49 protein-coding genes are annotated in these 51,438 nt (G+C 68.1%); 26 read left to right on the top strand and 23 right to left on the bottom strand.

The genetic code is table 11. From position 1 onward, the window contains the following. From ispF to AX709_RS02180, 3 genes are all read left to right on the top strand, one after another. A partial coding sequence (ispF, locus tag AX709_RS02190) for a 2-C-methyl-D-erythritol 2,4-cyclodiphosphate synthase (protein ID WP_082731581.1) occupies window positions 1-447 on the top strand: 447 nt, incomplete at its 5' end. A 4-nt stretch (window positions 448-451) separates the two neighbouring features. Further along, complete coding sequence (locus AX709_RS02185; RefSeq protein ID WP_066684647.1) at window positions 452-994, top strand: hypothetical protein; 543 nt, start codon at window positions 452-454, stop codon at window positions 992-994. Further along, entirely contained in the window at window positions 991-1,512 is a 522-nt protein-coding gene (locus tag AX709_RS02180) for a CinA family protein (protein ID WP_066546320.1), read from the top strand. Before AX709_RS02185 ends, AX709_RS02180 begins: the two co-directional genes overlap by 4 nt. Here AX709_RS02180 and AX709_RS02175 read toward each other — a convergent pair. After that, the gene (locus tag AX709_RS02175; protein WP_066479843.1) at window positions 1,458-1,934 is read right to left on the bottom strand and encodes a type II toxin-antitoxin system RatA family toxin; all 477 of its coding nucleotides are present in this window, start codon (window positions 1,932-1,934) and stop codon (window positions 1,458-1,460) included. The genes AX709_RS02180 and AX709_RS02175 overlap by 55 nt on opposite strands. 4 nt (window positions 1,935-1,938) lie before the next feature. Then, window positions 1,939-2,880 carry a lipoyl synthase gene (lipA, locus tag AX709_RS02170; RefSeq protein ID WP_066479845.1) on the bottom strand — a complete coding sequence of 314 codons (942 nt, stop codon included), beginning with the start codon at window positions 2,878-2,880 and terminating at the stop codon, window positions 1,939-1,941. Between the two features lie 172 nt (window positions 2,881-3,052). Between lipA and AX709_RS02165 the strand changes: the two genes are divergently transcribed. Then, window positions 3,053-3,685, top strand: coding sequence for a carbonic anhydrase (locus AX709_RS02165; RefSeq protein WP_066479851.1), 633 nt, complete (start codon window positions 3,053-3,055; stop codon window positions 3,683-3,685). A 126-nt stretch (window positions 3,686-3,811) separates the two neighbouring features. Here the strand turns inward: AX709_RS02165 and AX709_RS02160 are convergent, their stop codons facing one another. Both AX709_RS02160 and aspS read right to left on the bottom strand, forming a co-directional pair. Then, window positions 3,812-4,588, bottom strand: a complete 777-nt coding sequence (locus AX709_RS02160) for a polyphosphate kinase 2 family protein (RefSeq protein ID WP_066546317.1) — start codon at window positions 4,586-4,588, stop codon at window positions 3,812-3,814. Window positions 4,589-5,047: 459 nt separating this feature from the next. Continuing rightward, window positions 5,048-6,838, bottom strand: a complete 1,791-nt coding sequence (gene aspS, locus AX709_RS02155) for an aspartate--tRNA ligase (protein WP_066546333.1) — start codon at window positions 6,836-6,838, stop codon at window positions 5,048-5,050. Between the two features lie 117 nt (window positions 6,839-6,955). Between aspS and rnd the strand changes: the two genes are divergently transcribed. Together rnd and AX709_RS02145 are read left to right on the top strand one after the other, a co-directional pair. Further along, on the top strand, window positions 6,956-8,131 hold the full coding sequence (gene rnd, locus AX709_RS02150) for a ribonuclease D (protein WP_066479855.1): 1,176 nt from the start codon (window positions 6,956-6,958) through the stop codon (window positions 8,129-8,131). After that, window positions 8,128-8,424: an I78 family peptidase inhibitor gene (locus AX709_RS02145; protein ID WP_066479856.1), complete on the top strand. Its 297-nt coding sequence runs from the start codon at window positions 8,128-8,130 to the stop codon at window positions 8,422-8,424. Before rnd ends, AX709_RS02145 begins: the two co-directional genes overlap by 4 nt. Before the next feature lie 174 nt (window positions 8,425-8,598). Here AX709_RS02145 and AX709_RS02140 read toward each other — a convergent pair whose 3' ends face one another. Genes AX709_RS02140 through AX709_RS02125 form a run of 4 tightly spaced genes read right to left on the bottom strand, consistent with a single transcriptional unit; the run spans window position 8,599 to window position 14,193 of the window. Beyond that, window positions 8,599-10,110 carry a Ppx/GppA family phosphatase gene (locus AX709_RS02140; RefSeq protein WP_066546314.1) on the bottom strand — a complete coding sequence of 504 codons (1,512 nt, stop codon included), beginning with the start codon at window positions 10,108-10,110 and terminating at the stop codon, window positions 8,599-8,601. Then, a complete protein-coding gene (locus AX709_RS02135; protein WP_082731580.1) occupies window positions 10,107-12,356 on the bottom strand; it encodes an RNA degradosome polyphosphate kinase in 2,250 nt (749 codons plus the stop codon). Before AX709_RS02135 ends, AX709_RS02140 begins: the two co-directional genes overlap by 4 nt. Beyond that, window positions 12,293-12,931 (bottom strand): DnaA/Hda family protein, encoded by a 639-nt coding sequence (locus AX709_RS02130; RefSeq protein ID WP_066546311.1) that lies wholly within the window; start codon window positions 12,929-12,931, stop codon window positions 12,293-12,295. Before AX709_RS02130 ends, AX709_RS02135 begins: the two co-directional genes overlap by 64 nt. Further along, complete coding sequence (locus tag AX709_RS02125; protein ID WP_066546308.1) at window positions 12,928-14,193, bottom strand: hypothetical protein; 1,266 nt, start codon at window positions 14,191-14,193, stop codon at window positions 12,928-12,930. Before AX709_RS02125 ends, AX709_RS02130 begins: the two co-directional genes overlap by 4 nt. A 62-nt stretch (window positions 14,194-14,255) precedes the next feature. Here AX709_RS02125 and purM point away from each other — a divergent pair, with 62 nt between their 5' ends. Then, window positions 14,256-15,365 (top strand): phosphoribosylformylglycinamidine cyclo-ligase, encoded by a 1,110-nt coding sequence (purM, locus tag AX709_RS02120; RefSeq protein ID WP_066546303.1) that lies wholly within the window; start codon window positions 14,256-14,258, stop codon window positions 15,363-15,365. After that, window positions 15,358-16,314 carry a phosphoribosylglycinamide formyltransferase gene (gene purN, locus AX709_RS02115; protein ID WP_066546301.1) on the top strand — a complete coding sequence of 319 codons (957 nt, stop codon included), beginning with the start codon at window positions 15,358-15,360 and terminating at the stop codon, window positions 16,312-16,314. Before purM ends, purN begins: the two co-directional genes overlap by 8 nt. On the opposite strand, the gene AX709_RS02110 is transcribed toward purN, so the two are convergent. The 4 genes from AX709_RS02110 to AX709_RS02095 all read right to left on the bottom strand — a co-directional run bounded on the left by AX709_RS02110 (window position 16,311) and on the right by AX709_RS02095 (window position 19,785). Continuing rightward, window positions 16,311-16,988 (bottom strand): hypothetical protein, encoded by a 678-nt coding sequence (locus AX709_RS02110; RefSeq protein ID WP_066546299.1) that lies wholly within the window; start codon window positions 16,986-16,988, stop codon window positions 16,311-16,313. The two genes, purN and AX709_RS02110, sit on opposite strands and share 4 nt — an antisense overlap. Window positions 16,989-17,141: 153 nt before the next feature. Then, a complete protein-coding gene (gene ndk / locus AX709_RS02105) occupies window positions 17,142-17,564 on the bottom strand; it encodes a nucleoside-diphosphate kinase (protein WP_066479869.1) in 423 nt (140 codons plus the stop codon). Window positions 17,565-17,656: 92 nt separating this feature from the next. Further along, the gene (locus AX709_RS02100) at window positions 17,657-18,097 is read right to left on the bottom strand and encodes a DNA polymerase III subunit chi (RefSeq protein ID WP_066480202.1); all 441 of its coding nucleotides are present in this window, start codon (window positions 18,095-18,097) and stop codon (window positions 17,657-17,659) included. Window positions 18,098-18,309: 212 nt separating this feature from the next. Next, window positions 18,310-19,785, bottom strand: coding sequence for a leucyl aminopeptidase (locus AX709_RS02095; RefSeq protein WP_066546296.1), 1,476 nt, complete (start codon window positions 19,783-19,785; stop codon window positions 18,310-18,312). A 208-nt stretch (window positions 19,786-19,993) separates the two neighbouring features. On the opposite strand from AX709_RS02095, the gene AX709_RS02090 reads away from it, so the two are divergent. From AX709_RS02090 to AX709_RS02070, 5 genes are all read left to right on the top strand, one after another. Continuing rightward, window positions 19,994-22,234: an LPS-assembly protein LptD gene (locus AX709_RS02090; RefSeq protein WP_066546294.1), complete on the top strand. Its 2,241-nt coding sequence runs from the start codon at window positions 19,994-19,996 to the stop codon at window positions 22,232-22,234. Window positions 22,235-22,321: 87 nt separating this feature from the next. After that, a complete protein-coding gene (locus AX709_RS02085; RefSeq protein ID WP_066479872.1) occupies window positions 22,322-23,668 on the top strand; it encodes a peptidylprolyl isomerase in 1,347 nt (448 codons plus the stop codon). 22 nt (window positions 23,669-23,690) lie between these two features. Then, window positions 23,691-24,686 carry a 4-hydroxythreonine-4-phosphate dehydrogenase PdxA gene (gene pdxA / locus AX709_RS02080; RefSeq protein ID WP_156454111.1) on the top strand — a complete coding sequence of 332 codons (996 nt, stop codon included), beginning with the start codon at window positions 23,691-23,693 and terminating at the stop codon, window positions 24,684-24,686. Between the two features lie 2 nt (window positions 24,687-24,688). Then, window positions 24,689-25,519, top strand: a complete 831-nt coding sequence (rsmA, locus tag AX709_RS02075) for a 16S rRNA (adenine(1518)-N(6)/adenine(1519)-N(6))-dimethyltransferase RsmA (protein WP_066546291.1) — start codon at window positions 24,689-24,691, stop codon at window positions 25,517-25,519. Between the two features lie 122 nt (window positions 25,520-25,641). Beyond that, the gene (locus AX709_RS02070) at window positions 25,642-25,902 is read left to right on the top strand and encodes a hypothetical protein (RefSeq protein ID WP_066546289.1); all 261 of its coding nucleotides are present in this window, start codon (window positions 25,642-25,644) and stop codon (window positions 25,900-25,902) included. 79 nt (window positions 25,903-25,981) lie between these two features. Here the strand turns inward: AX709_RS02070 and AX709_RS02065 are convergent, their stop codons facing one another. The 5 genes from AX709_RS02065 to AX709_RS02050 all read right to left on the bottom strand — a co-directional run bounded on the left by AX709_RS02065 (window position 25,982) and on the right by AX709_RS02050 (window position 30,788). Further along, window positions 25,982-26,494 carry a hypothetical protein gene (locus AX709_RS02065; RefSeq protein ID WP_066479878.1) on the bottom strand — a complete coding sequence of 171 codons (513 nt, stop codon included), beginning with the start codon at window positions 26,492-26,494 and terminating at the stop codon, window positions 25,982-25,984. Window positions 26,495-26,529: 35 nt separating this feature from the next. Then, window positions 26,530-27,714: an RsmB/NOP family class I SAM-dependent RNA methyltransferase gene (locus AX709_RS02060; protein WP_066546288.1), complete on the bottom strand. Its 1,185-nt coding sequence runs from the start codon at window positions 27,712-27,714 to the stop codon at window positions 26,530-26,532. Beyond that, entirely contained in the window at window positions 27,711-27,863 is a 153-nt protein-coding gene (locus AX709_RS18460) for a hypothetical protein (RefSeq protein WP_156437734.1), read from the bottom strand. The genes AX709_RS02060 and AX709_RS18460 overlap by 4 nt, the downstream gene beginning before the upstream one ends. Window positions 27,864-27,872: 9 nt before the next feature. Continuing rightward, the gene (gene guaB, locus AX709_RS02055; RefSeq protein WP_066546285.1) at window positions 27,873-29,330 is read right to left on the bottom strand and encodes an IMP dehydrogenase; all 1,458 of its coding nucleotides are present in this window, start codon (window positions 29,328-29,330) and stop codon (window positions 27,873-27,875) included. 642 nt (window positions 29,331-29,972) lie between these two features. After that, entirely contained in the window at window positions 29,973-30,788 is an 816-nt protein-coding gene (locus AX709_RS02050; RefSeq protein WP_066546283.1) for an HpcH/HpaI aldolase/citrate lyase family protein, read from the bottom strand. 59 nt (window positions 30,789-30,847) lie between these two features. Between AX709_RS02050 and AX709_RS02045 the strand changes: the two genes are divergently transcribed. The 3 genes from AX709_RS02045 to AX709_RS02035 all read left to right on the top strand — a co-directional run bounded on the left by AX709_RS02045 (window position 30,848) and on the right by AX709_RS02035 (window position 34,343). Further along, window positions 30,848-31,837, top strand: coding sequence for an SPFH domain-containing protein (locus tag AX709_RS02045; protein ID WP_066546282.1), 990 nt, complete (start codon window positions 30,848-30,850; stop codon window positions 31,835-31,837). Beyond that, a complete protein-coding gene (locus AX709_RS02040; RefSeq protein ID WP_066546280.1) occupies window positions 31,834-32,280 on the top strand; it encodes an NfeD family protein in 447 nt (148 codons plus the stop codon). Before AX709_RS02045 ends, AX709_RS02040 begins: the two co-directional genes overlap by 4 nt. A gap of 254 nt (window positions 32,281-32,534) precedes the next feature. After that, window positions 32,535-34,343 carry a DUF885 domain-containing protein gene (locus AX709_RS02035; RefSeq protein ID WP_082731583.1) on the top strand — a complete coding sequence of 603 codons (1,809 nt, stop codon included), beginning with the start codon at window positions 32,535-32,537 and terminating at the stop codon, window positions 34,341-34,343. 165 nt (window positions 34,344-34,508) lie between these two features. On the opposite strand, the gene AX709_RS02030 is transcribed toward AX709_RS02035, so the two are convergent. The 4 genes from AX709_RS02030 to AX709_RS02015 all read right to left on the bottom strand — a co-directional run bounded on the left by AX709_RS02030 (window position 34,509) and on the right by AX709_RS02015 (window position 38,147). Beyond that, window positions 34,509-35,591 (bottom strand): mechanosensitive ion channel family protein, encoded by a 1,083-nt coding sequence (locus AX709_RS02030; RefSeq protein WP_082731578.1) that lies wholly within the window; start codon window positions 35,589-35,591, stop codon window positions 34,509-34,511. Between the two features lie 33 nt (window positions 35,592-35,624). Beyond that, a complete protein-coding gene (locus AX709_RS02025) occupies window positions 35,625-35,951 on the bottom strand; it encodes a hypothetical protein (protein WP_066546277.1) in 327 nt (108 codons plus the stop codon). A gap of 85 nt (window positions 35,952-36,036) precedes the next feature. After that, window positions 36,037-36,501, bottom strand: a complete 465-nt coding sequence (locus AX709_RS02020; protein ID WP_066546275.1) for a hypothetical protein — start codon at window positions 36,499-36,501, stop codon at window positions 36,037-36,039. Between the two features lie 47 nt (window positions 36,502-36,548). Next, window positions 36,549-38,147: a phosphoenolpyruvate carboxykinase gene (locus AX709_RS02015; protein ID WP_443026185.1), complete on the bottom strand. Its 1,599-nt coding sequence runs from the start codon at window positions 38,145-38,147 to the stop codon at window positions 36,549-36,551. Between the two features lie 241 nt (window positions 38,148-38,388). Between AX709_RS02015 and AX709_RS02010 the strand changes: the two genes are divergently transcribed. From AX709_RS02010 to AX709_RS01980, 7 genes are read left to right on the top strand one after another with little or no spacing between them, the layout of a single operon-like run. Continuing rightward, entirely contained in the window at window positions 38,389-39,093 is a 705-nt protein-coding gene (locus tag AX709_RS02010) for a response regulator transcription factor (RefSeq protein ID WP_066479896.1), read from the top strand. Next, on the top strand, window positions 39,062-40,636 hold the full coding sequence (locus AX709_RS02005) for a sensor histidine kinase (protein ID WP_066546271.1): 1,575 nt from the start codon (window positions 39,062-39,064) through the stop codon (window positions 40,634-40,636). Before AX709_RS02010 ends, AX709_RS02005 begins: the two co-directional genes overlap by 32 nt. Continuing rightward, window positions 40,633-41,073 (top strand): HPr kinase/phosphorylase, encoded by a 441-nt coding sequence (locus tag AX709_RS02000; protein WP_066546264.1) that lies wholly within the window; start codon window positions 40,633-40,635, stop codon window positions 41,071-41,073. The genes AX709_RS02005 and AX709_RS02000 overlap by 4 nt, the downstream gene beginning before the upstream one ends. Before the next feature lie 6 nt (window positions 41,074-41,079). After that, a complete protein-coding gene (rapZ, locus tag AX709_RS01995) occupies window positions 41,080-42,015 on the top strand; it encodes an RNase adapter RapZ (protein ID WP_066546263.1) in 936 nt (311 codons plus the stop codon). Then, a complete protein-coding gene (locus AX709_RS01990; RefSeq protein WP_066479908.1) occupies window positions 42,012-42,419 on the top strand; it encodes a PTS sugar transporter subunit IIA in 408 nt (135 codons plus the stop codon). The genes rapZ and AX709_RS01990 overlap by 4 nt, the downstream gene beginning before the upstream one ends. Further along, window positions 42,416-42,688, top strand: coding sequence for an HPr family phosphocarrier protein (locus tag AX709_RS01985; RefSeq protein ID WP_066546262.1), 273 nt, complete (start codon window positions 42,416-42,418; stop codon window positions 42,686-42,688). The genes AX709_RS01990 and AX709_RS01985 overlap by 4 nt, the downstream gene beginning before the upstream one ends. 24 nt (window positions 42,689-42,712) lie before the next feature. After that, the gene (locus AX709_RS01980) at window positions 42,713-43,516 is read left to right on the top strand and encodes a TrmH family RNA methyltransferase (RefSeq protein WP_066546260.1); all 804 of its coding nucleotides are present in this window, start codon (window positions 42,713-42,715) and stop codon (window positions 43,514-43,516) included. A 10-nt stretch (window positions 43,517-43,526) separates the two neighbouring features. On the opposite strand, the gene AX709_RS01975 is transcribed toward AX709_RS01980, so the two are convergent. Next, the gene (locus tag AX709_RS01975; protein ID WP_197419034.1) at window positions 43,527-44,444 is read right to left on the bottom strand and encodes a helix-turn-helix domain-containing protein; all 918 of its coding nucleotides are present in this window, start codon (window positions 44,442-44,444) and stop codon (window positions 43,527-43,529) included. A gap of 200 nt (window positions 44,445-44,644) precedes the next feature. Further along, window positions 44,645-46,399: a class I adenylate-forming enzyme family protein gene (locus AX709_RS01970; RefSeq protein ID WP_231727391.1), complete on the bottom strand. Its 1,755-nt coding sequence runs from the start codon at window positions 46,397-46,399 to the stop codon at window positions 44,645-44,647. A gap of 151 nt (window positions 46,400-46,550) precedes the next feature. On the opposite strand from AX709_RS01970, the gene AX709_RS01965 reads away from it, so the two are divergent. The 3 genes from AX709_RS01965 (at window position 46,551) to AX709_RS01955 (ending at window position 51,330) form a co-directional block, all read left to right on the top strand. Next, on the top strand, window positions 46,551-47,774 hold the full coding sequence (locus tag AX709_RS01965; RefSeq protein ID WP_197419035.1) for a serine hydrolase domain-containing protein: 1,224 nt from the start codon (window positions 46,551-46,553) through the stop codon (window positions 47,772-47,774). A gap of 195 nt (window positions 47,775-47,969) precedes the next feature. Then, a complete protein-coding gene (locus AX709_RS01960) occupies window positions 47,970-49,997 on the top strand; it encodes a 3-hydroxyacyl-CoA dehydrogenase NAD-binding domain-containing protein (protein WP_066546254.1) in 2,028 nt (675 codons plus the stop codon). Between the two features lie 148 nt (window positions 49,998-50,145). After that, entirely contained in the window at window positions 50,146-51,330 is a 1,185-nt protein-coding gene (locus tag AX709_RS01955) for an acyl-CoA dehydrogenase family protein (protein ID WP_066546252.1), read from the top strand. The last annotated feature ends 108 nt before the right edge of the window (window positions 51,331-51,438 follow it).

Genomic DNA, 51,438 nt, shown 5'->3' with positions numbered 1-51,438 from the left:
GGCGAGGAGCTATGGCTCGGCGGCGTCCGCATCCCGCATCACAAGGGGCTGGCCGGGCACAGCGATGCCGATGTCGCGCTCCACGCGATCACCGATGCGCTGCTCGGCACGATCGCCGCCGGCGATATCGGCACGCACTTCCCGCCCAGCGACCCGCAATGGCGCGGCGCGGAGTCGGCGCAGTTCCTGACGCATGCCGCCGGGCTCGTCGCGGCGCAGGGCGGCATCATCGATTTCATCGACCTGACCCTGATCTGCGAAGCGCCGAAGATCGGGCCCCATCGCGACGCGATGCGCGAACGCATCGCCGGCTTGTTGCGGCTTGGCACCGGGCAGGTTAGCATCAAGGCGACGACGACCGAGCGCCTCGGCTTTACCGGACGGGGCGAAGGCATCGCGGCGCAGGCGATCGCGACCATCAGGCTTCCGGCGGAGAAAGTGGCGTGAACCCATGATGAGATCGACCGTGCTTCGATGGCTCGCCGCCGCGGCGCTGTTCGCAGCGAGCGGCGCGAACGCGCTCGCCGCCCAGCGCCAGGCGTCGCTGCCCTGCATCCCGTCTGCCGATGCGGAGGCGCTGTTCGTCTATGTCCTGCCCGATCTGGTGCGCGAAGTCGGCAATCGCTGCGCGTCGGCCCTGCCCGCTTCCGCCTATCTGCGCACCGGCACCGGCCGGCTGACCGCGCGCTACGCCGATGAGGGCGCGCGCACCTGGCCGGCGGCGCGCCGCGCGCTCGGCGCACTGGTCGGCGACGAGAACCTCGCATTCCTCGATTCGCAATTTGCCCGGCCGATGGTCGGCGCGCTCGCCGGGCCGCTGATCGCCGCGCGGGTCGATGTCGCCGATTGCCCGGTCATCGATCGCGCGCTGGCACTGGTCGAGCCGCTGCCGCCGCGCAACACCGCCGCGCTGCTCGTCCTGTTCGCCCAGATCGATGCGCGCGCGCAGAACAGCCGCACCCGCGCGCTCAACATCTGTCCGCTGCCGCGATGACCATCGACACGCTGCTGCCGCCCGAACTGGTCGCCGCCGCCCGCCGGGTGATCGAGGCGAACCGCACCGCCGGTCGCCGCATCGCGCTCGCCGAAAGCTGCACCGGTGGCCTGGTCGCCGCCGCGCTCACCGAGATTTCGGGCTCGTCCGACGTGCTGGAGGGCGGCTTCGTCACCTATTCCAACGTCGCCAAGATGGATTTGCTCAAGGTCAGCCTGGACGTGCTCGATACGTTCGGCGCGGTGTCGATCGCAACCGCGTGGAGCATGGCACAGGGCGCGCTGAAGGCGACGCGCGCCGACGTCGCGGTTGCGATCACCGGGGTCGCGGGTCCCGGCGGCGGCACGGAGAAGAAGCCGGTCGGCACGGTCGTCTTCGCGCGCGCTGAACGCGGCGGCGATCCGAAGGACGTAGTCGCCGACAGCAGGCTGTTTGAAAACAACGGTCGCGGCGGGATCCGGCTTCAGGCGGCGCTGTGTGCGCTCGATTTGCTGATGCCGCCGTCGGTCGCGCCATAAAGCGTCGCGGCGCGCGCCTCGAACGCGCCGATCATCTTGCGCAGCGCGCGGTCGAACACCTGGCCGGCCAGCATTTCGAACATCCGGTTCTTGAACGCGAAGTCGACGCAGAAATCGACCGCGCAGCCGCCCGCGCCGTCGGGCCGGAAGCGCCAGTCGTTGCGCAGATATTTGAGCGGCCCGTCGACATATTCGACATGCAGATGCTCGGGCCGCGACTTGGTGACCTTCGACGTGAAGGTCTCGCGCAATCCCTTGAAACCGACGATCATGTCGGCGACCATTTCGGTGTCGTTGTTCGACCGCACCCGGATCGCGCTGACCCAGGGCAGGAACTCGGCATAGCGACCGACATCGGCGACCATGTCGAACATCTGTTCGGGGGTGTAGGGCAAGACCCGCGTCTCGCTGTGCTTCGGCATCGCGTCAGGCCCTGGCGAGCTTCGCCTCGCGCGCGGCGCGCAGCCGTGCGAAATCGTCGCCGGCATGATAGCTCGACCGCGTCAGCGGCGACGATGCGACCAGCAGGAACCCCTTGGCCCGCGCGATCGCAGCAAAGGAATCGAACGCCTGGGGCGTCACGAAATCCATCACCTTGGCGTGGCGCGGCGTCGGCTGGAGATACTGGCCCATCGTCAGGAAATCGACATCGGCCGACCGCATGTCGTCCATCACCTGATGCACTTCCAGCCGCTGCTCGCCCAGGCCCAGCATGATGCCCGACTTGGTGAAGATCGACGGGTCGTGGCGCTTCACGCTCTCCAGCAGCCGCAGCGACGCATAATAGCGCGCGCCCGGGCGGATCGTCGGATAAAGCCGCGGCACGGTTTCGAGATTATGGTTATAGACGTCGGGCCGCGCCGCCACGATCGCCTCGACCGCGGCCTCGGCCTTGTTGCGGAAATCGGGGGTCAGGATCTCGATCGTCGTGCGCGGCGTGTTCCGCCGCAGCGCCTCGATCACCTTGACGAACTGGCTCGCGCCGCCATCCGGCAAATCGTCGCGGTCGACCGAGGTGATGACGATATGCTCAAGCCCCAGCTCGGCGGCGGCGACCGCGACATGCTCGGGCTCCAGCGGGTCGACCTTGCGCGGCATCCCCGTCTTGACGTTGCAGAAGGCGCAGGCGCGCGTGCACACATCGCCCAGGATCATCACCGTCGCGTGCTTCTTGGTCCAGCACTCGCCGATATTGGGGCAAGCCGCCTCCTCGCATACCGTCGCCAGGTTGAGCCGGCGCATCAGCTGGCGCGTCTCGGCAAAGCCGGTCGAGGTCGGTGCCTTGACGCGGATCCAGTCGGGCTTGCGCTGGCGCGGTTCGGACGCGGCCGGCGTGGCGGGACGAAGGACGGGGCTGGGATCGTTCATGGCCAGCGAGATAGCGATGCGCTCCGGCGCGCACAACCACCGCCCGCATCGCGGGCACGGGCGGACGCGGCGTCACGTAACAAATCATTGCTGGCCCGCCTCATGCGGATGCAATATGCCCGCAGGGTCGCTACTTCAACCGAGCGGATTTGACCGATCGAACGGAGTACCCATGACCGATTTCACCGACCTGCTCGATGGCTATCAGCGGTTCCGGACCGCGGATTATCGTCGCCAGCGCGAACGCTGGGAGACGCTGGCCGAGGGCCAGGCGCCCAAGCTGATGGTCATTGCCTGCTCCGACAGCCGCGTCGAGCCCGCGCAGATCTTCGACACGCTGCCCGGCGAGATTTTCGTCGTGCGCAACGTCGCCAATCTGGTTCCGCCGTTCGAGACGTCGCCGGGCCATCACGGCGTCTCGGCCGCGCTCGAATTTGCGGTGACCAAGCTGGAGGTCGAGGAAATCGTCGTCATGGGCCATGGCAAGTGCGGCGGCGCTCATGCCGCGCTGACCGGCATGTTCCATGATTCCGCCCCGGGCGAGGGCGGCTTCGTCCATGACTGGGTCAGCCTGCTCGACGATGCGCGTGCGCGGGTGCGCGCCAAGTTCGGCGACAGCCCGGAGGCCGCGCGCGAGATGGAGCTGGAAACCGTGCGCACCTCGATCGCCAATCTGCGCACCTTCCCCTTCATTCCCGAGCGCGAGGCGGCGGGCAAGCTCAAGCTTCACGGCGCCTTCTTCGCGATCAGCGACGGCGTGCTCCACGTAATGGGCCCCGACGGCGAGTTCCGCGCCGCGGCCTGATCTGCGTCAGCCGCCGGCCGCCTCGCCCAGCAGCAACGCGACGAGCAGGCCGAGCGCGGTCGCGATCAGCGCGCCTGAGACGACCGCCGCCAGGGTCATCACCATGGCGGGGCCACGCTCGCCGCGTCACTTCGCGGCGAGCGTGGCGCGCGCCATCGCCTCGAAATCGGGGTCGAGCGCCGACGGCGTCATCGACACCTTTGCTTCCAGCGCATCGGCGATCGCGGTCAGCGCCGCGATCCGTGCCGCCTTGCGGTCATTGCCGTCGATCACCGTCCAGGGCGCGACCTTGGTGTCGGTGCGCGCGAACATGTCGGCCATCGCGTCCAGATAGTCGGCGCGCCGCGCGCGGTTGCGATAATCCTCCGCGCCGGTCTTCCAGTGCTTCCACGGATCGTCCAGCCGCTCGGCAAATTCGCGGTCCTGCGTTTCCTGGGTGATGTGGATGAACAGCTTGACCAGGGTCACGCCGGCTTCGGCCTGCTGCGCCTCGAACGCGTTGATCTCGTCATAGCCGCGCTTCCACTCCGCCTTGGTCGCGAAACCCTCCACCCGCTCGACCAGTACCCGGCCGTACCAGGTTCGGTCGAACACGTTGATATCACCCGGCTGGGGCAGCTTGGTCCAGAAACGGTAGAGGAAATGCCGGCCCTTCTCCTCCGGCGTCGGCGCACCGATCGGATAGACCTCGAAATAGCGCGGGTCCCACAGCGACGTCAGCCGCTTGATGATCCCGCCCTTGCCCGCCGCATCCCATCCCTCGATCGCGATGATGGCGGCGCGCTTGTGACAGATATGCGCGACCTGGATGCGCTCCAGGCGTTCCTGCACATCCTTCAGTGCATCGGAATAGTCGCCCGCGAACGACGCGCCGCGTTCATAGTCGGAGAGCTTGATGGTCATGGGCGCGAGTGTGGCCGGCATGGACGGTCAGGGCAAGCGGCGGACTGCCAGCCGTTCTCAAAGCCTTCACCCCGTCCCTGTGCCGGGCTCCACCGCGCCATCAGAGCGTGATAACGTTGGAGTGACGCGCGCTCTGGCGATGTCCTAGTCATCCCTGCCTTGTGCCGAGATTCACGGACGAAATGTCACAACCTTCGGTACTGCGCGGCCCGGTGGACCCCGGCACAAGGCCGGGGTGACGATCCGAGAGTGGTAACAATGTGGAGGAGCGGGGCAGGTTTGGAAGGCCAGGACGAGCGCGACCCCGCCCCTTCCCTTCGTCACCCCGGCCTCGTGCCGGGGTCCACCGCGCCCATTGCACCAACGTTCGCTCGGCACGGCACCGTGAATGCCGGCATGAGACCGGCACGACGAATGAGCGAGCGTTGGCTCCGAACCGAACTAGCGTCCGAGCGCCCCTTACCCCTTCGCCGCTTCCACCAGCCGGATATTCAGCTCGCGCAGCTGCTTGGCGCTGACCGGGCCCGGTGCGCCCATCATCAGGTCTTCGGCCTTCTGGGTCATCGGGAAGGTGATGACTTCGCGGATATTCGGCTCGTCCGCCAGCAGCATGACGATGCGGTCGACGCCCGGCGCGGAGCCGCCGTGCGGCGGCGCGCCGAACTTGAAGGCGTTGATCATGCCCGCAAAATTCGTGTCGACGTCCTCGCGGGTATAGCCGGCGATCTCGAACGCCTTGTACATGATCTCGGGCCGGTGATTCCGGATCGCGCCTGACGACAGCTCCACGCCGTTGCAGACGATGTCATACTGGTACGCCAGCACGTCGAGCGGATCCTTGGTCTCCAGCGCCTCCAGCTCGCCCTGCGGCATCGAGAACGGGTTGTGGCTGAAATCGACCTTTTTCGCGTCCTCGTCATATTCGAACATCGGGAAGTCGACGATCCAGCAGAATTCGAAGCGGCTGTCGTCGATCAGCTTCAGCTCCTCGGCCACGCGCGTGCGCGCCAGACCCGCCAGCTTCGCCGCCTGTGCCTCCTTGCCGGCGGCGAAGAACACGCCGTCATCGGGGCCGAGCCCCAGCGACTCGACCAGCTTCGCCGTCGCTTCCGCCCCGTGGTTCTTGGCGATCGGCCCGCCGGGCTCGCCACCTTTGATGTTGATATAGCCCAGCCCCGAAAAGCCTTCGGACTTGGCCCAGTTGTTCATGTCGTCGAAGAACTTCCGGCTGCCCGCGCCCGCACCGGGCGCCGGGATCGCTCGGATCACGCTGCCGCTGTCGACCAGCGACGCGAAGATACCGAAGCCCGAACCCCGGAAATGATCGGTCACGTCGACGATCTCGATCGGATTGCGCAGGTCAGGCTTGTCGTTGCCATATTTCAGCATCGATTCGCGGTACGGGATGCGGCGGAACGGCAGCGACGACACGGTGCGGCCCTTGCCCTGCCAGTCGGCAAATTCCTCGAACACGCCGTGCAGCACCGGCTCGATCGCTGCAAAAACATCGTCTTGCGTGACGAAGCTCATTTCGAAATCGAGCTGATAGAACTCGCCGGGCGACCGGTCGGCGCGCGCATCCTCGTCGCGGAAGCACGGCGCGATCTGGAAATAGCGGTCGAAGCCGGCGACCATCAGCAGCTGCTTGAACATCTGCGGCGCCTGGGGCAGCGCATAGAACTTCCCCGGATGGACGCGGCTGGGGACCAGATAGTCGCGCGCGCCCTCGGGCGACGACGCGGTCAGGATCGGCGTCTGGAACTCGGTAAAGCCCTGGTCGATCATCCGGCGGCGCAGCGAAGCGATCACCTGCGCGCGCAGCATGATGTTGGCGTGGACCTTCTCGCGCCGCAGATCGAGATAGCGATAGCGCAGCCGGATATCCTCGGGATATTCCGCCTCGCCCGCGACCGGCATCGGCAGCTCGTGCGCCGCCGACTGGACGGTCACCCCGCGCGCGAACACCTCGATCTCGCCGGTCGGCAGGTTCGGGTTGATCGTCGCGTCGGACCGCTTCTTGACCACGCCGTCGATGGTGACGACCGACTCCGTGCGTACCGATTCCAGTATCGGCAACGCGGGTGAATCGCTGTCCGCGACGATCTGGGTAATGCCGTAATGATCGCGCAGGTCGATGAACAGCACGCCGCCATGGTCGCGCTTGCGGTGGACCCAGCCCGACAGTCGGACGGTCTCGCCGACCTGGGCGGCGGTCAGCTGGGCGCAGTGATGGGTGCGATAGGCGTGCATGACGTTGCGGTCTCTAGTTTCGCGGCGCGGCCCCGCGCCGCCGGTGAAAATGCGAGCCGCGCGAATCCGCGCCGCGCCACCCTTTGTCAAGCGGCGCGACATCGCTATGGAAGGAAGATGCATATTCACGGCCTGATCGAGGACAGCGCAACCCTCGCCAATCTCTGCACCCGGCTTGCCCAATCGCCCTTCATCACGGTCGATACGGAGTTCATGCGCGAAAACACCTACTGGCCCGAGCTGTGCCTGATCCAGGTCGCCGACGCCAATGAGGCCGCGGCGATCGACCCGATGGCACCGGGCATCGATCTGACCCCGCTGCTCGAGCTGCTGACCGACAATGAGGACGTGCTGAAGGTCTTTCACGCCGGCGGCCAGGATATCGAAATCGTCGTGAACCTGACCGGCAAGACGCCCCATCCGGTGTTCGACACCCAGATCGCAGCGATGGCGCTGGGGCAAGGCGAGCAGGTCGGCTATTCCAACCTGGTCGATGCCTGGCTGGGCGTGTCGATCGACAAGGGCGCGCGCTTCACCGACTGGAGCCGCCGTCCGCTCGACAAGCGCCAGATCGACTATGCGATCGCCGACGTCACGCATCTGTCCGCCATCTTCCCCAAGATGCTCGAACGGCTGCGCAAGACCGGGCGCGGCAACTGGCTGGACGAGGAGATGGAGCGCACCGCGGATCCCGCCAATTACGTGACCGACCCCGACGACGCGTGGCAACGCATCCGCATCAACAGCCGCAAGCCCGACGTGCTCGGGCGGCTGAAGGCGCTGGCCCGCTGGCGCGAGGTCGAAGCGCGGGGCAAGAACCTGCCGCGCGGCCGCATCGTGAAGGACGAGACGATCGCCGACCTGGCGGGCAATCCGCCGCGCAGCCAAAGCGACCTGACGCGGGTGCGCGGGTTGTCGGCCAGCTGGGGGTCGAACGACATCGGCGCGCGGCTGATGGCGGCACTCGCCGCCGCGACGCCGATGCGCGCCGACGAACTGCCCGCGCGCGACGACCGCAAGCCCTCGCTCGGGCGCGAAGGATCGCTGGTCGCCGACCTGCTCAAGCTGCTGCTCAAGATTCGCGCGCGCGAGCTGGACGTCGCCGCGCGGCTGCTCGCCCGCTCCGACGATCTGGAGGCGCTGGCGGCGGGCCAGCGCCAGGGCCTGTCGATCCTGGAGGGCTGGCGCTTCGAGCAGTTCGGCCGCGACGCGCTCGCGCTGGTCGAGGGTCAGCTCGCCTTCGCGGTGCGCAATGGCAAGCTCAAGATGACGCGAACGGAGGAAAAGGCATGATCGCGAAGCCGCCCCTGCTGCTTGCCCTCATGATGGCCGGATGCGCCGCCCCTGGCGGTACCGCGCCCCCGCCGCCCGTCGCCGACGCGGGCGAGTGCGACGCGGCGCCGGTGCAGGACCTGATCGGGCGGCCCGCCACCGCCGCGCTCGGGCTCGACGCCCGCGACCGCAGCGGTGCGCGCACGCTGCGCTGGATCCAGCCCGGAATGGCAGTGACGATGGACTATCGTCAGGATCGGCTCAACATCGACGTCGACGAAAAGAATGTCGTGACCCGCCTCGCCTGCGGGTGAGCAGGAACTGCACGTCTAGCCCCACCGTTACGGTCTTCGCCGTCACCCCGGCACGAGGACGGGGTGAAGATCGGGAAAAGGGCTACGCGGGCCTCCCACCCGTCATGCCGGACTTGATCGGGCATCCACACGCAACGGCGGCCGCAACGAACGCGCACCACCGCGCCCGGAGCTTCAACCCAGCCGCGCCTCCAGCCCGCACAGCGCCGCCAGCGCGCGATGGCGGCGTTCGACCGCTTCGCCATAGAGAATCGCGTCGGCAGGCTCGGTGCGCAGCAGCAACCGGCGATCCTCCACCGCCAGCCGTGTGCGCTGGAGCGGCCCGGCCACCCCGCCCGACAGCCGCTGGCCCAGCCGCATCGCCAGCCCCCAGCGACACGCCAGCTCGAGCGATTCATAGTCGGCAAGCCGCATCAGCGGATCGGGCGACGCGATGCCGCCGCCCAGACAGGTGAACAGCGCCTGCGCGATCATCGCGCGGCCGAAGCCGTCTATCGCCACCCAGTTGCCATGTAGCGCGATCTCGACACCGCGCTCGGCGCGGAACTCGGGATTGGCGCGCCAGCCGACATCGGCGAGCAGGCACGCGGCATGGCGCAGCCGCGCCAGCTCGGGCGCCTCGTCGGCAAACAGCGGCGCAATCCACTGGTCGAGCAGGTCGCCATGCTCGGCAAAGCGGCCCAGCCGCGCGCCCTCGTCGCGCGCCGCGACGATCAACGGGTCCTGCGCCCGCTCGACCCCGCTCAGTTGCTCATAAAGCAGCCCCTCGCGCAGCCCGAAGGCGGAGACGATCGTGGTCCGTGACTGGAGGTGGCGGATCAGCTTCGCCAGCAGCGACGCGGCGTCGCTCAGCGTCGGGATGCGCCCGCCCGACAGGTTGGGCACCGCCTTCAGCTTGCCCTTGGACAGATGACCGAGCGTGCGGATCAGCCGCGCGATCGTCGCGGGCGGCATCTCATACTGGTGCATCACCGGCAGCGGATAGCCGGTCAGGTGCATGTCGAGCCGCGCCAGCGCCCGCCACGACCCCCCGACCAGATAGAGCGGAAGGCCCGCGCCCTTGCCCGCCCAGCCGGTTTCGCCGATCAGCTCGCGCACCCGCCGGTCGAGCGCGCCCTTGCCCGTCGCGCGGATCCCGCTGACCCGCAGCACGCCGAGCGGAAACGACGCGCGTTCGTGCAGCTCGCCGTCGCGGACCCGCACCAGCTCCAAACTGCCGCCGCCCAGGTCGCCGACAATGCCGTCGGCGTCGGGCACGGCGGACAACAACCCGAGTCCCGCGCCGATCGCCTCGGCCTCGCCCGACAGCAATTCGACCTTCAGCCCCAGTCGCGCCGCCGCCGCAATGAGTTCGGCGCCGTTGCTCGCGTCGCGCACCGCGGCAGTGGCGACGGTGCGCAGCCGCGACACCTCCATCTCGCGGGCGACCCACGCGAACCGGGCGAGCGCGACCTCCGCCGCCGCCAGCGCATCCGCATCAATCGCGCCGGTGGCATTCAGGCTGCGGCCCAGCCCCGCCATCACCTTTTCGTTGAAGAGGATCGCGGGCAGCCGCGCCGGCCCCTGATAGACGACGAGGCGGATCGAGTTCGACCCGATGTCGATGATCGCGACGCGCTCGCTCGCCCGGTCCCCGCCCCGGAGCCGCGCCGCCTGGCGACCGCGGCTGAGCAATAGCGAGGTCATTCCGCCGCTTCGCTCGCGCCCGCGCCGCCGCGCCGGCGCAGCGACAGCTTTTTCGGCATCGATTCGGCGCTCGCCAGCGCCGCGCCGCGTCCCGACAACGACGGGTTGGTCATGAAATAGCGATGCAGGTTGAACGGCCGCGCGCCGGCTTCCAGCCGCTCATACTCGCCGTCCGGGTGCAGCACCCAGCTTTGCTCGGTGTCGATCAGGTTGGCGACCATCACCTGGTCGAGCACCTGGTCGTGGACCGTCGGCGTCGTGATGGGCAGCATATATTCGACGCGCCGGTCGAAATTGCGCTGCATCCAGTCGGCGGACGAAATGTAGACCCGCGCAGCATTGTGGGGCAGCGCCTTGCCGTCGGCGAAGCACCAGATGCGGCTGTGTTCCAGGAAACGGCCGACCACCGACTTGACGCGGATATGGTCGGACAGGCCGGCGACCCCGGGGCGCAGGCAGCAGATGCCCCGCACGATCAGGTCGATCTCCACCCCCGCGCTGCTTGCCTCGTACAGCTTCTCGATGATCGCGGGATCGACCAGCGAGTTCATCTTGGCCCAGATTTCCGCCGGGCGGCCGGCGCGGGCATGCGCGATTTCGGCGTCGATCAGCTCGACGAGCCGCTGGCGCAAGCCGCCGGGCGAGATCGACAGCAGCTCCAGCCGCGTCGGTTCGACATAGCCGGTGATGTAGTTGAACAGTTGCGCCGCGTCGCGCCCCAGGCACGGATTGGCGGTGAAGAAGCTGAGGTCGGTATAGATGCGCGCGGTGACGGGATGGTAATTGCCCGTCCCGAAATGACAGTAGGTGCGATAGCAATTCTCTTCGCGCCGCACGACCATCGACACCTTGGCATGCGTCTTCCAGTCGATGAAGCCATAGACGACCTGGACGCCCGCGCGCTCCAGCGCGTCGGCCCACAACAGATTCTGCTCCTCGTCGAAACGCGCCTTCAATTCGACGACCGCGGTGACCGACTTGCCGTTCTCGGCGGCGGCGATCAGCGCCTGGATGACCGCCGACTGCTTGCCCGCGCGATACAGCGTCTGCTTGATCGCGACCACGTCGGGATCGTTCGCGGCCTGTTTCAGGAACGCCAGGACGACGTCGAAACTCTCATAGGGGTGGTGGACGATGATGTCCTTGGCGCGGATCGCGGCGAAGCAGTCGCCGCCATATTCGCGGATGCGCTCGGGAAAGCGCGGGCTGAACGGCGTGAACTTCAGGTCGGGGCGATCCTCGTCGACCAGCATGCTCAGGTCCCCGATGCCCAGGAACCCGCCCGTTTCGGTCAGCAGCGCCTCGCTCCCGCCCAATTCCTCGAGCAGGATCGCCTCGAGCTCCGCGCTGATCCCGGTTTCCATCTCCAGCCGGATGACGCGCCCGCGCCGCCGCCTTTTGATCGCGGTGCGGAAATAAAGGACGAGGTCTTCGGCCTCTTCCTCGACCTCGATGTCGCTGTCGCGCAGCACGCGGAACGTCGCCGCGCCCTGGACGTCGTAACCGGGGAACAGCAGTCTGGAAAAATGCTTGATCAGCGTCTCGACGGTGACATAGCGCGCCGCCGCGCCAGGCAGGCGGACAAAGCGCGGCATGGTCGGCGGCAACAGCACCAGCTCGCGCACTGGCTCGCGGTCGCTGCGCCGCACCAGGTCGAAGATCACGCTCGACCCCTTGTTGGGGATGAACGGGAACGGGTGCGCCGGATCGAGCGCCTGCGGGGTCAGGATCGGAAAGATCTGCTCGCGGAAATGGGTTTGCAGCCATACCGCGGTCTCGTCGTCGATCTCGTGGCGGTCGAGCACGGCAATGCCGTTCACCGCCAGCTGGACGCGCAGGTCGCGCCACAATTCCTGCTGCGCGTCGACCAGCTCGCCGGCATCCTCGACGATCGCGTTGAGCTGCTGGGTGGGTGTCAGCCCGTCGACCGATTTCTGTTCGACATTCTGTAGCTGCTGGCCCTTCAGGCCCGCGACGCGGACCATGAAGAACTCGTCCAGATTGGATGCCGAAATCGACAGGAAGCGCAGCCGTTCGAGCAATGGGTGCGCCAGGTTGGACGCCTCCTCCAGCACGCGGCGGTTGAACGCCAGCCACGACAGCTCGCGGTTGAAATAACGCGTGTCGGGCGCGGCGATCGGCGACAGCACCGACGGGGTCGCGGACTTGGCGGCGCGGTCGGTCACAATTTCTCCGTTTCCTCCATTGTCGGTTCGTCGATCAGCAGCCCGGCGGCGTCGAGCCATTCGCGTGCCCGCTGAACCGACAGGCGACGGCGGTCACGACTGCGCGCCTCGGTTTCGAGCAGGTCGACGACTCGCTCTATGGCGACATAGCTGCGTTCGATGCGCCCGGCGAGCCACGCCGCGACGTCGGGCCGCGAATAGAGCGCACGCGCGTCCAGCCCGCGCTGGATCAGCTGGATGATCAACGCATCATCGGGTGGCGCGATCCGCTCAACAGGGGTCGCCGCGATGCGCGAACGCAGGTCGGGCAGCGCGATGGGCCATTCGGGCGGCGGCACGTCGGCGATGATCAGCAGCGGCCGGCGCTCGGCCTGGGCGTGGTTCCATGCGTGGAACAGCGTTTCCTCGTCCTGGCGCTCGGCATCGTCGATCACCCGCCCGCCCGATCGCGCGGCAAAGATGCGCCCCAGCAGGCTGCGGCCCGACTTGCGCGGCCCGGTCAGCAGCGCCGCCGCCACCGGCCACGCGCCCCAATGTTCGATGTGGTGCACCGCGCGCGCATTGGCTTCGCTGACGATGAACTGGCCCTCTTGCGCGCCAGCCACGGGGCCGAGCGGCAGGTTGAGCTGGTTCATTCGTTCGTCGCGTTTTGCGGGGCGTCCCCCGCGCCTGCGGCCGGTGCGGCGGGCGCGGGCGAGGCCCCACGCCGGATCCGCAGCGTCCCCGGCCCTTCCTGCACCTGCCAGCCGCGCGCCTCAAGCGCCGCGCGCAGGGCGGCGATCGACCCGTCATAGGTGACGCGCATCACCGAAATCCCGCCGAGCGCCAGGCTGGACGTCAATGCGGACCGGACCCCAGGCACCGCCGCCAGCGCGGACTCTGTGCCGGTGACCGCACCGGCGCTGGGCGAATCGAACTGAACGTTGATGATCGCGCCGCCGGTCGTCGCGGTCGGCACCACCGGCAGGTCGTCGACCTCGATCGCGGCGGGATCGACCTCGTCCTCGGGCGATGGCGGCCGCACCGCGAGCAGCGCGTCGGGGCGCAGCCGGCCGCGGCGCAGCGCGTCCTGATAGGCCGCATCGATACGCCGCACCCCCTCGTCGAGCAGCGCGGGCAGCGCGTCGGCATTGTCGACGCGCAGCGTGAAGCGGGTGAGGATGCGGTTGTCGGGACCGAAACCCGCGATGAACTCGCCGACCACCGGCCCGGCGGGCCATTGGCGATAGAGGTGGACCTGCGGAATCAGCACATCGTCCGCGCCATATTGGTCCAGGATCGTGCGCCACCACCCCCGGCCACGCCGGCCGATCTGTCCCACGTCGAACAGCAACGGGTCGGGGCCCGTGCCGGTCAGCCGCACATAGTCGATTGCGCTGTTGCTCGTGCGGAACCGGGCCCAGGCGCGCGTCCATTCGGTTTCGCGCTCGAACACCGTGCCGGTGCCGCCCGACCATTCGACCGGCATCAGCACCAGCGGGGCCGACCGCGCAAAGCGTGCCGCGACACCCAGGATCGCGGCGGCGCGGTTGCGGTCGAACAGGACGCCCAGCCGCGCGATATAGCGGTTGGGTCCGATCTGTTCGTTCTCGATGATGATGCCGCTGACCAGGCCGTCGATGGCGCCCTCGGGCAGCGCGACCTCGCTGCCACGCAGCCGGCGCGACAATTGGGTCCAGGCGCGGCGCTCCGCCAGCTTCCACCCCGCCAGCCGCGCGGCCTCCGCATTCGGGCCGGCGACGTCGACGCGCACCCCGCCCACCTCGAAACTGCCCGATGCCGATACCGGCGCGGCCGCCGGCGCCGCACCCTGCTGCGCGGCGACGATCCCGCCGCCGGCCATGGCACAGGCCGCCAGCGCGGCGATCAACAGGCGGTGGGAACCGACGCGAACCATTTCGGGGGTCTTTTGGCGAAGCGGGCGTGGAAATCCAAGCCCGAACTGGCTAGTCGGTCGCAATGACCGATCCCGATCCCGCTGACACCCCCTATACCTATGCCCAGGCCGGGGTCTCGATCGCCGCCGGCAACGCGCTGGTCCGCGCGATTGCCCCTCTGGCGCGCGCCACCCGCCGCGCCGGGGCCGATGCCGATCTGGGCGGCTTCGGCGGGATTTTCGATCTCAAGGCGTGCGGCTTCACCGATCCGCTGCTGGTTGCCGCCAATGACGGGGTCGGCACCAAGCTCAAGCTCGCGATCGACAGCGGCCGCCACGACGGCGTCGGCATCGATCTCGTCGCGATGTGCGCCAACGACCTGATCGTCCAGGGGGCGGAGCCGCTGTTCTTTCTCGACTACTACGCCAGCGGCAAACTCGACAATGCGGTCGCCGAACGCGTGATCGCGGGCATCGCGGAGGGGTGCCGTCAGGCCGGATGCGCGCTGATCGGCGGCGAGACGGCCGAGATGCCCGGCATGTATGCCGATGGCGACTATGACCTCGCCGGCTTCTGCGTCGGCGCGGTCGAGCGCGACCGGCTGCTCGACGGGCGACGGATCGCGCCGGGCGACGTCATCCTGGGCCTCGCCTCGACCGGGGTTCATTCCAACGGCTTCTCGCTCGTCCGCCGCCTCGCCGCCGATCGCGGCTGGAAGCTCGATCGCCCCGCGCTGTTCGATCAGGACGTGCTGCTGATCGACGCGCTGATGGCGCCGACGCGCATCTATGTGCGCAGCCTGTTGCCGCTGGTGCGCGCGGGGCGGATCAACGGCCTCGCGCACATCACCGGCGGCGGGCTGCTTGAGAATGTGCCGCGCGTCCTCCCCGCTGGCTGCCACGCGCGCATCGACGCCGATCGCTGGCCGCTGCCGCGCCTGATGGCATTCCTGCAGGCACAGGGCCGCATCGAGCCCGAGGAGATGGCGCGCACCTTCAACTGCGGGATCGGCATGGTTGCGATCGTCACCGTCGACACGGCCGACGCGATCGCCGCCGAGCTGACCGCGGCGGGCGAGACGGTGTTCACGCTCGGCGAGGTGGCGGCTGGCGAGCGCGGCTGTACGGTCACGGGCAGCGCGGAGACGTGGAGCGCGCGCGCGCCCTGGACCGCGACGCACGTGCATGGCTGATCGTGCGCGTCTGGGCGTTCTGATCTCGGGACGCGGGTCGAACATGGCGGCGCTGCTCTACGCCTCGCGCGCGGCCGATTGCTCCTTTGCCCTCGCGCTGGTCGCCAGCAACGACCCGGACGCAGCGGGCCTGACGCTTGCGGCCGCGGAGGGCATCGCCACCTTCGCGTTGAGCCACAAGGGAATGGCGCGCGCCGATTTCGACGCGCGGATCGACGCGGCGCTGCGCGAAGCCGGCGTCACCCATGTCGCGCTCGCCGGCTATATGCGGCTGCTGTCGCCCGAATTTGTCGAACGCTGGGCCGGACGGATGGTCAACATCCACCCGTCTTTGCTCCCTGCTTACAAGGGGCTGCACACGCACGAACGCGCACTGGCGGCGGGCGACAGCCATGGCGGCTGTTCGGTTCACCTCGTCACTGCCGAACTGGATGACGGCCCGGTGTTGGGCCAGACGCCCGTCGCGATCCTGCCGGGTGACACTGCCGAATCCCTGGCAGCGCGCGTGCTAATCGCCGAGCATCAGCTATATCCGCGCATCCTCGCCGATTGGGTGCGCGCCGGGCAGCCTGCCGACGATCCGCTGAGCCGTGTACGCGAGCTGTCGCTGGCGCTGCCCGAAGCGCGCGAGAAGCTGTCGCACGGCGCGCCGGGCTTCTTCGTCGAGGGCGGGAAGTTCTTCGCCTATTTCTCCGCCGACCATCACGGCAACGGCATCACCGCGGTGCTGGTGCGCACCAGCGGGGTCGAGGAACAGGCGATGCTGATCGAACGCGATCCCGCGCTCTACTATCGCCCGCCCTATCTGGGGCCGTCGGGCTGGATCGGCGTGCGGCTCGACACCGGCGACACCGACTGGGCGCATGTCGGCGAATGGCTGGCGCGCAGCTGGCGGCTGGCCGCGCCGAAACGGCTCACCCGGCTGATGGATGTCGCCGACGCATTCTAGACCGTCGTCGCCGACGACGATGCGGCCACGCCGCCGTGGCGGCTGTCCTCGTAAATCTGCCAGTCCGGGGCCGTGGAATCGAGCGCCTTGAACAGAAGCGTCCATGGCGGCGGACACGGATTGCCCTTGAACCAGAACTGCACGAATTTCTGCACGTCGGGGCGGTCGCGATTTCGGTAGATCCAGCGCAACTCGGCTCCGGTGACCGTCCGGATCTTGTCGGTCGCCGAATGCTTGAATTCGTTGTTCGGGCTTTGCGGCTTACCCGGAACCTTGAAGTTCTTGTTGACGACTTCGTCGAGGTTCAGCCCGTCCAGGATGAAGTGTACACCGATCCCGGCCTCGACATAGTGATTGAGCGCGTTTTTCGATTTCAGCCGAAACTGGGCGTTCGACTTGGGCGTGCCCGGGCTCGCCGACCCACCGGAATAGACGGCATGATATTTGGGATGCCGCTCCAGGCTGTCGAGATACGCGGTGTTCTGTGCCAGCCGGGCGTCGGAAAATTTGTCCAGGCCAGATCGCTGGTCGGTGAGCTGACGGACCGTCACGACGCTGTCCGCGGTCGTCGCTTTTGCCACCGACTTCGCCTTCTGAAAGGCGGCGATCGCCTCGTTGATGCCGAAGATAAAGTCGCCCGGTCGATAGGGCTCCCAAGGATCGTTGAAGGGCATCGCCGGACCTAACGCGTAACGCTTGATGGTCCTGCGATGCTAGGCCCGGGCGGCCAATCCTGGCAAGCCGGCACGATGCCAAATCGGTGACTTTCAATGCCGGGTCCCCGACACGACCGCGCCGGCAGCGAACCGGCGCGGCGATACGCGGAATCAGCCGACAATGTCTTCCGGCTTGAAGAACTGCGCGATTTCCATCGCGGCGTTCTCGTCCGAATCCGAACCATGGACGCTGTTGGCCTCGATCGACTCGGCATAGAGCTTGCGGATCGTGCCTTCGGCCGCGTTCTCGGGGTTGGTCGCACCCATCACCTCGCGGTTGCGCGCGACCGCATTCTCGCCTTCCAGCACCTGGACGACGACGGGGCCCGAGGTCATGAACGCAACCAGGTCGGCAAAGAACGGCCGTTCCTTGTGCACGCCATAGAATTTCTCGGCCTGCGCGCGGCTCATGCGGATGCGGCGCGACGCGACGACCCGCAGGCCCGCATCCTCCAGCAGCTTGGTGATCGCACCGGTGAGGTTGCGGCGGGTGGCATCGGGCTTGATGATCGAAAAGGTCCGGGTGGCGGCCATGGCCGTTCGGGCTCCTGTCTTGATGGGGAATGGGAAAGTCGCGGCTCCCTAGTCGCGGGCCGGCAAAGATGCAAGCGCCGCCCGCTTGGCGCTCAAGCCGCCTGCTCCCAGCGTCCGTGCGCGTTCTGCTTCCAGTAACGCCGCTCGACGCCATCGCGCGTCGCCAGCGCCTTCCACGCCGCGCGCGATTCGGCGATGGTCGCGTCGTCGAAGAAGTGGAACGCGCGCGCGAACCCCAGCGCCTCGTCGCGCCAGTGCCCGTCGGCGATTGCGACATGCCCCGCCGGATCGGGCGCCGCAATCGCCGCGCGGATCAGGATCGGCTGGCGGGCATCGTCCATCGCGCCGGCGATCGCATGGGGCAGGAAGCTTTCCGCCGACCAGGTCCACAGGAACCGGTCGATCGCGGCGCGCTGCTCCGCGTCGCCCGCCACGATCTCCAGCCGGCCACCATCGGCCAGCACCTTCTCGGCGATGCGCGGCAGCACCGCGTCGAGCGGCTGGCGGGTCAGGTGGTAGAAATCGACCTTCACGCCGCCATGTCCCACACCACCCGCCGAACCTTAGACGGTGACGAATAATGGCAATTGTCGCGAGACACAGCCCATTTTTCCCCGTCACCCCGGCCCTGAGCCGGGGTCCCGCTATCTGATCCGCCGCAAGAAACAGCGGGGCCCCGGGTCAAGCCCGGGGAGACGGGTAATCCGGGCCTCACATCGATCAAGCGCGCATTCCGGGCAAACGCTCAACGCTCGAAATGATCGGCGACGAACCGGTCGAGCAGACGCACGCCATAGCCGGTCGCGCCCTTGTCATGCGTCGCGCCGGGCTTGTCCGCCCACACCATGCCCGCAATGTCGAGATGCGCCCAGCGCACGCCGACATCGACGAAGCGCTGGATGAACTGTGCCGCCGTGATCGACCCCGCGCCGCGCGGGCCGACATTCTTCATGTCCGCGATCGGCGAATCGAGCAGCTTGTTGTACGCATCCCCCAGCGGGAAGCGCCACAACAGGTCGCCGGTCGCCCTGCCCGCCGCCAGCAACTGATCGGCCAGCGCATCGTCATTGGCGAACAGCCCGCCATGCTCATGCCCCAGCGACACGATCATCGCGCCGGTCAGCGTGGCAAGGTCGACGATCGTGCCCGGCCGGTAATTGCGCTGGACCCAGGTCAGCACGTCGCACAGCACCAGCCGCCCCTCGGCATCGGTGTTGATGACTTCGATCGTCTGGCCCGACATCGACGTGACTACATCGCCGGGGCGCTGCGCATTGCCGTCGGGCATGTTCTCAACCAGGCCGACGACGCCGATCACGTTCGCGCGCGCCTTGCGCAGCGCCAGCGCGCGCATCGCGCCCGCGACTGCGCCCGCGCCGCCCATGTCCCACTTCATGTCTTCCATGCCGGCCGCTGGCTTGATCGAGATGCCGCCGGTGTCGAAGGTCACGCCCTTGCCGACCAGCGCGACATCGGGATTGCCGCCATCGCCGCGTCCATCCCAGTGCATCGCCAGCAGCCGTGCGCCGCGCACCGATCCCTGCGCCACGCCCAGCAGCGCACCCATGCCCAGCTCGCGCATCGCCGCATCGTCGAGCACGGTCAGCGTCACGCCCAGCTCGGCCAGGCCGCTGCACCGTTCGACGAAGCTTTCGGGATACAGGATGTTGGCGGGCTCCGTCACCAGCGCGCGGGTGAACAGCAGCCCCTGGGTCACCGCGTCGCGATGCGCCCATTCGGCCGCCGTCCCGTCGGGCGTGCCGACCATCGTCACCGTCGCCAGCGTCGGGCGCTGACGCTCGCTCAGCGTGGTGCGATAGACATCGTAGCGCCAGCCGCGCTGGACTGCGGCAGCGGCGAAGCGCGCGATGCCCGCCGCGCTGAGCATCGACGCGACGCCCGACCAGTCGACCGCCAGTGCGGTATGGCCCGACACCAGATAGCGACCGACCAGCGCGCCGGCCGCGCGCTCCAGCTCGCCCTCCTGCCCCTCGCCGATGCCCAGGATCACCAGCCGCTGCACCGCCTCGCCGTCCGGCAGCACCAGCTCGACCAGGCTGCCCGGATCGCCGTCGAAGCGCGCGCCCTCCAGCGCGGCGTTCACCAGCTTGTGATTGGCGGCGGCGATTGCGCGGAGCGCGAGCTCGGCGGCGCGCGCCTTCAGGACGGGGACGACCACCACCGCGGCGGCGGGGATGACGGTGGCCAGTTCGATATTCATGCGCGATCTTTCTGTTATCGTTCGGTCCATGGGCGGCACCGCGGCGTGCCGCGCGGCGTCGTCCGGCAGATCTCGGCATCTAGGCCCCGACCGCCCGGGGCGCAACGCCGCGACCGCTTGCGATTGCGGAATGCGGTGACCGGTGCGATAGGACGCGACCGTCACTGGCGCGCTCCTCCGCCCGAGCGCATAGAAGAGGTTGGTCGAGGTGAAGCGTAACGCCCTGATCCTGTTCGGCGCGTTTTCGCTGTTCGCCACCGGCGGTGCCGCTGCCCAGGACCTGTCCGACCGCCCGGTCGCGCCGCCGACCGCCGCCGACATCGCCCAGTCGGATGCGGAGGAAGAGATCCTGTTCTCCGCCGACGAGCTTGAATATGACAGCGAAGGCGACATCGTCGTCGCGCGCGGCGACGTGCGGCTCAGCCGCGCCGGCAACCGGCTGCGCGCCGACCGGGTGCGCTGGGACCGCAAATCGGGTCAGGTCGTCGCCGACGGCAACATCGCGGTCACCAATCCCGAAGGCGACGTGGCCTATGGCGACCGCATCGAACTGACCGACACGCTGCGCGACGGCATGGTCGAAAACATGCTCGTCGTGCTTGATCAGGGCGGGCGGATCGCGGCGGAACGCGGCACGCGCTCGGACGGCGGCGTCGTGACGGTCGAGCGCGCGGCCTATACCCCGTGCGCGGTAACCTCGAACGAGGGTTGCCCGAAGGAGCCGTCGTGGAAGATCACGGCGGTCCGCGTCGTCTATGATCCCGCGCGCCACCGCATCCGCTATTATGGCGCGCGCCTGTCGATCTTCGGCTTCGCCACGCTGCCGCTGCCGGCCTTCTCGCATCCGGTCGGCGATTTCAGCGACAATGGCGTGCTCGCGCCCCAGATCCGGCTCGATCGCGTCAACGGCCTCGAAATCGCGGTGCCCTATTATTTCAACCTGTCGCCCAACCGCGACCTGACGCTCACGCCCCACCTGTTCACCGACTCGCTGCCGCTGCTGGAGGGCGAATATCGCGCGCTGACCGACCGGGGCGCCTATCGCGTGCGCGGTTACGCAACCTACAGCCGGCAGAGCGACGATCGTGGCCCCGGCGGCGGGCTGGTCGACAGCGATCAGCAGTTCCGCGGCTATATCGACGGCAACGGGCGGTTTCAGCTCGACCCGCGCTGGAGCATCGCCGGCACGCTGCGCGTTGCGACCGACCGCACCTTCCTGCGCCGCTACGACATTTCGCGCGACGACCGGCTGCGCAGCTTCTTCAATGTCGAGCGGATCGATCGCGACAGCTATTTCGCGATCAACGGCTGGGCGGTCCAGACGCTGCGCCTCGGCGATACCCAGTCGCTCCAGCCGATCGCGCTGCCGGAAATCGAATATCGGCGCCGCATCGCCGACCCGCTGCTGGGCGGCGTCATCCGCATCAACGCCAGCACGCTCGCGCTTGCCCGCGCCGATGGGCAGGATACCCAGCGCGCCTTCGCCTCCGCGCAATGGGACCTGCGCCGGGTCAGCAACTGGGGGCACGACATCACGCTCACCGGTCTGGTGCGCGGCGACCTCTACAACAGCGACGATGTGCTGACGACGTTGGTCGAAAGCTATCGCGGTCGCGACGGTTTCCAGGCACGCGGGATCGCGCTCGCCGCGCTCGACGTCATATGGCCGTTCATCGGCGCGGCGCTGGGCGGGACCCAGCGGATCACGCCGCGCGTCCAGCTGGTCGTCGCGCCGCGCATCCGCAATTTCCAGATCCCGAACGAGGATTCGCGCGCCATCGACCTTGAGGACGTCAACCTGTTCTCGCTCAACCGCTTCCCCGGCTATGACCGGTTCGAGGATTCGTCGCGCGTCACCTATGGCGTCGAATATGCGCTCAGCCTGCCCGGCGTGGCGATCGACGCCAATGTCGGGCAAAGCTATCGGCTGAACAACCGCACCGCGATCCTGCCCGAGGGCACCGGGCTCAGCGACCGATTGTCGGACATCGTCGGGCGCACCGACGTCCGCTTCCGCGACTTCGTGTCGCTGACCCACCGCTATCGGCTCGACAAGGACAATCTGGCCGTGCGCCGCAACGAGGTCGACGCGACCGTCGGCTCGCGCAAGACCTATGTGCTGCTCGGCTATCTCCGGCTCAACCGCGATATCGCGACGACGGGCGAGGATCTTCAGGATCGCGAGGAAGCCCGGGTCGGCGCGCGCGTCGCCTTTGCCGGCTTCTGGTCGCTGTTCGGATCGGCGACGGTCGACCTGACCGACCGCAACGAGGACACGCTGTCGCCGTCGGACGGTTTCCAGCCGGTGCGGCACCGGCTTGGCTTCGCCTATGAGGATGACTGCCTCAAACTTGGCCTGACCTGGCGTCGCGACTATCAGGATTTGGGTGACGCGCGGCGCGGCAACAGCTATCTGCTGACGCTGGAATTGAAGAATCTCGGGCGGTAAGCCCCGGTTCAGCCGCAATTGTGAAAGATATGCGGCACGCAGTGGCCGGCGCCCGTGACGCCGGAGAGAAAGATTGATCGGGTGAAGATGAACATCGACGTTTGGAAGCGCGGCCTTGTGCGCTTCGCCATGACCGCAGCGCTCGCCACGACCGGCGCGGCCGCACTCGCCACCCAGGATGGCGGCGACAGCGCCGCCGGGCTGAACATCCCGGAGGGGCTCCAGATCTTCGGCAAGCAGGATCCCAACATCCGCAAGCCGACCGCGATCGTCAATCGCGCGGTCATCACCGGGACCGATGTCGACCACCGCGTCAACATGATCGTCGCGCTGAACCAGATCAATCTGTCGGCGCAGGAGCGCGACCAGCTTCGCCTTCAGGTGCTGCGCAGCCTGATCGACGAGACGCTGCAGATCCAGGAAGCCGCCGCCAACGAGATCACGATCACGCCGACGGAAATCGCGCAGGGCTTTGCCCGCATCTCGCGCAATTTCGGGCGCTCGCCCGATCAGATGCGCGAATATCTGCGCAGCGTCGGCTCCTCCGAACGCTCGATGGTCCGCCAGATCGAGGGCGAGCTGGCGTGGAACCGCCTGCTCGGCCGCCAGGTCCAGCCCTTCGTCAATGTCGGCGAGGAGGAAGTGAAGTCGGTGCTCGAACGCCTCGAAGCCTCCAAGGGCTCCGAGGAGTTCCACCTCAAGGAAGTCTATCTCTCCGCCACGCCCGAGCGCGCGGACGAGGTTTACGCCGCGGTCCAGCAGATGCTCGAACAGATGCGCGGCGGCGCGCCCTTCGAATATTTCGCGCGCACCTATTCGGAGGCGTCGACCAAGGCGGTGAACGGCGATCTCGGCTGGGTGCGCCCCGGCATGCTCCCGTCGCAGCTGTCCGACGCGGCGCAGCGGATGCAGATCGGCCAGGTCGCCGGCCCGATCGAGGTGCCGGGCGGCTTCTCGCTGCTTTACCTCGTCGACAAGCGCAAGGTGCTGACCGCGGACCCGCGCGACGCGCGGCTGAGCCTGCGCCAGATGACCATCCGCTTCCCCGCCGGCACCACCCAGGCGCAGGCGACCGATCGCGCGGCCGCCTTTGCCCAGGCGACGCAGCAGATCCGCGGTTGCGGCAATGTCGGCGCGGTGGCCCAGGACCTCGGTGCCGAGGTCGTCGACAATGATTCGGTGCGCGTGCGCGATCTGCCGCCCGCGCTTCAGGAGATCATGCTCCAGCTTCAGGTCGGCCAGGCAACGCCGCCCTTCGGCACCCCGGACGAGGGTGTGCGCGTGCTCGTGCTGTGCGGCCGCGACGATCCGCGCAGCGCCGGCCTGCCGTCGATGGAGCAGATGCAGGCGTCGATGGAGCAGGAACGCGTCAATCTGGTCGCCCAGCGCAAGCTGCGCGACCTGCGCCGCGACGCGATCGTCGAGTATCGCTGACGATGGCCGGGGGCCGTCGACGGTGACCCCGCCGCTGGCGATCTCGATGGGCGATCCGGCGGGCATCGGCCCGGAGGTGATCGCCAAGGCCTGGGCTCGGCGTGAAACCGAACGCCTCCCGCCCTTCGTGGCGGTGGGCGATCCGCGCGCGATCGAACGCGTGTGGCGCGGCCCGATCGCGCGGATCGACACGCCGGGCGAAGCGGCCGCCATCTTCGACGGCGCGCTGCCGGTCGTGGCGGTGACCGACGCGGGCGACATTACCCCCGGCCATCCCGATCCCGCCGGCGCGATCTGCGCGCTGCAATCGCTCGAAATGGCGGTCGGGCTGACCCGCTCGGGCGCGGCGGCCGCGGTCGTTACCGGCCCGGTCGCCAAGGCGCAGCTCTACGCGATCGGCTTCACCCATCCCGGCCAAACCGAATTCGTCGCCGAACGCTGCGGCGTCGCGGCGGAGAATGCGGTGATGATGCTCGCCGGTCCGACGCTGCGCGTCGTGCCGGTCACCACCCATGTGCCGCTGGCCGCGGTGCGCGATCTGCTGACCATCGATCTGGTCGTCAACAAGGCCCGCGCCGCCGCGCGCGGGCTGACGCGCAATTTCGCGATCGAACGGCCGCGCCTCGCCTTTGCCGGCTTCAATCCGCATGCGGGCGAAGCCGGTGCGCTCGGGCGCGAGGAGATCGAGATCCTGATGCCCGCCATCCACGCGCTCCAGGCCGACGGGATCGATGCGGTCGGTCCGTTCGCCGCCGACACCATGTTCCACGCCCGCGCGCGTGGCGGCTATGACGTCGCGATCTGCTGCTATCACGATCAGGCGCTGATCCCGCTCAAGACGCTGCATTTCGACGAGGGCGTCAACATGACGCTCGGGCTGCCGATCGTCCGCACCTCGCCCGATCACGGCACCGCGTTCGACCTGGCCGGCACCGACCGTGCCGAACCCGGTGCGATGATCGCGGCGATCCGGCTGGCGGCCGAAGCGGCCGCGCACCGCGCCGAAGCCGCCGCCTGACCATGTCGCCGCCAACATTGCCACCCTTGCGCGATGTCATCCGCGCGCACGGGCTTCAGGCCAGCCGCGCGCTCGGCCAGAATTTCCTGTTCGATGCCCAGCTGCTCGCGCGCATCGCCGCCATCCCGGGCGATCTGGCCGGCCAGCCGGTGCTGGAGGTCGGCCCCGGTCCCGGCGGCCTCACCCGCGCGCTGCTGGCGGCCGGCGCACAGGTCACCGCGATCGAGCGCGATTCGCGCTGCATTCCGGCGCTTGCCGAACTCGCCGTCGCCTATCCCGGCAAATTGCGGGTGATCGAGGGGGATGCCTTGGCGATCGACCATGCCGGGCTGTTCGACGCCCCGCCGCACATCGTCGCCAACCTGCCCTATAATATCGGCACCGCCCTGCTGGTCGGCTGGTTGTCGGCACCGTGGCGCCCGTGGTGGCAGACGCTGACGCTCATGTTCCAGCGCGAGGTCGCCGACCGCATCGTCGCGCCGGTGGGTGGCGACGCCTATGGCCGGCTGGCGGTCCTGTCCCAGTGGCGCAGCACCGCGCGCATCGCGATGCCGGTCCATCGCTCCGCCTTCACCCCGCCGCCCAAGGTGATGTCGGCAGTCGTCCATCTCGCACCCACCGACGCGCCGCCCGGCGTCGCGCTCGCCGACCTGGAACGCCTCACCGCCGCCGCCTTCGGCCAGCGCCGCAAGATGCTGCGCCAGAGCCTGAAGCCGGTTCCCGGCGCGCTCGCGGCACTCGACACGCTCGGCATCGATCCGACGCGACGGGCGGAGACGGTCAGCGTGGCCGACTTCGTCGAAATTGCACGGGTGCTCGCGAAGCAGGGCTAGCACGGACCCTTTCTCCCACCCTCGCCATTGGCCAGACCGGGAATAAGCCGTAAGCATTAAACGCGGTCTGTCGGCAAGCGACCCCGTTTCGGACATTGGCAGTATCGTGAGAAAACCGGGTGATGATCGAACACATCTACCTGCAACCTAGCGAGCAGATGCCGCAAATGACCGACGAAGACGCTTGGCTCATCATCGAGGCGAGCGACGACGGTCGGTTTTTCGGAACGGGCTACGGCTTCAAGGCGTCGGGTGAGGGTGTTTTCTACGTCTCTCTGCCCGAAAGCGACACGACGCTGAAAGCGGCGCTAGCCGCAGCTACAGATTGGGCAGAAGATCGTGGCGTTTCGCGCATCTGCGTGCAGACTAGTCCAGTTTTGTAAGCGTCAGCTAACCACCCAGTTCCGACCGCCCAGCACTGACGCCGAAAGCGGTCGTTTAGGGGTTCACGACCTAGTCTGCTCAGTTCTTCGCCGGCGCCGGCACCACCGGCGGCTTCACCGCATCCGCCGTCTGGGTCGTGGCCGGTCCCTTGGCGATCGCGGCGGCGAGGCCGGTCGCCTGCGGGCATTCGGCCGCGCAGAGCGCCTTGACCTTGGCCAGGTTCTCGCGCGCCCGCGCCAGAGCGCCCTTGGCGACCATCGCCTCGCCCTGCCCGGCCAGCGCGGCGATATCGTTGGGCTCGAGCAGCAGCGCCTCGCGATAGAAGCGGATCGCCTTGCCCGGCAGACCGCGTGCCTGCGCGATCTCGGCCAGCGCGACATAGGCCTGGCGGTTGCGCGGGTCGACGACCAGCGCGGTCTCCAGGAAATCGGTCGCCCCGTCCAGATTGCCGGCCGCCTTCGCTTGCTTGCCCTGTTCGAGCAGCGCCACCGACCGCGCATCGATCTGGTCGTCGGGGCGCTGGCCGCTCAGCGACGTCGATACGCACAACAGGGTCAGGGCAGCGGCGGCGGAAACCGAAATCAAACGCATTATCGTCTCCAGCAACGAACTCGGGCGTGCGGCAGTCATGGCGCGATCAACCTGGCCACAAAAAAGCCGTCTGTCGAATGTGCGTTCGGCGACAGGCGAAGTCCAGTCCCCCTCGCGTCACCCACCGCCATGTCGGGGCGCTCGGCGCGCCAGCCCTCGTGCCGCGCCAGGAACGCATCGGCCTGATCCGCGCCCTCGGCATCCAGCACCGAGCAGACGACGTGGATCACCGCCCCGCCCGGCCGCACCAACGTCGCGGCAAGATCGAGCAAGCGCGCCTGCACCTCGACCAGTCGCGCCAGCCGGTCGGGTGTCAGCCGCCAGCGTGCCTCTGGGTTGCGCCGCCACGTCCCGGTGCCCGAGCATGGCGCGTCGACCAGCACCAGGTCGGCCCCGCCGGTCAGGTCGTCCAGCGCCGCCGCCTCGCGCCCGGGATCGAGCAGCCGCGGCTCGGCGATCGTCACGCCCGCACGCACCGCACGCGGGGCCAGCCGGCCCAACCGCCCGCGATCGGTGTCGCTGGCGATGATCCGCCCCGCATTCGCCATCGCCGCCGCCAGCGCCAGCGTCTTGCCGCCAGCGCCCGCGCACAGGTCGACCACCGTCATTCCAGGCGCGGCGCCACAGCCGAGCGCGACGTGCTGCGATCCCGCATCCTGCACCTCGAACGCGCCCTGCGCCCAGCCGGGATGATCCTCGACCCGGCTGTCGGGCGGCAGGCGCAGGCCGTGCGCCAGCCCCTCGATCGGCACCGCGCCCGGAAGCTCGGCCAGCACCGCCGCCACCTCGCCGCGCAACGCATTGACGCGAATGTCGAGCGGCGCGCGGTCGAGCAGCGCCGCCTGTGCGGACTTGTCGAGCCCCGACGCGGCCAGCCGCTTGACCAGCCAGGCGGGTGCGACGCCCGCCACTGCCGCCTCTTCGCCCGCTTCGATCGCTGCGGGGGCATGGCCCTCCGCGCCGAAATGCGTGCGCAACTCCGCGTCATCCGCCGCCAGCGCGAGCATCGCCGCGCGCCCGCTCGCCGGCCGCGCGCCCAGCAGCCGGATCGCACGATAGACCAGCTCGCGTACCGCGCGACGGTCCTTCGACCCGGCATAGCGGCGCTCGGCGAAATAGCGCGCGATCAGCGTGTCGGCCGCCGCGCCCTGATCGCGCGCGGCGGCGATGATCGCGTCGAGCAGCTCGATTGCGGCCTGGGTGCGCGCCTGTGGCGTCATGGCTCGCCGTCCCGCTCGCGTTCCAGCGCGCGTCCTTCCTCAAGCTTCGCCCGCGCGTTGCGATAACGCACGCGGAACAGGCGGATGCGGAACAGGATGTAAAGGCTGGCGAGCGCGACGATCAGCCCGATTTTCTGGGTATCGGTCAAACCATCGGCCTAGCGCGTCGGATAATTGGGCGCCTCGCGCGTGATCGTCACGTCATGGACGTGGCTTTCGCGCAGGCCCGCGCCGGTGATCCGCACGAAACGCGCCTTGTCGCGCAGCTCAGTCAGGGTGCGCGCGCCGGTATAGCCCATCGCCGCCTTCACCCCGCCCACCAGCTGATGGATGACGTCGCGCGCCGGGCCCTTGTACGGCACCTGCCCCTCGATCCCCTCGGGCACCAGCTTCAACTGGTCCTTGATGTCCTGCTGGAAATAGCGGTCGGCCGATCCGCGCGCCATCGCGCCGACCGATCCCATGCCGCGATAGCTCTTGTAGGCGCGGCCCTGGTACAGGAACGTCTCGCCCGGCGCTTCCTCGGTCCCGGCCAGCAGCGATCCGATCATCACCGATCCCGCACCCGCCGCCAGTGCCTTGGCGACGTCGCCCGATGTGCGGATACCGCCATCGGCGATCACCGGCACGCCCGATTTGGCCGCTTCATTGGCGGCGTCCATCACCGCGGTCAGCTGTGGCACGCCGACGCCCGCGACGACGCGCGTGGTACAGATCGACCCCGGCCCGATGCCGACCTTGATCCCGTCCGCGCCCGCGTCGATCAGCGCGCGGGTCGCCGCACCCGTCGCGACATTGCCCGCGATCACCTGCACCGAATTGGACAGCGTCTTCACCCGCTCGACCGCGCGCGCGACGTCGCGGTTGTGGCCGTGCGCGGTGTCGATGACGATCAGGTCGACCTGCGCGTCGACCAGCGCCTCGGTGCGCTCAAACCCCTTGTCGCCCACCGTCGTCGCCGCCGCGACGCACAGCCGCCCCGCGCCGTCCTTGGTCGCTTCGGGATAGAGCACCGCCTTCTCGATGTCCTTGACGGTGATCAGGCCGATGCAGCGATAGGCGTCGTCGACCACCAGCAGCTTTTCGATGCGGCGCTGATGGAGCAGCCGGCGCGCCTCGTCCTGCGTCACGCCCGCCGATACGGTCGCCAGGTTATGGTGCGTCATCAGCTCGCTGACCGGCTGGGCCGGGTTTTCGGCAAAACGCACGTCGCGGTGCGTCAGGATGCCGACCAGCTTGCCGCCCGCCTCGACCACCGGGATGCCGCTGATCCGGTGGCGCTGCATCAGCTCCTGCGCCTGCGCCAGCGTCGCATCCGGGGTGATGGTGATCGGGTTGACCACCATGCCGCTTTCGAAGCGCTTGACCTGGCGGACGGCGGCCACCTGTTCCTCGATCGACAGATTGCGGTGCAGCACGCCAATGCCGCCCAGCTGCGCCATCACGATTGCCATGTCGGCCTCGGTCACCGTGTCCATCGCCGACGACAGCACCGGGATATTGAGCGCCAGGTCGCGCGTCACGAAGGTGCGCGTGTCCGCCTGGCTCGGCAGCACCTCCGATTCCGCCGGGTACAGCAGCACGTCGTCGAAAGTGAGGCCGAGGGGAATGTCCATGAAGGTGCCGTATCGCCTGAGTCGAGGATTGGCGGCCCATGTAACCGCGCCCGTCGGAATGCGCCAGTGGGGCGGAGGGCAAGGTGTGTGCGCCCCGTCGCACCGTTCGTTTCGAGCCCCTCCGACTGCCTACAGGGCAGACGCTCAGGATAAACGTCCGCCACAGGCGGAAGTCGAGAAACGCTGCTCTGGGTGAGGCGCATGAAGCCTGGACCTTCCCGTCACCCCGGCCTTCGTGCCGGGGTCCACGGTGCCGCAAAGCGCCGTCGCTCGACGGTTGGAGCCGAGCCAATGCACGGGGGCAAAGGGCGCGCGCCGAAGATGGGCCAGCGCGGGTTGCGTGGTGGACCCCGGCACGAGGCCGGGGTGACGAGGAAGGGAGTGGCTGGGTTTTCCGATCATTCCCTTTCCCGGTCAGCCTCTCAGGATGAGCGGCTCAGATCACTTGCGGATCATGGGGCTCAAAGGCCCCCGGCAAGCGGGAGGGAGCAGGCACTGTCCTACACGCCCGTCGCCTGCCAGGCTCGCGCAATGGCCTTTCCGCGCCCTGCCCCTCGCTTCAACGATCGGGCCGCCGCACCCCCAGGACGTAAACCTCGCACAGCCCGCAACTTCCGCAACTTCGCCCCGCGCCGGGACGCTTCAACCGTCCGCCCGCGCGATCAGCGCGCGCGCTTGTTCGACATGCATCGCCTCGATCATCCGGTCGCGAAAGCGTTGCGCGCCGCCGCTTGCCGCCGCCACGAGTGCCCGCGCATCGGCCAGCTCGGCCTCGGTCGGCCCGAACGCCGCCGCCGCCACGTCGATCTGGCCGGGATGGATCAGCGTCTTGCCGTCAAAGCCGAAGCTGCGCCCCTCGCGGCATTCGGCGGCCAGCCCTTCGGGATCGTCGAGCGCATTGAACACGCCGTCCAGCGCCCACACGCCGCTCGCGCGCGCCGCCAGCACGATCGCCTGGAGCGCCAGCGTCAGCCCCGCGCGCCCGCTGCCCGGCGGCATCCCCCCGAGCGGCATCCCGAGCGTCGCCATCAGGTCGTTGGTCCCCGCGATCAGCCCGGCGACGGCGGGCATCGCGGCGATCGCCGGCGCGTCGAGCACGCCGCGCGGCGTCTCGATCATCGCCAGCACCGGCTTGTCGCCGAACGGCACGACCACGTCGCCCTCGACCTTGGGCAGGACGATGAACGCCGCGGGCGAGGCCATGACCGCATCGACATCCGCCGACCAGGCCGGATGGCCGGTGCCGTTGACCCGGATCGCCACCCGCTTGCCGGCCAGTTCTCCCGCCACCGCCGTCACGGCGGCGTCGCGCGCGCGGTCCTTGTCCGCCTCCGCCACCGCATCCTCCAGATCGAGGATGATGAGGTCGGGGCGCAGCGTCGCCGCCTTGGCGATCGCGCGCGGATTGGACGCGGGCAGAAACAGCGCGGTGCGCGGGGCGAGTATGGGTGCGTTCATCCTTTCCCCATGCTAGCACGGCACCCGGATGCCAAGTGCGACGATCGGGGGAATGCGGGATGCTTGAAACTTTGCTCGGTTTGGTGGTGCTGCTGGTGCTCGGCTATCTGTTCGCCAGCATCAAGATCGTCCGCCAGGGCTATCACTATACCATCGAACATTTCGGCCGCTTCACCGGCGTCGCCCAGCCGGGGTTCAACTTCTACCCCGCCTTTTTCTACCGCGTCGGGCGCAAGGTGAACATGATGGAGCAGGTGATCGACATTCCTGGGCAGGAGATCATCACCCGCGACAATGCGATGATCTCGACCGACGGCGTCGTCTTCTTCCAGGTGCTGGATGCGCCCAAGGCAGCGTACGAAGTCTCCGACCTCTATGTCGCGCTGATGCAGCTGACCACCACCAACCTGCGCACCGTCATGGGCTCGATGGACCTCGACGAAACGCTGTCGAAGCGCGACGAGATCAACGCGCGGCTGCTCTCCGTCGTCGATCACGCGACCACGCCCTGGGGGGTCAAGATCACCCGCGTCGAGATCAAGGACATCCGGCCGCCCGCCGACATCGTCAACGCGATGGGCCGCCAGATGAAGGCCGAGCGCGAAAAGCGCGCCAACATCCTGGAGGCGGAAGGCACGCGCGCGTCGGAAATTCTGCGCGCCGAGGGGCAGAAGCAGGCGCGCATCCTCGAATCCGAAGGGCGCAAGGAGTCGGCCTTCCGCGACGCCGAAGCGCGCGAGCGCGCCGCCGAGGCCGAAGCGAAAGCGACCCGGCTGGTGTCCGAGGCGATCGAGCAGGGCTCAGCCCAGGCGATCAATTACTTCATCGCCCAGAAATATGTCGACGCGGTCGGCAAGTTCGCCACCTCGCCCAACGCCAAGACGATCCTGTTCCCGGTCGAGGCGACGCAGCTGATCGGCACGCTTGGCGGCATCGGCGAGATCGCCCGCGACGCGCTCGGTACCCCGCCCGCCCCGCCGCCCGCACCCAGGCCGCCCCGGCGTGTCGGTCCCTTTGCGATGCCGGGGGCGGAGGACGCGCCTGAATGAGCGAACCATGGATCGTCTGGGCGATCGTCGCGGTCGTGCTCGGCGCGACCGAATTGCTGCTGCCCGGCGTGTTCCTCGCCTTTGCCGCGCTCGCTGCGGCGATCACCGCGATCCTGGCCGGGGTGCTGCCCGGGCTCGGGCTGGGCGGACAGCTGCTCAGCTTCGGGGCCTGGACAGCCGTAACGGTGCTGATCGGCCGACGCTGGTATCGCGACTATCCGGTCGCCACGACGGACCCGCTGCTCAATGACCGCGCCGCCCGGCTGGCGGGCGCGAGCGCCATCGTCGCCGAAGCGATCGTCGCGGGCGAAGGCCGGGTGCGGATCGGCGACGGCGAATGGCCGGCGCGCGGCCCCGACGCCCCGGTCGGCACACGGATGCGGGTGATCGCGATCGAACAAGGTGTCGCCCGGGTCGAGCCTGAACCCCCGGCCCTTTCCTGAGAATCAGACCGAAATTGCCCTGCTCGCTTCCCTTCCACCCCGATCGTCGCCCCGGCCCCGTGCCGGGGTCCACCGTGACGCTCAGCGGAATGCGCGTAGTGGTGGGCTCAGACGGTGCCGCAGGGCGTGGCGCGACGCCAAGGTCAGACGTCCGTGCGTCTTGCACGATGGACCCCGGCACGAGGCCGGGGTGACGGCCGGTCAAGAAATCGGCCAAACTTAAACCCACACCACCACACCTACCGGAGACGATGATGCCCGCCCTTTCCCGCCGCCAGTTGCTCGCCGGTGCCGGCTCCGCCGCCTTTGTCGCGGCCTTTCCCGATCTGGCACTGGCCCGCACCGATCGTGCGGCCGCCCTCGCCGACGATCTCGCCGAATCCTATCTGCGCCTGTCGCCCGGATCGGCGACCGGGCTCGGCATCGACCGGGGCGCGCGTGCCGCGCTCAAGTCGCGGATGGAGGACAGGTCGTTTGCCGGCGTCGCCGCCGAACGCGCCTGGCTGAAGGATGCGCTCGGCCGCATCGACGCCGTGCTGCCGCAGGCGCGGGGCGAGACGGCCAAGACACTCGACATCGCGCAGACCGCCTATGCCACCGCGCTGGAAGGCTATGGCTTCGGTTATGGCGATGTCGCGATCGGCGGTTGGCGCAACGGCCCCTATCCTGTCGCGCAGAATATGGGTGCGTATCTCGACGCGCCCAAATTCCTCGACGCCAGCCACGTGATCGAGAATGCGGCCGACGCCGACGCCTATCTGGCGCGCCTGTCCGCGATTCCCGCGCAGCTCGACGGTGAAACCGAACGCCTGCGCGCCGCACGCGGCATGGGCGTGGTCGCCCCCGACTTCATCCTCGCCAAGACCCTGGCGGCGATGCGATTGACCCGGGGCGAAGCCGCCGGCCAGTCGCTGCTCGTCACCTCGCTGCGCGATCGCACCCGGTCGCTGTCCGGCGACTGGGCCGCGCGCGCCGAGCGGATCGTCACTGCCGACATCCAACCCGCACTCGACCGCCAGCTCGCCGAGCTTGAGCGCCATGCCGCGATCGCCAAGTCCGACGCCGGCATGTGGGCGCGGCCCCAGGGCGACGCCTATTATGCCTGGGCGTTGCGCGCCGCCTCCACCACCCGCATGACGCCCGACGAGGTGCATGACGAGGGCAATCGCCAGCTCACCGAACTGCATGGCGAGATGGACGCGATCCTGAAGGGGCTGGGCTATGCCGACGGTTCGGTCGGCGCGCGGATGCTCGCGCTCGCCAAGGACCCGCGTTTCACCTTTGCCGAGGGCGATCCGGGCCGTGCCGAGATCATGGCGTTCATCCGCCAGCGCATCGATGATCTGCGCCCGCGCCTGCCGGGTGCGTTCCGCACGCTGGTCCGGGGCAATGTCGAGGTGAAGCGGATCGCGCCGGCTGAGGAAATCGGCGCGCCGGGGGCGTATGGCGGCGCGGGGTCGATCGACGGCACGGTGCCGGGGCGCTTCTGGATCAACCTGCGCTCGACCGACATGCATACCCGCTTCAGCCTGCCGACGCTGACCTATCATGAAGCGATCCCCGGCCATGTCTGGCAGGGCGAATATGCCAACCGCCTGCCGCTGCTCCGCACGCTGATGGGCTTCAGCGCCTATTCCGAAGGGTGGGCGCTCTATGCCGAACAGATCGCCGGCGAGCTGGGTGTCTATGACGGCGATCAGGTCGGGCGGCTCGGCTATCTCGCCTCGATGGCGTTCCGCGCCGCGCGCATGGTGGTCGACACCGGCATCCACGCGAAGCGCTGGGACCGCGACAAGGCACGCGCCTGGTTCGCGGAGGCGACCGGCGACACGATCGACGGCGTGACCAGCGAGATCGACCGCTACTGCGTGTGGCCGGGCCAGGCGTGCGGCTACAAGATCGGCCATACCGAGATCAATCGCCAGCGCCGCAAGGCCCAAGCCGCGCTCGGCACGCGCTTCGACGTCCGCGACTTCAACGATCTGGTGGTCGCCGGCGGCGGCCGCCCGCTGCTGGTCGTCGAGCGCGACGTCGACGCGTTCATCGCAAGCCGGCAGGCGTGACGGCTCAGGCGCCATACCCGGCCGACCGTCACCCCGGCCTCGTGCCGGGGTCCACTTCGCCACCCGCACTCGTCTCGAACGTTGCGCGACACCCCACCGGCACCGCTTGCGCGCAAGAGTTCGCCCGCTTGGCGAGCGGCACGAGGCCGGGGTGACGACGCTTGGTCAGGCCGTAATCGGCTCGACCGCCAGGCGCTCGCGCGGCAACGCCTCGGGCATCTCGTCGGCGATGTAGCGCATCAACCCCTCGCGCATGTCGCAGCGCAGATCGAACGCACGGCCGGCATCGGCGGCGCTGACCAGGACGCGGACCTCGATCGCGTCGCGGCGCTGTTCGGTGACCTGGGTGCCGATGACGCGGCGGTCCCATTTGGGGTGCGCGGCCACCAGTTCCTCCGCCTTCGCGCGGATCCGCGCGACATCGGCGCGCGGGTCGAGGTGAAGGAACACCGTGCCCATCAGCGCGCTCGACGTGCGCGTCCAGTTCTGGAAACTGTCCTCCAGGAACTTGCTGACCGGCACGACCAGCCGCCGGTCGTCCCAGATGCGCACGATCACATAGGTCAGCCGGATCTCCTCGATCCGCCCCCATTCGCCCTCGATGATGACGACGTCGTCGATGCGGATCGGCTCGGTGAACGCCATCTGGATACCGGCGATCAGGTTCTTGAGCGCGGGCTGCGCCGCCGCGCCGACCGCCAGCCCCGCAAGCCCCGCCGACGCCATCAGCGTCACGCCGACATTGCGCACGCTGGGGATGCTGAGCAGCATGACGCACACGGTCACGAACCCGATGACGAACACCGCGATCCGCCCCAGGATCGCGCTGCGCGTGCGTTTGCGACGCGCGTTCAGATTGTCCTCGATGGAAATGTCGGCATGGACCGCGATCACGTCGTTCACGCCGCGGATCAGCGCGATCGCCAGCCAGCCGATCAGCGCCGGCACGATCAGCCCCGCGAGCAGCGTCCACAGCCGGTGGGCGCCATCGGGAAGGTGGATGACACCGCGTACGGCCGCGAGCGCGATCGCGACCAGAATCCACCGCGACGGCCGCCGGGCATGGGCGACCAGAATGTCGTCGCCGCTGTCGGGGGTCCGCGCCGCGATCCGGCCGGCAATGCGAAAGACGAGCCAGTGAAGCGCCAGCGCCGCGACGACGGCGATGGCGACGGTGCTCAGGTCGACGACCAGGACCGGCACGGCCCAGCCAAACAGGTCGAGGGTCGGCATGGCCGTCAAGCGCATGACCGGGGCAAGGGTTCCCGGGCGTGCGGCGGATCAGCCCTTCTTGTTGAGGAACCCGCCCGCGATCGACCCGATCTGGCCCAGCAGCCCGCCGCCGCCGCCCGATTCGTCGTTGAGCAGCTGGACGAAGCGCGTCAGCGACCCCTCGCCGCCGATATGCTCGACGATCTGGCGCAGCTGGTCGACGCCCAGCCCGGTGTCGGCGGCTGCGGTCTGCAGCGTGTCGGTCGGTGCGACATGCGCCTTCGCCAGCGACGCGACGGCAGCTTCGACCTGGTCGGCGGGCAGGCCCAGCTTGGTCGCCATGTTGGCGAGTTCGACATGGTCCCCGAGTTGCGCAAGCATGGCAGCGATGTTCATGTGATCCTCCCGTCCATCCCGGCCGGGCGCATCCCCTGCACCGGTCGATGCGACCATAGCCGAGAAACGTGACACATGCAGGATGTCAGATCGGCTGTCTTGGAACAGTCCCGATCAGGTCCGGGTCAACCCATCCGCGACGCGCTTCGACCGAGAACAGGCGTTCACGCGAATAGAAGCGCAACGGCCATTCGCGGTGCCCCTCCGGCGCGACGAGCAGCGCGTTGACCGCGTCGACCAGGGGGATCGCCATCTCCGCCCGCGCCAGGAATGCGCGCACGGTCGCCAGCATGAACTGGGTGATCGTCTCGTGATAGCCCTGGTGATCGTCGTTCACCCCGCCGACCGCGGCATTGTAGCCGCGGATGATGGCCGGAAGCTCGTGCTCCAGATCGATGTCGGGGCGCATACGGATCAGCCACGCGCAGGCGGCGAGATGCGCCTCGTGCGTCCACGCGGGACGCGGCAGATCGCGGTCGAGCAAGCCATTGCCGACCGCCGCGATCGCGGCATCGTCAACAAACAGGCGGGCTTCGTTGTCTTCGGACATGATCGGACGTTCCTTCTTGAAAGGGTGGCCCGATCAGGTCGGGCCGGTCAGGCGGGTTCGGCCTCGCGTTGTCGCACCCGGGGTGCCGCCGCCCGCACGCCTGCATCGACATGATCCGCGAACGGCGCGAAATTGGCGTTGAACAGGTCGACCAGCCGGGCTGCGGTCGCGTCATATTCGGCCGGATCGGTCCAGGTCATGCGCGGATCGAGGATCGCGGGATCGACCCCCGGCACGCTGACCGGCACGGCGAAACCGAAATTCGGATCGGTGCGGAACTCGGCATCGTTCAGGCTGCCGTCGAGCGCCGCGTTGAGCAGCGCGCGCGTGACCTTGATCGGCATCCGGTTGCCGACGCCGTACTTCCCGCCGGTCCAGCCGGTATTGACCAGCCAGCAGTCGACATTGCCGCTGGCGATGCGCTGCTTGAGCAGGTTGCCATAGACGGACGGATGGCGCGGCATGAACGGCGCGCCGAAACACGTCGAAAACGTCGCCTCCGGCTCGGTCACGCCGATCTCGGTGCCTGCCACCTTGGCGGTATAGCCCGACAGGAAATGGTACATCGCCTGGTCCGGCGTCAGCCGCGCGATCGGCGGCAGCACGCCGAACGCGTCCGCGGTCAGCATCACGATGTTGCGCGGCACCGGCCCCATATTCCGCGCGCTGGCATTGGGGATGAAGTCGATCGGATAGGCACCGCGGGTATTTTCCGCCAGGCGATTGTCGTCGAGGTCGAGCTCGCGCGTGACCTCGTCCATCACGACATTCTCCAGCACGGTGCCGAAACGCCGCGTGGTCGCGAAGATCTCGGGCTCGGCGTCGGCGGACAGGCGGATCATCTTGGCATAGCAGCCGCCTTCGAAGTTGAAGACCGCGGTGTCGGACCAGCCATGTTCGTCGTCACCGATCAGCGTGCGCGACGCATCCGCGCTCAGCGTCGTCTTGCCGGTGCCCGACAGGCCGAAGAAGATCGCCGTATCGCCGTCCGGGCCGATGTTCGCCGAACAGTGCATCGGCATGATGCCCTGTTCGGGCAGCAGATAATTGAGCAGGCCGAACACGCTCTTCTTCATCTCGCCCGCATAGGCGGTGCCGCCGATCAGGATCAGCCGCTCGGTGAAGTTGACCGCGATCACCGTCTCGCTGCGGCAACCATGGCGCGCGGGATCGGCGCGGAAATCGGGCAGGTCGATGATCGTGTAATCCGCCGCGAAGCCGGCGAGCTCGTGCGGCTGCGGGCGGACGAGCATCGTGCGGATGAACAGGCTGTGCCAGGCCAGCTGCGTGATGACGCGCACGCGGACGCGATGTTCGGGCTGCGATCCGCCGAACAGGTCCTGGACATACAGCTGGTTCAGCCGGCCCAGCGCCGCCAGAAAATCCGTCTTCAGCGCGGCGAAATGAGCGGGCGTCATGTCGCGGTTCGACTTGCCCCACCACACGGTCTGGTCGGTCTGCGCGTCGCGGACGATGAACCGGTCATTCGCCGAGCGGCCGGTATGCCGCCCCGTCGCGACGACCAGCGGGCCGTGGCGCGCCAGCTGTCCCTCGCCGCGCAGGATGGCGTGCTCGACCAGCCGGGCGGTTTCCAGATTGGCATGCACCAGCGCGTCGGCGGGCAACGGCACGACATCGTCGCCCACCCGAAGCAGCGTTTGAATCACCGGCATCTCTCCTTTTCCGCCGCTGCGTCGAACTGCGCGCGGCGTTCTTTTTGGCAATCGCGGCACTTGGTGCCGTCGCATACGTATGCATCGCGCATAATGAGCGAATCGCACAGCGTCAAACCGCCGCACCTGCATCCTTGCTGTCGCGGGATCAGGCGGTTGAGCGCGGCGCCGAACTGGACTAGGCCCATCCTCAGTCGCAACCTGCAGGGCCCGGATGACCGCTTCGATTGCGCTGGTCGACGACGACCGCAACATCCTGACTTCGGTGTCGATCGCGCTGCAGGCGGAGGGATTCGCGACGCGCGTCTATTCGGACGGCGAAGCGGCGTTGAAGGCGCTGATCGACAATCCGCCCGATCTTGCGGTGCTCGACATCAAGATGCCGCGCATGGACGGACTGGAGCTGCTGCGCCGACTGCGCGAGCGGTCGAACATTCCCGTCATCTTCCTGACCAGCAAGGATGACGAGCTTGACGAGGCGCTGGGCCTCGCGATGGGCGCCGACGACTACATCGCCAAGCCTTTTTCCCAGCGCCTGCTGATCGCCCGCATCCGCGCGCTGCTCCGCCGGGCAGAGGTGCTGGCCGCCGCCGACGATGCCGAGGATGAAAGCGCGCCGCGCATCGTGCGCGGGCGGCTGACGATGGACCCGTCGCGCCACGGCGTTACCTGGGCCGGACAGCCGGTCACGCTGACCGTCACCGAATTCATGATCCTGGAAACGCTGGCGCAGCGGCCCGGTATTGTGAAGACGCGCAACCAGTTGATGGATGCGGCCTATCACGACGACATCTATGTCGACGACCGCACCATCGACAGCCACATCAAGCGCGTGCGCCGCAAGTTCCGCCAGGTCGACGCCACCTTCGACGCAATCAAGACATTGTATGGCGCGGGCTATCGCTTCGTCGACGAGTGACGAGCGCGAGCTGTCGCTGCGCTGGTCGGGCCGCGTCAGCCTCACGCCGCGCATCCTGTTCGTCAACATCTTCGCGCTGGCGCTGCTGGCCGGCGGCTTCTTCTACCTCGACACCTATCGCGCGCGGATCATCGACAGCCGTGTCGCGCGCGCGACGCTGGAGGCGCGGCTGATCGCGGCGGCGATGGCCGCGGCACCCAGGCCGGAGCGCCGCGCACTGTTCCTTAGCCTCGCGGAATCGACCGGATCGCGGCTGCGGCTGTACGATACGGACGGTCGCCTCGAACTCGACACGCGCGCGCTCGGGCTGCGCAATTTCCGGCTGCGCGATCCCGATCGCGACCCGTGGCAACAGGACGCCGCGCGGTTCCTGGACGCGGTGATCGACACGGTCGTGCGCACCGCGCGCGCGCCGCTCTATCGCGAGCCCGCCGACGATCGCGGCGATGTCTGGCCCGATGTCCAGGCGGCGCGAGCCACCGGGTCGGCCACAGCGTCGGTCTGGCGCGCGCCGGATCGCACCACGGTGATCACCGCCGCCTCACCCCTGCCCAGCGGCGAAGTCGCGATGTCGGTCGTCAACGCGCTCGACATCACCCAGACGGTCCGGCTCGAACGCTACCGACTGAGCGTGGTCATGGGCATCGTCACGCTGGTGTCGGTGCTGCTGTCGCTGTTCCTGGCGCGCACGATCGTGCGGCCGCTGCGCCGGCTGGCCCGCGCCGCCGTGCGCGTGCGGCTGGGGCGTGCGCGCGAAGTGGTGGTGCCGCGCCTCCCGTCGCGCCGTGACGAGATCGGGATGCTGGCCCGCGCCCTCTCCGACATGAGCCAGGCGCTCACCGCGCGGATCGACGCGACCGAGGCCTTCGCCGCCGATGTGACGCACGAGCTCAAGAATCCGCTGGCGTCGCTGCGCTCGGCGGTGGAGAGCCTGGGCAATGTCCGCGACCCGGAGCTGCAGGCGCGGCTGCTGGCGATCGTGCGGGACGACGTGCTGCGGCTCGACCGGCTGATCACCGACATCTCCGATGCCTCGCGGCTCGACGCGCAGCTGAGCCGCGCGCAGTTCGAGCCGGTGTCGCTGACCGCGATGCTCGACGCGCTGGTCCGCGCGCGCATCGACCGGGGAATCAGCCGCGATATCGCGCTCGTCTTCGACGCGCGGATCGACGATCCGCTGATCGTGATGGGCGAGGGATCGCGGCTGGAGCGCGTCTTCGCCAACCTGCTGGACAATGCGCTGTCCTTTTCGCCCGATCGCGGCAGCATCCGCGTGATCGCCACCCATGTCGGCGACATCGCAGAGGTTGCCGTCGAGGACGAAGGCCCCGGCGTGCCGGAGGACGCGCGCGAGGCGGTGTTCCACCGCTTTCATTCGGTACGCCCGCAGGGCGAGGCGTTCGGCCAGCATTCGGGGCTGGGGCTTGCCATCGCGCGCACGATTGTCGAAGGACATCAGGGCATGATCGCGGTCGAATCACGGGCGGATCGAACCACCGGCGCACGCTTTGTCGTGCGGCTGCCGCTGGCGGCGCGACCGTGACGACCGAACTGTCCGCCGAAACGGTGCACGCCTCCGCGGTCGCGATCGAGGGCCGCGCGGTACTGATCGAGGGGCGGTCCGGCGTCGGCAAGTCCGACCTGGCGCTGCGTCTGATCGATCGCGGCGCGCAGCTGATCAGCGACGACTATACCGTGGTGCAGCGGCGCGGACGCCAGCTCGTCGCCTCACCCCCCGAACCGATCGCCGGCAAGATCGAGGTGCGCGGTGTCGGCATCGTCCCCCTGCCCTTCGTCCGCGACGTGCCCGTCGCGATGATCGTCCGCGTCGACGATCATCCCGATCGCCTGCCCGACGAGATTGAGCAGCGGCGGCTGGCGGGCATCGCGATTCGCGTCATGCCGTTGCCCGCGCTCGAACCGTCCTCGCCGATCAAGGTCGAGATGGCGCTGCGCCTGATCGATCCGGACGCGGCCTGATCCGCGATGGCGGGCAAGCACATCCTGCTGGTCACCGGCATGTCGGGCGCCGGCAAGTCGACCGTGCTCAAGACGCTGGAGGATCTGGGCTGGGAGGTGGTCGACAACCTGCCGCTCAGGCTGCTCGACCGGCTGCTTGCCCAGGCCGAACCGGTCGACAGCTGGGGCGATGACCGCCCGCTCGCCATCGGCATCGGCGCGCGCACCCGCGGCTTCGACGCCGAAAGCATCGTCCGGCGGATCAAGCGGCTGCGCGAGGACCATGGTCACGACATCGGGACGCTGTTCCTCGATTGCGAAGGCCCCGAACTCGAACGGCGCTATTCCGAAACGCGCCGCCGCCACCCGCTGGCGCCCGACCGGCCGGCGAGCGACGGCATTGAGCGCGAGCGCGAGTTGCTCGGGCCGCTGCGCCGCTGGGCCAACCGGCTGATCGACACGACCCAGCTGACCTCGAATCAGCTGGCCCAGGACATCCGCCAGACGCTGGGGTTGACCGACCAGGGCGGCCCAGTCGTGTCGGTCGTGTCGTTCGGCTTCGCGCGCGGCCTGCCGCGCAATGCCGACCTCGTGTTCGACATGCGCTTCCTGCGCAATCCGCACTGGGTGGCCGATCTGCGCCCCGGCACCGGTCGCGATCCCGCGGTTGCCGAATATGTCGCGGGCGACCCGGCCTATCCGGAGGCGATCGCCGCCATCGAATCGCTGTTGCTCATGCTGCTTCCCCGCTATGCGGCGGAGGGCAAGTCCTATGTCACCATCGCGATCGGATGTACCGGGGGGAGACATCGGTCGGTTCATGTCGCCGAACGGCTCGCAGCAAGGTTGCGCAACGCGGGCTTTTCGCCCACCTTGACCCATCGCGACCTTGGGACCGCGCCGCAGGACATGATGGAAGGCGCGCCGGGACAAATGGAACCACACGGGAAATTGCGCGCATGATCGGCTTGGTATTGGTGACGCACGGTCGGCTTGCCGAAGAGTTCGTGGTCGCGATGGAGCATGTCGTTGGGCGCCAGGAGCGGATCGTCCCGATCTCGATCGGGCCCGAGGACGACATGGAGGAGCGCCGGCTGGACATCGCGCGCGCGATCGAGGCGGTCGACGACCAGCGCGGCGTCATCGTGCTGACCGACCTGTTCGGCGGCACGCCGTCCAACCTTGCGATTTCGCTGATGGAACCCGGACGGATCGAGGTGATCGCCGGGATCAACCTGCCCATGCTGATCCGCCTGGGCGGCGCGCGCAAGACGATGAAGGTCGCCGAAGCTGTCGCCGCCGCGCGCGAGGCCGGGCGCAAATATATCTCGGTCGCCTCCGAGGTGCTGGGCGAGGCGGCTGCTTGAACCGCGTCAGCCGCACCGTACGGATCAGCAACCGCCGCGGGCTGCACGCGCGCGCCAGCGCCAAGTTCGTGACGCTCGCCTCCACCCAGTCGGGCGAGGTGATCGTCGAGAAGGACGGGTCCAGCGTCACCGGCACGTCGATCATGGGGCTGATGATGCTGGGCGCCGCAATGGGTGACGAGATCACGATCAGCGCCGAAGGCCCCGATGCCGACACGGTCGTGGCCACCATGGCCGCGCTGGTCGAGGACCGCTTCGGCGAGGAGTGAGCCCCCTCACCGCCATTTGTGCCCATGCCACGCGCCATCACCGCCTTTTCCAACCCGCTGATCAAGCGGATGCGGCTGCTCCGCGACAAGAAGCACCGCCGCGACGAGCGGCTGTTCCTGGCCGAAGGGCTGCGCATCCTGACCGAGGCGCGCGAGGCGGGGCATATCCCGCAATGGCTGTTCTTCGCGAATGCGAGCGCGCGACACCCGCTGGTCGAGGCACTGGTCGCCGATGTAGAGGCGGCCGGTGGCGAGGCGATCGAGACGAGCGCCGACATCCTGTCCAAGCTGTCGGGCAAGGACAATCCGGGCGCGGTGATCGGCGTCTTTGCCGAGTTGCCGGTCGATCTGGCGCGGATCGACCGCAGCGCAGCGCCGATCTGGCTGGTGGCGGAGCGGCTGCGTGATCCCGGCAATCTGGGCACCATCCTGCGCACCGCCGACGCGGTCGGTGCGGGCGGGCTGATCCTGGTCGGCGACTGTGTCGATCCGTTTTCGGTCGAGGCGGTGCGCGCCAGCATGGGGGCGCTGTTCACCGTGCGGCTCGCGCGCGCGGAGTGGGACGAATTTCTGCGCTGGCTCCGCGCCGGGCCGGGCGAGCTCGTCGGGCTGAGTCTGGACGGCGCGGTCGATTATCAGCAGCCGCGCTATGCCGCCCCGACCTTTCTGCTGACAGGCAACGAGGCGCAGGGGATGCCCGCCGACTATGCCGCGCAGTGCGACCTGCGGGTGAAGATTCCGATGCTCGGCAAGGCCGACAGCCTGAACGCCGCAGTCGCCACCGCGGTGATGGCGTACGAGGTGCTGAACCAGCGCCGGCGCGGCTGACGCGGCAAGGTCAATGCGTGCCGGGCCGCTTGCGATACCTGCCGGGCGGCATGCCCATGGCGCGGGTAAAGGCGGTGGTGAAATGGGACTGGTTTGCGAAGCCGCATGCCAGGGCCAGCTGGGCGAGTTCAAGGTCGTCCTTTGCCAGCAACTCGCACGCCAGGCGCAGGCGCCGTTCGCAGACGAAATGATAGGGCGTCTGACCGGTCGCCAGCTTGAACACGCGTGAAAAGTGAAAGGGCGACAGGCCGGCCACCCGGGCCAGGTCGTGCACACCGATGGGCCGGGCAAGATTGGCATCGATATAGTCGGTGACGCGCCGCACCTTCCACGCGGGCAGGTGGATGCGATCGGCGTCGGCGCGAATCGCGGCAAGGTCGATCCGTGCCAGCAGCGACGCGATCGCCCGGCTCAATCCCTCGACCACCATTCGCGACGCCATGCCCGGCGATGCAATTTCGACGTCAAGCATCCGGATCAGTTCGATCAACCGCGCATCGTCGCGGAACAGCAGCGGGCCAAAGCCATGGTTCGGCTGCTCCTCGATCAGCTTATTGAGGTAGCCGCGCGGAAACATGAGGTTGGTGGACCGGGCGCTGGTGCCGAAAATCACTTCGCTGTCGGCACCCTGGGGCACGAAGGTGACCCGCAGCGACCGATTGGGCTCGAGCTTGAACGCGGTCCCCGCCATGCGTCCGAATGCCGGTACGCCGGCACCGCGCGACATGAAGATAAGGTCGGGCGCGTCGCCGTCGCGCACGGCAGTGGTCATCTCCCCTGTGCGCCCATATCGGTGCATGCGGTACAGCAGGATGTCGGTTTCCGAATGGCGATGGGGATCGATCGTCGGCTCGCGCAGATAACGGACCGCATCAATCGGATCGAAGCCGGTGTGCGCTTGATATGCTGCGATGCTCTGCTCGGCCATCCCGCCCTCCCGCGCGTAGATCCGCCGTCTGCGCGCGCCAAACGCTCGATCGCCTGTCGAGCCCGCGTCACGGTCGCGCATTGGAGCGGCGACCTCAAGCGCCTCGCGCGGCGCATTGTCCGCATTATCGCAGGATCAGAAAACCGCCCGATCCAACGCGTTGGGCCCTGCGGCTGGCACGAAGCAGAAAGCTGCCGCTTTCAGGCCACTGCCTCGCGCACGAAAAGCGCGCGGAGATCCTTTTTCAGAATCTTGCCATTGGCGTTGCGCGGCAGCACGGCGTCGCTGAACCGGATCGTCACCGGTACCTTGAACGCGGCAAGGTGCTGACCGACCCAGGCCTTCAGCTCCTGCTCGGTCGCCGTGCAGCCGGCGCACAGGTGGACGACCGCGGCGGGCTCCTCACCCAGCGTGCGGTGCGGGATGCCGACCAGCGCCGCGTCCGTGACGGCGGGATGCGCGTAAAGGACGTTCTCGACCTCGATCGAGTAGATGTTCTCGCCGCCGCGGATGATGATGTCCTTGGCGCGGTCGACGATGTAGCAAAAGCCTTCCTCGTCGATGCGCCCCAGGTCGCCGGTGCGCACCCAGCCGTCGATGAAGGTCTCCGCGGTCGCCTCGGGCTTGTTCCAATAGCCCTTCACCACCATCGGCCCCTTGGCCCAGATTTCGCCGATCTCGCCCACCGGCAACTCGGTCGTGCCGTCGGGCGACATGATCTTGAGCTCGGCGACCGGCACGGCGGGGCCACAGCTGTCGGGACGGTTGAGATAATCCTCGCCCTGATGGCTGGTCACCGTCGCCATCGTCTCGGTCATGCCCCAGCCATTGCCGGGCAGCGCGCCGAACTCCTCATAGATGCGCTTGACCAGCTCGGGTGCCGACGGCGCACCGCCGTAGGAGATCGTCTCCAGGCTCGACAGATCGTAACTCGCGCGGTCGGGATGTTCGAGCAGTTGCCAGGCAATCGTCGGCACGCCGCCGGTCGCGTTGATCCGCTCGCGTTCGATCAGCTTCAGCGCCTCGGTCGCGTCCCATTTGCGCATCAACACGATGGTGCCGCCGGCCACGACATTGCCCATCAGGAAGGCGCTGCACGCGGTCACGTGGAAGAACGGAATGACGATCAGGTTGACCTTGGGCTCAGGCGCGGCGGGCGGAATTTCGCCCCGGCGCAGCAGCATCCGCGCCGCGCCGTAGCCGGTCGAGAAAATGTTGGAAATCATGTTGCGATGGGTACCGAGCGCGCCCTTGGGCTTGCCGGTGGTGCCGCTGGTATAGAAGATCGCCACTTCGTCGTCGGGCTGGATCGACAATGCCACCGGCGGCAGCGTCGCGTCGGGCAGCTGGGCCCAGCCGCTCGTCGGGCCGACCAGCGGCTCGAACGGCGCGGCGGGGGCTTCCAGCGGCGCAACCGCGCGGGTGACCAGGAAATGCTCAACCCCGGGCATGTTGGCATAATGCGCCTTCAGCCGCTCATGCCGTTCGCCATCGAGAATGAGCAGCTTCGACCCCGAATCGTTGACGCCATATTCGAGCTCCACGCCCGTCCACCAGGCATTGAGCGGCACCGCGATCGCGCCCAATGTGGTGACCGCAAAGAAGATCAGCGTCCATTCGGGCAGGTTGCGCATCGCGAACGCCACCCGGTCACCCTTGCCCACGCCCATGTCGGCGAGCTTCTGCGCCAGCAGCATCACCGCGCGGAAATGCGCGTCATAGGTCACGCGCTCGCCTTCATAGACGATGAACTCGCGGTCGCCGTGCGACTTGGAAAAGGCGATCAGCATGGCGAGCGATGGTGGCGCGTTCTTCCACACCCGCGTGCGCACGCCGCGGATATCCGCCTCGTCCATCTCGAAACGCTGGCCGGGGGCAGTCAGCATCGCCCTGATCTCGTCGAGCGAATATTTGGGCCACCCGGCCGGGAGCGCGATGAACGGTTCGGTGGCCACGGCAAAACTCTCCAGTTGAAGATCGGGTTTGGCGCTCTTGCGCTTTGCTGAGACGTTAGTGTTGATTCGTCGTGCGCTCAAGGCAATAGGGAACGCAGGTCCGCGGCGAGCGCCTTTGCCCCGGATTCGAAACAAGGGTATGGAAGGCCGCATGAGCTTGCACGATCCGCGACAGCTGGGCTTCGATGCCGATCGACTGGCGCGGATCGACGCGTTCCTGGCGGACAAATATCTCGCCAGCGGGCGTTTTCCGCACGTCCAGCTGCTCGTCGCGCGCGAGGGGCGGATCGTGCATTTTTCGCACCAGGGCGCCGCGCGCGGTGATTCGCCGACACCGATCGACGATCGCTCGATCTTCCGCATCGCCAGCATGACCAAGCCCGTTACGTCGATCGCCTTCATGATGCTGGTCGAACAGGGCAAGGCCGCGCTCGACACGCCGGTTCACCACGTGCTGCCCGAGTTCAAGGGGCTGGGTGTCTATGATGGCGGGGGTGCCGGGGTGCCCTTTGCCACCAAGCCGACCGCCGCGCCGATGCGCATGGTCGACCTGCTCCGCCACACCGCCGGGCTGACCTACAGCTTTCAGAACCGCAGCAACATCGACGCGGCCTATCGCGAGCAGCGGATCGAAAGCTGGCACGGCAATCTCGATCTCGACGGCTTCGTCGCCGCGCTCGGCGCGCTGCCGCTGGAGTTTTCGCCGGGGGAGGCGTGGAATTATTCGGTCGCGACCGATGTGCTGGGCGCGGTCGTCCAGCGCGTGGCGGGCGAGCCGCTCGATCAGTTCTTCGAACGCCAAATCTTCGCGCCGCTCGGCATGGTCGATACCGGCTTCATGGTGCCGGCGGACAAGATCGACCGGCTGGTCGATTGCTACACGCTGAAGCCCGGCGAAGGCCGCGCGCTATACGACCCCGGCGCGAAATCGGCGTGGTCGCGGATGCCGAAACTGGTGTCGGGCGGCGGCGGGCTGGTGTCGACCGCGCTCGACTATCACCGCTTCTGTTCGATGTGCCTCAATGGCGGCGAGCTGGACGGTGTGCGCATCGTGTCGCGCAAGACGATCGACCTGATGACGATGAACCACCTGCCGGGCGGGGGCGATCTGGCCGGCATGTCGCGATCGCTGTTCAGCGAGACGACCAATGCCGGCACCGGCTTCGGTCTCGGCTTCGCGGTGACGCAGGACGTCGCCAAATCGATGATGCCGGGGTCGGTCGGCGAATATTACTGGGGTGGCATGTTCTCCACTGCCTTCTTCATCGATCCGGTGGAGCGCATCCACATGGTCTTCATGACCCAGCTGTCGCCGTCGAGCAGCTACCCGATCCGTCGCGAGCTCAAGACGATGATCTATGCGGCGCTGACATGAGCTCGCGCCTCTCCCGTCGCCCCGGCGGAGGCCGGGGCCGCTGGCCGATGATGTGCCAGCATCTGATAGCGGCCCCGGCCTTCGCCGGGGCGACGGCCTCATTTCCGGGCGCAACTCAAACCCTTTCCCGTTCGGTTCGAGCGAAGTCGAGAACCGCAGATCACAAGAGACACTTTCCTTCAGGAGCCTGAACGCATGACTTCCCCCATCTCCACCGCGCGCCATGGTGACGTGCTCGTCATCACCTCCAACAACCCGCCCGTGAACGCGCTGGGCGGAGCGGTGCGCCAGGGCCTCGACGCCGGGATCAAGGAAGCGGCGGGCGACGATGCGGTCAAGGCGGTGGTCATCATCTGCGAAGGCCAGACCTTCTTCGCCGGCGCCGACATCACCGAATTCGGCAAGGCGATGGCGGAGCCGCTGCTGCCGCAGCTGGTCGACGCGATCGAAGCGCTCGACAAGCCGGTGATCGCCGCAGTCCACGGCACCGCGCTCGGCGGCGGCTGCGAGGTCGCGCTGTCGGCGCATTACCGGATCGCGGTGCCGTCGGCCAAGTTCGGCGTGCCCGAGGTCAAGCTGGGCCTGCTGCCCGGTGCGGGCGGCACCCAGCGGCTGCCGCGCGCGGCCGGCGTCGAGCTGGCGCTGGAAATGACGTCGAAGGGCGATCCGATCTCCGCCACCCAGGCCAAGGAAGCGGGGCTGGTCGACCGGCTGGCGAGCGAGGGCAATCTGCTCGCCGATGCGCTCGCGTTCGCCAATGATGTGGCCAGCGTGCGCCCGATCCCGCGCGTCAGCGAAAAGCCACTGAGCGCCGACCCGGCGGTATTCGAGACGTTCCGGAAAACAAATGCCCGCCGCTTCCGCGGCTTCGACGCCCCCGCCGCCAACATCGCCTGTGTCGAAAAAGCGACGCAGCTGCCCTATCCGCAAGGCGTCCAGTTCGAGCGCGAGCAGTTCATGAAGCTGATGTTCGGCGTCCAGTCCGCCGCGCAGCGCCACATCTTCTTTGCCGAGCGCAAGGCATCGAAGATCGACGGCATCCCGGCCGACATTCAGCTGCGCGACATCAAGCGCGTCGGCGTGATCGGCGCGGGCACAATGGGCGGCGGGATCAGCATGAACTTCCTGTCGGCCGGCGTGCCGGTGACGATCGTCGAGATGCAGCAGGAGGCGCTGGATCGCGGCACCGGCGTGATGCGAAAGAATTACGAAGCGACCGCCGCCAAGGGCCGGATGACCGCCGAACAGGTCGAGAAGGCGATGGGGCTGCTCACCCCGACGCTCGGGTTGGAGGCACTGGCCGACTGCGACCTGATCATCGAGGCGGTCTATGAAAATATGGACGTCAAAAAGGACATTTTCGGCAAGCTCGACACGATCGCCAAGCCGGGCGCGATCCTGGCGTCGAACACCAGCTATCTGAACATCGACGAGATTGCGGCGGCCACCTCGCGGCCGCAGGACGTGCTGGGCATGCACTTCTTTTCGCCCGCCAATGTCATGAAGCTGCTCGAGGTCGTGCGCGGGGCCAAGACCGCGCCCGATGTGCTGGCGACAGCGATGGCGGTGGCCAAGAAGATCCGCAAGGTCGCGGTGGTCGCCGGCGTCTGCTACGGTTTCATCGGCAACCGGATGCTGATGCCGCGCCAGGTCGAGGCGAACAAGCTGCTGCTCGAAGGCGCGACGCCCGAGCAGATCGACCGCGTCCATGTCGAGTTCGGGATGCCGATGGGCCCGTTCCAGATGGCCGACCTGGCCGGCGTCGACATCGGCTGGCACCGCGATCCCAGCCGGATCGAGAATATCCGCGACCAATTGTGCGCCGAGGAACGCTGGGGCCAGAAAAAGGGCGCGGGCTTCTATGATTATGACGAGAAGCGCAATCCGTCGCCGTCGCCGCGCGTTGCCGAGATCATCGAGGAATGGCGGACCAAGACCGGCACCGCGCAGCACGAGGTGACCGACCAGGAGATCGTCGAGCGCACGCTCTACACCATGGTCAATGAAGGCGCGCTGATCCTGGAGGAAGGGATGGCGCAACGCGCGTCCGACATCGATGTCGTGTGGATCTATGGCTATGGCTGGCCGGTCTATCGCGGCGGCCCGATGTTCTGGGCGGATACCGAAGGGCTGAAGAAGATCGTCGAGGGGCTGGACCGCCACGGCTTCGAGGTCGCCAAGCTGCTGCGCGACAAGGCCGAAAAGGGCGAACGGTTCAATTGAGCGCTTCACCAACCCTCTCCCCTTTTGGGGAGAGGCGCGAGACTTGGCGGCTTGCCGCCTAGTCGCAGCGGAGAGGGGAATAGCCTGGCCCACCCCTCTCCCAACCCTCTCCCCAAAGGGAGAGGGCTAAAGAAATAGGAGAGAGCACATGACCGACAGTCTCGACAGCTTCCGCGCCGAAACTCGCGCCTGGCTTGCGGCGAATTGCCCGCCGGAGATGCGCGAGCCGGTCCGGTCCGACAAGGACGTGTGCTGGGGCGGCCGCCGCGCGACCTACAAGCCGGGGCAGAAGGAATGGCTCGACGCGATGGCTTCGCGCGGCTGGACGGTGCCCGACTGGCCGACCGAATATGGCGGCGGCGGGCTGTCGCCGGCCGAGACCAAGGTGCTGCGCGAGGAAATGGCGGCGATCCGCGCGCGCAATCCCTTGAACAGCTTCGGCATTTCGATGCTTGGCCCGGCGCTGCTCAAATACGGCACCGAGGAACAGAAGCTCGAGCATCTGCCCAGGATCGCGCGCGGCGAAATCCGCTGGTGCCAGGGCTATTCGGAGCCGAACGCCGGTTCCGACCTCGCCGGCCTCGCCACGTCGGCGGAGGATGCGGGCGACCACTTCATCGTCAACGGGCAAAAGGTGTGGACCAGCTATGCCGACGAGGCCGACTGGATCTTCTGCCTGGTCCGCACCGACAAATCGACCAAGCAGGGCGGGATCAGCTTCGTGCTGTTCGACATGGAGACGCCGGGCGTCTCGACCAGGCCGATCCTGCTGATCAGCGGCTATTCGCCCTTCTGCGAGACCTTTTTCGACAATGTGAAGGTGCCGAAGAAGAATCTGGTGCATCAGCTCAACAAGGGCTGGGACGTCGCAAAATATCTGCTCGGCCATGAGCGCGAGATGATTTCGGGCATGGGACTGGGCCAGACCGGCGGCAACCCGATGATCGACAGCGCGATTGCGACCGTTGGCCTCGACCATGACGGGCGGCTGGCCGACCCGATCCTGCGCGGCCAGATCGCGCTGTTCGAGGTGCGCGCCAAGGCGTTCTCCGCCATGTCCGAACGCTTCATCGACGAGCTGAAGGCCGGACGCGCCCACCCCGCCCAGCCGAGCATGATGAAATATTACGGCACCGAGCTGAACAAGGCCCGCCACGAGCTGGCGATGGCGGCGGGCGGATCGGACGCGCTCGAATGGGAAAGCGAGCGATCGAACAAGGGCGCGGCCCCGCGCGCCTGGCTGCGCACCAAGGCCAATTCGATCGAGGGCGGGACGAGCGAGGTCCAGCTCAACATCATCGCCAAACGCATCCTGGAATTGCCGGGGGCGTAAGGACGTCGCCCCGGCGCAGGCCGGGGCCGCGCTCCACTTGTCTCGCCCTTTATTGCCAGCGGCCCCGGCCTGCGCCGGGGCGACGGAGTTGATAATGCCGCTCTACCT

The organism is Sphingomonas sp. CCH15-F11 (assembly GCF_001557005.1).
Lineage (GTDB): Bacteria > Pseudomonadota > Alphaproteobacteria > Sphingomonadales > Sphingomonadaceae > Sphingomonas.
This window is presented reverse-complemented; position numbering and strand designations above follow the sequence as displayed.

Coding starts and splice junctions, on each gene's coding strand:
- AX709_RS02035 (WP_082731583.1), top strand. CDS start 32,535: ATGCCCGCCCTTTCCCGCCGCCAGTTGCTCGCCGGTGCCGGCTCCGCC.
- AX709_RS02005 (WP_066546271.1), top strand. CDS start 39,062: ATGGCGCGGGCTATCGCTTCGTCGACGAGTGACGAGCGCGAGCTGTCG.
- AX709_RS02065 (WP_066479878.1), bottom strand. CDS start 26,494: ATGCGTTTGATTTCGGTTTCCGCCGCCGCTGCCCTGACCCTGTTGTGC.
- AX709_RS02025 (WP_066546277.1), bottom strand. CDS start 35,951: ATGAACATCGCTGCCATGCTTGCGCAACTCGGGGACCATGTCGAACTC.
- AX709_RS01980 (WP_066546260.1), top strand. CDS start 42,713: ATGCCACGCGCCATCACCGCCTTTTCCAACCCGCTGATCAAGCGGATG.
- rsmA (WP_066546291.1), top strand. CDS start 24,689: ATGTCGCCGCCAACATTGCCACCCTTGCGCGATGTCATCCGCGCGCAC.
- AX709_RS02125 (WP_066546308.1), bottom strand. CDS start 14,193: ATGGTTCGCGTCGGTTCCCACCGCCTGTTGATCGCCGCGCTGGCGGCC.
- AX709_RS02135 (WP_082731580.1), bottom strand. CDS start 12,356: ATGGCTCGACGCCGCCGGGCTGCTGATCGACGAACCGACAATGGAGGA.
- AX709_RS02010 (WP_066479896.1), top strand. CDS start 38,389: ATGACCGCTTCGATTGCGCTGGTCGACGACGACCGCAACATCCTGACT.
- AX709_RS02130 (WP_066546311.1), bottom strand. CDS start 12,931: ATGAACCAGCTCAACCTGCCGCTCGGCCCCGTGGCTGGCGCGCAAGAG.
- lipA (WP_066479845.1), bottom strand. CDS start 2,880: ATGAACGATCCCAGCCCCGTCCTTCGTCCCGCCACGCCGGCCGCGTCC.
- purN (WP_066546301.1), top strand. CDS start 15,358: ATGGCTGATCGTGCGCGTCTGGGCGTTCTGATCTCGGGACGCGGGTCG.
- AX709_RS02140 (WP_066546314.1), bottom strand. CDS start 10,110: ATGACCTCGCTATTGCTCAGCCGCGGTCGCCAGGCGGCGCGGCTCCGG.
- AX709_RS01965 (WP_197419035.1), top strand. CDS start 46,551: ATGAGCTTGCACGATCCGCGACAGCTGGGCTTCGATGCCGATCGACTG.
- AX709_RS02030 (WP_082731578.1), bottom strand. CDS start 35,591: ATGCGCTTGACGGCCATGCCGACCCTCGACCTGTTTGGCTGGGCCGTG.
- AX709_RS02175 (WP_066479843.1), bottom strand. CDS start 1,934: ATGCCGAAGCACAGCGAGACGCGGGTCTTGCCCTACACCCCCGAACAG.
- AX709_RS02095 (WP_066546296.1), bottom strand. CDS start 19,785: ATGAATATCGAACTGGCCACCGTCATCCCCGCCGCCGCGGTGGTGGTC.
- rnd (WP_066479855.1), top strand. CDS start 6,956: ATGCATATTCACGGCCTGATCGAGGACAGCGCAACCCTCGCCAATCTC.
- AX709_RS02185 (WP_066684647.1), top strand. CDS start 452: ATGATGAGATCGACCGTGCTTCGATGGCTCGCCGCCGCGGCGCTGTTC.
- AX709_RS02050 (WP_066546283.1), bottom strand. CDS start 30,788: ATGAACGCACCCATACTCGCCCCGCGCACCGCGCTGTTTCTGCCCGCG.
- ndk (WP_066479869.1), bottom strand. CDS start 17,564: ATGGCCGCCACCCGGACCTTTTCGATCATCAAGCCCGATGCCACCCGC.
- AX709_RS02165 (WP_066479851.1), top strand. CDS start 3,053: ATGACCGATTTCACCGACCTGCTCGATGGCTATCAGCGGTTCCGGACC.
- AX709_RS02020 (WP_066546275.1), bottom strand. CDS start 36,501: ATGTCCGAAGACAACGAAGCCCGCCTGTTTGTTGACGATGCCGCGATC.
- AX709_RS02085 (WP_066479872.1), top strand. CDS start 22,322: ATGAACATCGACGTTTGGAAGCGCGGCCTTGTGCGCTTCGCCATGACC.
- AX709_RS02110 (WP_066546299.1), bottom strand. CDS start 16,988: ATGCCCTTCAACGATCCTTGGGAGCCCTATCGACCGGGCGACTTTATC.
- aspS (WP_066546333.1), bottom strand. CDS start 6,838: ATGCACGCCTATCGCACCCATCACTGCGCCCAGCTGACCGCCGCCCAG.
- AX709_RS02040 (WP_066546280.1), top strand. CDS start 31,834: ATGAGCGAACCATGGATCGTCTGGGCGATCGTCGCGGTCGTGCTCGGC.
- AX709_RS02180 (WP_066546320.1), top strand. CDS start 991: ATGACCATCGACACGCTGCTGCCGCCCGAACTGGTCGCCGCCGCCCGC.
- AX709_RS01960 (WP_066546254.1), top strand. CDS start 47,970: ATGACTTCCCCCATCTCCACCGCGCGCCATGGTGACGTGCTCGTCATC.
- AX709_RS02160 (WP_066546317.1), bottom strand. CDS start 4,588: ATGACCATCAAGCTCTCCGACTATGAACGCGGCGCGTCGTTCGCGGGC.
- rapZ (WP_066546263.1), top strand. CDS start 41,080: ATGGCGGGCAAGCACATCCTGCTGGTCACCGGCATGTCGGGCGCCGGC.
- AX709_RS02060 (WP_066546288.1), bottom strand. CDS start 27,714: ATGACGCCACAGGCGCGCACCCAGGCCGCAATCGAGCTGCTCGACGCG.
- AX709_RS02070 (WP_066546289.1), top strand. CDS start 25,642: ATGATCGAACACATCTACCTGCAACCTAGCGAGCAGATGCCGCAAATG.
- AX709_RS01975 (WP_197419034.1), bottom strand. CDS start 44,444: ATGGCCGAGCAGAGCATCGCAGCATATCAAGCGCACACCGGCTTCGAT.
- AX709_RS02045 (WP_066546282.1), top strand. CDS start 30,848: ATGCTTGAAACTTTGCTCGGTTTGGTGGTGCTGCTGGTGCTCGGCTAT.
- purM (WP_066546303.1), top strand. CDS start 14,256: ATGACCGATCCCGATCCCGCTGACACCCCCTATACCTATGCCCAGGCC.
- AX709_RS01955 (WP_066546252.1), top strand. CDS start 50,146: ATGACCGACAGTCTCGACAGCTTCCGCGCCGAAACTCGCGCCTGGCTT.
- AX709_RS01990 (WP_066479908.1), top strand. CDS start 42,012: ATGATCGGCTTGGTATTGGTGACGCACGGTCGGCTTGCCGAAGAGTTC.
- guaB (WP_066546285.1), bottom strand. CDS start 29,330: ATGGACATTCCCCTCGGCCTCACTTTCGACGACGTGCTGCTGTACCCG.
- AX709_RS02145 (WP_066479856.1), top strand. CDS start 8,128: ATGATCGCGAAGCCGCCCCTGCTGCTTGCCCTCATGATGGCCGGATGC.